41 protein-coding genes (1 of these 41 only partly in view) are annotated in these 43,657 nt (G+C 70.9%); 18 read left to right on the top strand and 23 right to left on the bottom strand.

The window, feature by feature from the left end; genetic code table 11:
- Positions 1-174: 174 nt before the first annotated feature.
- The 3 genes from ACFW9Z_RS04425 to ACFW9Z_RS04415 all read right to left on the bottom strand — a co-directional run bounded on the left by ACFW9Z_RS04425 (position 175) and on the right by ACFW9Z_RS04415 (position 7,149).
- On the bottom strand, positions 175-1,794 hold the full coding sequence (locus tag ACFW9Z_RS04425) for an ABC transporter substrate-binding protein (RefSeq protein ID WP_384634166.1): 1,620 nt from the start codon (positions 1,792-1,794) through the stop codon (positions 175-177).
- A 592-nt stretch (positions 1,795-2,386) separates the two neighbouring features.
- The gene (gene typA, locus ACFW9Z_RS04420; protein ID WP_384634163.1) at positions 2,387-4,258 is read right to left on the bottom strand and encodes a translational GTPase TypA; all 1,872 of its coding nucleotides are present in this window, start codon (positions 4,256-4,258) and stop codon (positions 2,387-2,389) included.
- Positions 4,259-4,692: 434 nt separating this feature from the next.
- Complete coding sequence (locus ACFW9Z_RS04415; RefSeq protein WP_384634160.1) at positions 4,693-7,149, bottom strand: ABC transporter family substrate-binding protein; 2,457 nt, start codon at positions 7,147-7,149, stop codon at positions 4,693-4,695.
- 207 nt (positions 7,150-7,356) lie between these two features.
- Between ACFW9Z_RS04415 and ACFW9Z_RS04410 the strand changes: the two genes are divergently transcribed.
- The 3 genes from ACFW9Z_RS04410 to ACFW9Z_RS04400 all read left to right on the top strand — a co-directional run bounded on the left by ACFW9Z_RS04410 (position 7,357) and on the right by ACFW9Z_RS04400 (position 10,394).
- Positions 7,357-8,316: an alpha/beta hydrolase gene (locus tag ACFW9Z_RS04410; protein ID WP_384634157.1), complete on the top strand. Its 960-nt coding sequence runs from the start codon at positions 7,357-7,359 to the stop codon at positions 8,314-8,316.
- Between the two features lie 50 nt (positions 8,317-8,366).
- On the top strand, positions 8,367-9,011 hold the full coding sequence (locus ACFW9Z_RS04405) for a class I SAM-dependent methyltransferase (protein ID WP_384634155.1): 645 nt from the start codon (positions 8,367-8,369) through the stop codon (positions 9,009-9,011).
- A gap of 207 nt (positions 9,012-9,218) precedes the next feature.
- Positions 9,219-10,394, top strand: coding sequence for a serine hydrolase domain-containing protein (locus tag ACFW9Z_RS04400; protein WP_384634153.1), 1,176 nt, complete (start codon positions 9,219-9,221; stop codon positions 10,392-10,394).
- A gap of 112 nt (positions 10,395-10,506) precedes the next feature.
- On the opposite strand, the gene ACFW9Z_RS04395 is transcribed toward ACFW9Z_RS04400, so the two are convergent.
- Entirely contained in the window at positions 10,507-10,956 is a 450-nt protein-coding gene (locus ACFW9Z_RS04395) for a peptidoglycan-binding domain-containing protein (RefSeq protein WP_384634150.1), read from the bottom strand.
- A 133-nt stretch (positions 10,957-11,089) separates the two neighbouring features.
- On the opposite strand from ACFW9Z_RS04395, the gene ACFW9Z_RS04390 reads away from it, so the two are divergent.
- Positions 11,090-12,091, top strand: a complete 1,002-nt coding sequence (locus ACFW9Z_RS04390; protein ID WP_384634148.1) for an ArsR/SmtB family transcription factor — start codon at positions 11,090-11,092, stop codon at positions 12,089-12,091.
- A 442-nt stretch (positions 12,092-12,533) separates the two neighbouring features.
- Here the strand turns inward: ACFW9Z_RS04390 and ACFW9Z_RS04385 are convergent, their stop codons facing one another.
- The 5 genes from ACFW9Z_RS04385 to ACFW9Z_RS04365 all read right to left on the bottom strand — a co-directional run bounded on the left by ACFW9Z_RS04385 (position 12,534) and on the right by ACFW9Z_RS04365 (position 15,016).
- On the bottom strand, positions 12,534-13,079 hold the full coding sequence (locus ACFW9Z_RS04385) for a putative immunity protein (protein ID WP_384634145.1): 546 nt from the start codon (positions 13,077-13,079) through the stop codon (positions 12,534-12,536).
- A gap of 69 nt (positions 13,080-13,148) precedes the next feature.
- Positions 13,149-13,544, bottom strand: coding sequence for a hypothetical protein (locus tag ACFW9Z_RS04380; RefSeq protein ID WP_384634143.1), 396 nt, complete (start codon positions 13,542-13,544; stop codon positions 13,149-13,151).
- 30 nt (positions 13,545-13,574) lie between these two features.
- A complete protein-coding gene (locus tag ACFW9Z_RS04375) occupies positions 13,575-14,057 on the bottom strand; it encodes a hypothetical protein (protein WP_384634140.1) in 483 nt (160 codons plus the stop codon).
- Positions 14,058-14,199: 142 nt separating this feature from the next.
- On the bottom strand, positions 14,200-14,571 hold the full coding sequence (locus ACFW9Z_RS04370) for a hypothetical protein (protein WP_384634137.1): 372 nt from the start codon (positions 14,569-14,571) through the stop codon (positions 14,200-14,202).
- Positions 14,572-14,746: 175 nt separating this feature from the next.
- Positions 14,747-15,016, bottom strand: a complete 270-nt coding sequence (locus ACFW9Z_RS04365) for a hypothetical protein (RefSeq protein WP_384634134.1) — start codon at positions 15,014-15,016, stop codon at positions 14,747-14,749.
- Positions 15,017-15,109: 93 nt separating this feature from the next.
- Here ACFW9Z_RS04365 and ACFW9Z_RS04360 point away from each other — a divergent pair, with 93 nt between their 5' ends.
- The 6 genes from ACFW9Z_RS04360 (at position 15,110) to ACFW9Z_RS04335 (ending at position 17,775) form a co-directional block, all read left to right on the top strand.
- Complete coding sequence (locus ACFW9Z_RS04360) at positions 15,110-15,949, top strand: helix-turn-helix domain-containing protein (RefSeq protein ID WP_384634621.1); 840 nt, start codon at positions 15,110-15,112, stop codon at positions 15,947-15,949.
- A complete protein-coding gene (locus ACFW9Z_RS04355) occupies positions 15,946-16,152 on the top strand; it encodes a DUF397 domain-containing protein (protein ID WP_384634131.1) in 207 nt (68 codons plus the stop codon). Before ACFW9Z_RS04360 ends, ACFW9Z_RS04355 begins: the two co-directional genes overlap by 4 nt.
- A 4-nt stretch (positions 16,153-16,156) precedes the next feature.
- Entirely contained in the window at positions 16,157-16,378 is a 222-nt protein-coding gene (locus tag ACFW9Z_RS04350; protein ID WP_384634129.1) for a DUF397 domain-containing protein, read from the top strand.
- Between the two features lie 169 nt (positions 16,379-16,547).
- The gene (locus ACFW9Z_RS04345; RefSeq protein ID WP_384634126.1) at positions 16,548-16,808 is read left to right on the top strand and encodes a hypothetical protein; all 261 of its coding nucleotides are present in this window, start codon (positions 16,548-16,550) and stop codon (positions 16,806-16,808) included.
- Between the two features lie 203 nt (positions 16,809-17,011).
- Positions 17,012-17,461, top strand: coding sequence for a hypothetical protein (locus tag ACFW9Z_RS04340; RefSeq protein WP_384634123.1), 450 nt, complete (start codon positions 17,012-17,014; stop codon positions 17,459-17,461).
- On the top strand, positions 17,458-17,775 hold the full coding sequence (locus ACFW9Z_RS04335; RefSeq protein ID WP_384634120.1) for a winged helix-turn-helix domain-containing protein: 318 nt from the start codon (positions 17,458-17,460) through the stop codon (positions 17,773-17,775). The genes ACFW9Z_RS04340 and ACFW9Z_RS04335 overlap by 4 nt, the downstream gene beginning before the upstream one ends.
- A gap of 25 nt (positions 17,776-17,800) precedes the next feature.
- Here the strand turns inward: ACFW9Z_RS04335 and ACFW9Z_RS04330 are convergent, their stop codons facing one another.
- Positions 17,801-18,601, bottom strand: a complete 801-nt coding sequence (locus ACFW9Z_RS04330; protein WP_384634118.1) for a hypothetical protein — start codon at positions 18,599-18,601, stop codon at positions 17,801-17,803.
- A 351-nt stretch (positions 18,602-18,952) separates the two neighbouring features.
- On the opposite strand from ACFW9Z_RS04330, the gene ACFW9Z_RS04325 reads away from it, so the two are divergent.
- The gene (locus ACFW9Z_RS04325) at positions 18,953-20,074 is read left to right on the top strand and encodes a hypothetical protein (RefSeq protein ID WP_384634115.1); all 1,122 of its coding nucleotides are present in this window, start codon (positions 18,953-18,955) and stop codon (positions 20,072-20,074) included.
- A gap of 78 nt (positions 20,075-20,152) precedes the next feature.
- On the opposite strand, the gene ACFW9Z_RS04320 is transcribed toward ACFW9Z_RS04325, so the two are convergent.
- The 4 genes from ACFW9Z_RS04320 to ACFW9Z_RS04305 all read right to left on the bottom strand — a co-directional run bounded on the left by ACFW9Z_RS04320 (position 20,153) and on the right by ACFW9Z_RS04305 (position 22,919).
- Complete coding sequence (locus ACFW9Z_RS04320; RefSeq protein WP_384634112.1) at positions 20,153-20,788, bottom strand: GyrI-like domain-containing protein; 636 nt, start codon at positions 20,786-20,788, stop codon at positions 20,153-20,155.
- Between the two features lie 188 nt (positions 20,789-20,976).
- Positions 20,977-21,990, bottom strand: a complete 1,014-nt coding sequence (locus tag ACFW9Z_RS04315; protein WP_384634109.1) for a YdcF family protein — start codon at positions 21,988-21,990, stop codon at positions 20,977-20,979.
- A gap of 141 nt (positions 21,991-22,131) precedes the next feature.
- Positions 22,132-22,590, bottom strand: coding sequence for a hypothetical protein (locus ACFW9Z_RS04310; protein WP_384634107.1), 459 nt, complete (start codon positions 22,588-22,590; stop codon positions 22,132-22,134).
- 161 nt (positions 22,591-22,751) lie between these two features.
- Positions 22,752-22,919: a hypothetical protein gene (locus tag ACFW9Z_RS04305; RefSeq protein ID WP_384634104.1), complete on the bottom strand. Its 168-nt coding sequence runs from the start codon at positions 22,917-22,919 to the stop codon at positions 22,752-22,754.
- A gap of 216 nt (positions 22,920-23,135) precedes the next feature.
- Here ACFW9Z_RS04305 and ACFW9Z_RS04300 point away from each other — a divergent pair, with 216 nt between their 5' ends.
- Positions 23,136-23,543: a YciI family protein gene (locus ACFW9Z_RS04300; protein WP_384634102.1), complete on the top strand. Its 408-nt coding sequence runs from the start codon at positions 23,136-23,138 to the stop codon at positions 23,541-23,543.
- 54 nt (positions 23,544-23,597) lie between these two features.
- Positions 23,598-24,812, top strand: coding sequence for an RNA polymerase sigma factor (locus ACFW9Z_RS04295; protein WP_384634618.1), 1,215 nt, complete (start codon positions 23,598-23,600; stop codon positions 24,810-24,812).
- On the opposite strand, the gene ACFW9Z_RS04290 is transcribed toward ACFW9Z_RS04295, so the two are convergent.
- Both ACFW9Z_RS04290 and ACFW9Z_RS04285 read right to left on the bottom strand, forming a co-directional pair.
- Positions 24,793-26,325: a DUF6056 family protein gene (locus tag ACFW9Z_RS04290; RefSeq protein WP_384634099.1), complete on the bottom strand. Its 1,533-nt coding sequence runs from the start codon at positions 26,323-26,325 to the stop codon at positions 24,793-24,795. The two genes, ACFW9Z_RS04295 and ACFW9Z_RS04290, sit on opposite strands and share 20 nt — an antisense overlap.
- An 8-nt stretch (positions 26,326-26,333) precedes the next feature.
- Positions 26,334-27,950 carry a glycosyltransferase gene (locus tag ACFW9Z_RS04285; RefSeq protein ID WP_384634096.1) on the bottom strand — a complete coding sequence of 539 codons (1,617 nt, stop codon included), beginning with the start codon at positions 27,948-27,950 and terminating at the stop codon, positions 26,334-26,336.
- Positions 27,951-28,172: 222 nt separating this feature from the next.
- Between ACFW9Z_RS04285 and ACFW9Z_RS04280 the strand changes: the two genes are divergently transcribed.
- Together ACFW9Z_RS04280 and ACFW9Z_RS04275 are read left to right on the top strand one after the other, a co-directional pair.
- Positions 28,173-30,326, top strand: a complete 2,154-nt coding sequence (locus ACFW9Z_RS04280; protein WP_384634615.1) for a TPM domain-containing protein — start codon at positions 28,173-28,175, stop codon at positions 30,324-30,326.
- Positions 30,327-30,514: 188 nt separating this feature from the next.
- Positions 30,515-31,231, top strand: a complete 717-nt coding sequence (locus ACFW9Z_RS04275) for a PspA/IM30 family protein (protein ID WP_384634094.1) — start codon at positions 30,515-30,517, stop codon at positions 31,229-31,231.
- Positions 31,232-31,286: 55 nt separating this feature from the next.
- On the opposite strand, the gene ACFW9Z_RS04270 is transcribed toward ACFW9Z_RS04275, so the two are convergent.
- From ACFW9Z_RS04270 to ACFW9Z_RS04250, 5 genes are all read right to left on the bottom strand, one after another.
- A complete protein-coding gene (locus ACFW9Z_RS04270; RefSeq protein ID WP_384634612.1) occupies positions 31,287-33,854 on the bottom strand; it encodes a SpoIIE family protein phosphatase in 2,568 nt (855 codons plus the stop codon).
- Between the two features lie 193 nt (positions 33,855-34,047).
- Positions 34,048-34,536, bottom strand: a complete 489-nt coding sequence (locus tag ACFW9Z_RS04265) for an ATP-binding protein (RefSeq protein WP_384634091.1) — start codon at positions 34,534-34,536, stop codon at positions 34,048-34,050.
- Between the two features lie 143 nt (positions 34,537-34,679).
- Positions 34,680-35,081, bottom strand: coding sequence for an NUDIX domain-containing protein (locus tag ACFW9Z_RS04260; RefSeq protein WP_384634609.1), 402 nt, complete (start codon positions 35,079-35,081; stop codon positions 34,680-34,682).
- Positions 35,082-35,280: 199 nt separating this feature from the next.
- Complete coding sequence (locus tag ACFW9Z_RS04255; RefSeq protein WP_384634088.1) at positions 35,281-35,481, bottom strand: SPOR domain-containing protein; 201 nt, start codon at positions 35,479-35,481, stop codon at positions 35,281-35,283.
- A 223-nt stretch (positions 35,482-35,704) separates the two neighbouring features.
- Positions 35,705-36,457 carry a GntR family transcriptional regulator gene (locus ACFW9Z_RS04250; protein ID WP_384634085.1) on the bottom strand — a complete coding sequence of 251 codons (753 nt, stop codon included), beginning with the start codon at positions 36,455-36,457 and terminating at the stop codon, positions 35,705-35,707.
- Between the two features lie 364 nt (positions 36,458-36,821).
- Between ACFW9Z_RS04250 and ACFW9Z_RS04245 the strand changes: the two genes are divergently transcribed.
- Positions 36,822-38,225: a glycoside hydrolase family 18 protein gene (locus ACFW9Z_RS04245; RefSeq protein WP_384634082.1), complete on the top strand. Its 1,404-nt coding sequence runs from the start codon at positions 36,822-36,824 to the stop codon at positions 38,223-38,225.
- Between the two features lie 89 nt (positions 38,226-38,314).
- Here ACFW9Z_RS04245 and ACFW9Z_RS04240 read toward each other — a convergent pair whose 3' ends face one another.
- On the bottom strand, positions 38,315-39,913 hold the full coding sequence (locus ACFW9Z_RS04240; protein ID WP_384634080.1) for a S8 family serine peptidase: 1,599 nt from the start codon (positions 39,911-39,913) through the stop codon (positions 38,315-38,317).
- Positions 39,914-40,428: 515 nt separating this feature from the next.
- Here ACFW9Z_RS04240 and ACFW9Z_RS04235 point away from each other — a divergent pair.
- Together ACFW9Z_RS04235 and ACFW9Z_RS04230 are read left to right on the top strand one after the other, a co-directional pair.
- The gene (locus ACFW9Z_RS04235; protein WP_384634078.1) at positions 40,429-40,788 is read left to right on the top strand and encodes a DoxX family protein; all 360 of its coding nucleotides are present in this window, start codon (positions 40,429-40,431) and stop codon (positions 40,786-40,788) included.
- A 182-nt stretch (positions 40,789-40,970) separates the two neighbouring features.
- A complete protein-coding gene (locus tag ACFW9Z_RS04230) occupies positions 40,971-43,628 on the top strand; it encodes a glycosyl hydrolase family 65 protein (RefSeq protein WP_384634076.1) in 2,658 nt (885 codons plus the stop codon).
- A 9-nt stretch (positions 43,629-43,637) separates the two neighbouring features.
- Here the strand turns inward: ACFW9Z_RS04230 and ACFW9Z_RS04225 are convergent, their stop codons facing one another.
- A protein-coding gene (locus tag ACFW9Z_RS04225) for a levansucrase (protein ID WP_384634074.1) crosses the window boundary here: on the bottom strand, positions 43,638-43,657 show its 3' end. It continues 487 nt past the right edge of the window; the window shows 20 of its 507 coding nt (coding positions 488-507); the start codon falls outside the window, past its right edge; it ends in the stop codon at positions 43,638-43,640.

Here is a 43,657-nt window from a genome sequence, read left to right as displayed (position 1 = left end):
GGGGAAAATTTTGCCCAGTCGTCTGGAGAAATCGCCCCCATGGGGGGCTCCCGTGGGGTGAAAACTGCGGCGGGGGGGCCGTCTCTTCGCAGAGACGACCCCCGCGCCTCCGGCCGCGCTGAGGAGCAGCACGGCCGGATGACGGCCAAGTGGGGAAATGACCCGCAGGGCGTGTTACTTGACGGTGACTTCGGTCAGCTCGTAGTCGCCGTGGAAGTCCACCTTGACGTTGCTGACGTTCTTGCCGTGGCCGCCGTTGATCGCGTAGTACCAGAGCGGGATCGACGGCATCTTGTCGACCAGCGCCTTCTCGACCTCCTGGTAGGCGGCGACCGACTCCTCGAGCGAGTCGGCCTTGTCCCCCTTCGCCATCAGGGCGTCGATCTCCTTGTCGGCGAAGCGGCCGTTGTTCGACTCCGCCTTGGAGTGGTACAGCTCCTTGAGGAAGTTCACGTTGACCGGGTAGTCGGCGACCCAGCCACCGCGGTACATGCCCTTGACCTGGTTGTTGTCGCGAGCCTCAAGGTCGGTCGGGAAGTCCGGCTTGGCGTCGCCCACGCAGTCGACCCCGGTGGCGTTGCGGATGGACTCGCAGACAGCGGTCACCCACTCCTTGTGCCCACCGTCGGAGTTGTACTGGATGGAGAACTTGTTGCCCGGGACGCCGCCGCCGGCCTTGATGAGCTCCTTGGCCTTGGCCGGGTCGTACTTCAGGAAGTCCGACTCGAGCGTCTGGTTGCCCTTGACCTGCGGGGGCGTGAAGCTCGTCGCGGGGGTACGGGTGCTGTTCAGGACGGTCTTCGTGATGGTGTCACGGTCGATCGCCTTGGACAGACCCTGGAGGACGCGGGGGTCGATGTCCTTGAACGTCTTGGTGTAGAAGGCCGGGACCAGCGTCTGGATCGCGGCGTACGGCTGCGCGATGGCGCCGTCACCGAGGTCCGCCTTGTACTTCGGCAGGTCACGCGGGCCGACCTGGCGCACCATGTCCAGGTTGCCGGAGATGACGTCCGAGTACGCGGCCTCGACGGTCGAGTAGTTCTTGAACTGGATGCCCTTGTTGGCAGCCTTGTTCGGGCCCTGGTACTCGTCCCAGGCCTTGACCTGGATGAGCTTCTTGTGGGTCCACTTCTCGAACGTGTACGGGCCGTTGCCGATCGGCTTCTTGCCGAACGCCTTCGGGTCGTCGTAGAAGGCCTTGGGCAGCGGCGCGAACGTCGCGTAACCGAGCTTGTAGTTGAAGTACGGGACCTTCTCCGACAGCTCGATCGTGAACGTGGTGTCGTCCACGGCCGTCAGGCCGGACATCTTGTCGCCCTTGGGCTCACCCTTCTCGGGGTGGACGTCGTCGTAGCCCTTGATGTCGGAGAACCAGAAGGCGTTCTGCTGCTTGTTCTTGACGTTGGCGTACCAGTTCCACGCGTCGATGTACGACTGCGCGGTGACGTCCTCACCGTTGTGGAACTTCCAGCCCTTCTTGAGCTTGACGGTCCACGTCTTGGAGTCCTCGGTCTCGACGGACTCGGCGTTCGTGAGAACGATCTCGCCCTTGGCGTCGAAGTCCAGGAGCTGGGTGAACAGCGACTGGATGACGTAGGAGCCGTTGCTCTCGTTGGTGTCGGCCGGCAGCAGGGGCTTCTGCGGCTCACCGACGTCGATCGAGACGTAACCGGCGGGCTGGCCGGAGGTGTTCTTCTTGCCTCCGTCACCGTTGTCGCTGCCGCCACAGGCCGTCGCGGCCAGGGCGATGACGGCCGCTCCCGCGACCCACTTGGCGCTCTTGGCACCGCGCATGGGTTTCCTCCTCATGAGTCCACTTTTGACTACAAGAAGGGCACTGGAGAGATTCACCGACACCCCTGACGGTGATCGTTCAGTGCCCCGAGTGTGCTCGTGAGTCGGCACTCCCCACAGTGCGTGACCCATTGACCCGAGCTCAATGGAGCCAACTATTGAGTACGGCCGGGCTGTAAACCACACTTAAAGGGTCTCGGTTTGACAACATCAGTCCACCCTGTGTGCCCGAAATCCGGACAAAGCGATCCCAGACAGACACGCCCGAAACGGACTGTTAACACATGTTCCGGAGAGCTACCTCCGATATCCGGACAGCTCGGCCAGGAAAAACGATTGACGAAGGCCCGGTCCCACCACAGTTTCCTGGGTGGGCCGGGCCTCCTGTCAATGCCTCTGCTGACGGCCCGTCCGAACGGGACCGCACGGGCCGCCGGGCCCGGTGAATACGGAGCGTACGGCTCCGGGGGCCTGGGACCGCCTCACCGGGCCCCGAGAGAGTGCCTCAGGACCCGGTGAGGGCGTACGTGGCCCACGTGGGCAGCGGGTGGGGCGTCTACGTCAGCGCTTGGCGCGGACGTACGTGCCTACGTCAGCGCTTGGCGCGGGAGGCGGTGCGGCCGCGCTCCTTCGCGTCCAGGACGACCTTGCGGATACGCACGGTCTCCGGGGTCACCTCGATGCACTCGTCCTCGCGGCAGAACTCCAGGGACTGCTCCAGGGAGAGCTTGCGGGCCGGGACCACGTTCTCCGTGGTGTCCGCGGAGGCCGCACGCATGTTGGTGAGCTTCTTCTCCTTGGTGATGTTCACGTCCATGTCGTCGGCGCGCGAGTTCTCGCCGATGATCATGCCCTCGTACACCTCGGTGCCGGCCTCGGTGAAGATGACACCGCGCTCCTGGAGGTTGACCATCGCGAACGGCGTGACCGAACCCGAACGGTCCGCCACCAGCGAGCCGTTGTGACGGGTGCGCAGCTCGCCGAACCACGGCTCGTGGCCCTCGAAGATGGAGTGCGCGATGCCCGTACCGCGGGTCTGCGTCAGGAACTCCGTACGGAAGCCGATGAGGCCGCGCGAAGGAACGATCCACTCCATGCGGACCCAGCCGGAGCCGTGGTTCGTCATGGTCTCCATACGGCCCTTGCGGGTCGCCATGAGCTGCGTGATGGCGCCGAGGTGCTCCTCGGGGGAGTCGATCGTCATGCGCTCGATCGGCTCGTGCGTCTTGCCGTCGATCTGCTTGGTGACGACCTCGGGCTTGCCGACGGTCAGCTCGAAGCCCTCGCGGCGCATCTGCTCGACCAGGATGGCGAGCGCGAGCTCACCGCGGCCCTGGACCTCCCAGGCGTCGGGGCGCTCGGTGTCCAGGACGCGGAGCGAGACGTTACCGATCAGCTCGCGGTCCAGACGGTCCTTCACCTGGCGGGCGGTGACCTTGTGGCCCTTGCCGCCCTTGCCGACGAGCGGCGAGGTGTTGGTGCCGATGGTCATCGAGATGGCCGGCTCGTCGACCGTGATCAGCGGCAGCGCGATCGGGTTCTCGGGGTCGGCCAGGGTCTCGCCGATCATGATGTCCGGGATACCGGCGATGGCACAGATGTCACCCGGGCCCGCCACCTCGGCCGGCTTGCGGGTGAGCGCCTCGGTCATCATCAGCTCGGTGATGCGGACGTTGGACATGGTGCCGTCGCGCTTGATCCAGGTGACGGTCTGGCCCTTGCGGAGCTCACCCTGCTCGACGCGGCAGAGCGCGATACGGCCGAGGAAGTTGTCGGCGTCCAGGTTGGTGACGTGGGCCTGGAGCGGCGCGTCCTCGTCGAACTCGGGGGCCGGGACGTGGGAGAGGATCGTGGAGAAGAACGGCTCCAGGTTCTCGCTGTCCTGCGGGACGGTGCCGTCCTCGGGCTTGGTCAGCGAGGCGACGCCGTCACGGGCGCAGGCGTAGACGATCGGGAACTCGATCTGGTCCTCGTCGGCGTCCAGGTCCAGGAACAGGTCGTACGTCTCGTCGACGACCTCGGCGATCCGGGAGTCGGGCCGGTCCGTCTTGTTGATGCAGAGGATGACCGGCATCTTCGCGGCCAGCGCCTTGCGCAGCACGAAGCGGGTCTGGGGCAGCGGACCCTCGGAGGCGTCGACGAGCAGCACGACCGCGTCCACCATCGACAGACCGCGCTCGACCTCGCCACCGAAGTCGGCGTGGCCGGGGGTGTCGATGATGTTGATCGTGATCGGGTCCCCGCCGTCCTTGGGGTGGTACTTCACCGCCGTGTTCTTGGCGAGGATCGTGATGCCCTTCTCACGCTCCAGGTCGTTCGAGTCCATCATGCGGTCGTCGAGCGACTCGGCAGCGTGCGCGGCGAAGGAGCCGGCCTGCTTGAGCATGGCGTCGACCAGCGTGGTCTTGCCGTGGTCGACGTGGGCGACGATGGCTACGTTACGGATGTCGTGGCGCGTGGGCATGGGTGGCTTGCGCTTCTCTCGGATCGTGGGATCAGGCGTCTCAGTCGGTCTTCGAGTCCTCGTACGCCCGCCGGGCGGCACGCCACGGCTCGTCCCATGGTACGGGCCCTGCGCGTGCGGGGCTTCCCGGGCCGAACCGCTCACGCGGTCTTCCGGTGTGATTCAGCCGATATTCAGCCGGTGTCAAGGAGCGCGGGCGGCGGGTGGGAGGCCGCACGGGGATCGCGTGGGAATCGCGTGGGGATCGCATGGGGGGAGGGTGTGAGGAGGGTCGAACAGCCCGGGTCAGGGCGGATACCACCTTGCCCGCCGTGGTGACGGCGGGCAAGGGTTTTGAGCAGGAACTGAGCTTGCGCAACAGCGTTGACCTGCTGTTTCTTCGGTTGCCTTCTTGCGTATTCCTGCGCTGACCTGCTGCTTCCTACCGCGACCCGCTACTTCTTCGGGTCGGCGGGGGGACCCGCCGCCTGCCGGTCCGTGAACCCGATGTCCTCGTAGCGGGGAGCCGCGAAGCCGAAGGCGCCGACATTCGCGAGCTTCTTGTCCACCGCGACCAGCTGCGGGCGCTGAAAGAGCGGAATCGATCCTGCGGCGGCCCAGATCCGGGCGTCCGCCTGCTTCATCAGCTCCCGTGCGGCCTTCTCGTCGAGCTCGGCGACCGCCTGGTCGAAGAGCTGGTCGATGTGGTCGGTGCCGACCCGGGTGTAGTTCTGCTCGACGAGGAGGGAGCCGTCGGTGGCCGGCTCCGGCTTGGCGTAGATGGGGCGTCCGTCGGTGGCCGGGTAGGCGGTGGCGGGCCAGGAGTAGAGGGCCAGGTCGTAGTCGCCGGAGGCGATGTGGTCCTTGAAGTAGCTCTCGTCGGGCACCTTGGTGATCTCCGTACCGATCCCGATCTTCTCCAGCATCGCCGCGATCCGCTCGCCGACGCCGCGCAGCGACTGCGAGCCGGGCCCGGAGGGGAGCACGAAGCGCAGGGTCAGCGTCTTGCCGTCCTTGCCGAGCGGTCCGTTGACGGAGGCGGGTGCGGGTGCGGCCGTACCGACGGGGGCGTACGCGCCGGCGGCTCCGCCGGGCTGCTTGTCCTGGGCGGTGAGCTTGGCGGCCGTGTCGGCGGCGGCGCTGTCCCCGCCGATGGCCTGGGCCTGGCGGAGGAGGGCGAGGCTGTGTACGGCGGCGGCCTGGGAGGGGGCGAGGACGTGGGAGGCGTAGGGGCCCTCCACGGGTCCGGCGCCCGGCTTGTCGTCCTGGCCGACGATGTAGAGGCCCTCGGCGCGGGAGGCGGTGCTGTCGGCGGAGCCGGAGGCCGCCTTGTCGGCCTTCGTGCCGTCCTGCTTCTCTTCTGCCTTCTCCTCTGCCTTCTCTTCTGCCTCGGCGTCGCCCTTCTCGGACTTCTTCTCCGCCTTCTCCTCGGCCTTCTCCCCGGCCGTGCCGGTCGCGTCCTTGTCCTCCTCGTCCTTGTCGGTCGCGTCCTTCTTTTCTTCCTTCTCCGCCTCGCTGCCCGCCTTGGTGTCCTTCGGCTTCTGGGCCGCGCCGCCCTGGGTCCAGCCCGCGTCGGCCAGCAGGGCCTGGGCCTCCTTGGTGTTCTGGTCGCCGAGCGCCCCGCTGCCGTCCTTGTAGCCGGGCTGTCCGGCGAGGGCCAGGTGGCTGCCGAGCGGCTTCGCCGGGAGCCCGAGCGGCTTCAGTACGGTGTCGGCGATCTCCTGCCGGTTCAGGGCGCGGGCCACCGCCCGGCGCACCCGGTCGTCCGCGAGCGGCCCGGACTCGCCGTTGAGGGCGAGCTGGGTGTAGGCGGGCTCCAGGGACTTGCGTACGACGTAACTGCGCAGCGCCTTCTGTTCCGCCCCGTACGCGGCGACGGCCTTGCGGTTCTTCTCCCGGGCCGCCTGCGCGATCTCCGCCTGCTCCTCGTCGGAGCCGTGTGCCAGGGCCCAGGAGCGCATGGCGTCGGCGGCGGTGCGGTCGGCGCCGGGGCCGTGGGTGAGCGGCTGGCCGTTGTTGCCCGCGTCGCGGAGGGCGAGCGCGATGCGGTTCGCGGTGGCCCCGTCGATGTCCGTGACGTGCACCGTGCCGTCGGCCAGCGCCTTGGCCCGGTCCTTGGGGTCGACCGCCCGGAAGACGATGCTGTCCAGCTTGGCCTTGTCGCCCCACCAGCGGGGGTTGCGGACGAGGGTGACGGTCTCCTTGGCCTTGCTCACGCCCTTCAGCTGGAAGGGGCCCGCGGTGATCTTCAGGGCCGTACGCGCACCGTCGTTGAAGGTGTCCGGCGACCCGGTGATCTGCTTCGGGTAGAGCGGCGAGAAGAGGGAGCGCCAGTCCGCGTACGGCTTGGCGAAGGTGACCCGCACCTGGAGGTCGTCGGAGCCGCGCTCGATCTTCTCGATCCGCTCGTACCCGGCGTTGCGGGCGGTCCAGAAGGCGGAGTCCTTGCCGCTGAGCGCCCGCCACTGGGCGACGAAGTCGGGGGCACCGATCTCGCGGCCGTCGCTCCAGACCGCCTGCTGGTTGAGCTTGTAGAGCACGACCTGCTTCGGCTCGCGCTCGATGATCTTCGCGGACTCCAGGTAGTCCGGGTTGAGCTTCGGCTGCCCGGTGGCGTCCATCGGGAAGAGCGTGGGCAGCAGGGCCCCGGTGATCTTGGTGGTGGCGCTGTCGGCGTCGGCCTGGAAGGCGTTGAAGGTGGTGGGCATCGCGTCGACCGCCCAGTTGACCGTGGACCCGTCGGCGACCCGGTCGCGGGCGGCGGGGGCGATGTCCTGCGGGACCCCCCGGGAGGTCTCCTCGGTGCCGGAGCTGCACCCCGCCAGGACGGGGATCGTGAGCACCCCCGTCGTGAGGAGCGCGAGCGAGCGGCGCTTTCGTACCGTCCCGCGCGGGACGCCGACGTGGGACATGGCTGATACCTCCGGGGCCGGACCGGACCACCCCGTACCGGAATGGACCGGATAGTGCGTATGTGGTGGCATTTGCAGTTGATCACACTGATTCCTTCCGCCTACTGAAAACGCCTCCGCGCGGGAGGTGCCGCCGACACGGCGGACGGGGCCGCCAAGCTCACCCGCCCGGAGGAACGATTCGCCTCCCCCGGCCCTCGCGAGCTGATGGTCCAGCTCTGGTACCCGACGACCGCCACCACCGCCTCACCGCACCGCCACCGCCCGCAGCCCACCGCCCCCTACACCGACCCCGGCACCGCCGCCGCGCTGGAGGTGGCCTGGGGTATGCGGCCCGGGGTGCTGAAGGCCGTCACCACCCATGCCCGTACGGGAGGCCGCCCCGCCCCCGGCACCCGTACGGCCGTCGTCCTGAGCCATGGACGCGGCGCCTCGCGCGTCCTCACCAGCGGTCTGGCCGAGGAACTCGCCTCGCACGGTCACCTCGTCGCCGCCGTCGACCACACCTACGACGCCGCCGCCGTCCGGTTCCCCGACGGCCGTCTGCTGCCCGGCGCGCTGCCCGCCGAACCGGACGACTGGGACGCCCAGGACCGGCTGGAGGTCGCCGTGCGCGCCGCCGACCTGCGCTGTGTCGCCGACGCGCTGTGCCGTCGCGGCCGCCCGCTCGCCGGGGTCGCCGTCCGGCGCGTCGGGCTGCTCGGCCACTCCCTGGGCGGGGCGGCGGCGGCCGAGGCCATGCGGCTGGACCGGCGCTTCGCCGCCGGACTCGACCTGGACGGCGGCCTGTTCGGCACCACGGTCCCGGAGACCGGACTCGACCGCCCGTTCCTCCTCCTCACCTCCTCACCGGACCACGAGACCTGGGCGCGGTGGCGCTCGCACCACCGGCACTGGGGACGCCACCTGCACCTGAGAGGCGGCGGCCACCTCACGGCCACCGACGTACCGGCCTTCGCGCACGCGGCAGGTCTCCGGGAGCGGTGGCCCGACCCGCTGTACGCCGAGTTCCTCGGCACCATCGCACCGGCACGGGCCGCAACGGTCACCCGGGCCTGCACGACCGCGTTCTTCGACCGTTTCCTCCTCGGCCACCACCGCCCGCTCCTGGACGCGCCCACGCCCCGCCACCCCGAGATCGAGTTCCGCTGGACACGGGGACGCTGAGACGGAACGCTCGTGCCTTCCAGGACGGCCGACCGGAAGGCACACAGCACATGACTGGGCAACCCGATCGCTGGGCGGAACTGACCGGCGGGCGCACGGGCGAGGAGTACGCCCGGCGTTTCGCGCGACTCGCCGCGTCGGGCCACGACGTCCACGGCGAGGCCACCTTCTGCGAGGCCCTGCTGCGGCCCGCGTCACGGATTCTCGACGCGGGCTGCGGGACCGGCCGGATCGCGATCCGGCTCACCGAGCTGGGCCACCGCTGCACGGGCGTGGACCTCGACGCCTCGATGCTCGCGGTCGCCCGCCGCCAGGCGCCCGCCCAGGAATGGCTCCTGGGCGACCTGGCCCGCCTGGACACCCTCGCCCTGGAGCCGGGCTTCGACCTGGTCCTGGCCGCCGGAAACGTCATCCCGCTCCTGGCCCCCGGCACCGAACCGGCCGTCGTCCGGCAACTGGCCGCCACCCTGCGCCCCGGCGGACTGCTGGTCACCGGCATAGGCCTGGACGCGGCCCACCTGCCCCTGCCGGAACCGACGGTCACCCTGCCGGAGTTCGACGACTGGTGCACCCGGTCCGGGCTGACCCTGCTCCAGCGGTACGCCACATGGAGCGGCGACACCTACCACCCGGGCGGCGGCTACGCGGTGAGCGTCCACACCCGTACGGCCCCGCCGCCGGAGGAGACCGCATGACCGCCCCCACCCGGCAGGAACGGACGGCCCCCGCCACGGAGGCACGGATCCGCGACAGCTCCGCCCGCCGGGGCTGACGCACCGCCTCGGCGACTTCGGCGGATGCCGGGCGACTGGCCCTGGTGTGCTGTCCATCCGGCTGGCACCCGTTCGAGGTGGGGCGTATGCCGGATGGCTGGTGGCCCCTGCTGTTCCTAGCCTCGGGGTATGAACTTTCGTCGTCTGTGGTTATCCGCCGTGGTGCTGGCACTGGCCGCGTCATCCCTGCCGTCCGCTGCGGCTTCGGCCGCGCCACGTTCCTCCGGCACGGCTTGGTCCGTGCAGCGCGATGCCGACGCGCTGCGGGATACCGGGGTCACCGGGGTGGCGGTCCGTCTGGAAACTCCGCGCGGGACGGTCACGGCCCGCTCCGGGGTGGGGGATCTGGTCACGCGCCGCCCGGTTCCGAAGGACGGCTATCTGCGTCTGGGCAGTGTCACCAAGTCGTTCGTCGCCACCGTCATGCTGCAACTGGTGGGCGAGAAACGGGTCTCCCTCGACCAGACGGTCGAGGAGCTGCTGCCCGGGGTCGTGTCGGGCGCTGGAAACGACGGCCGGACCATCACCGTCCGCGACCTGCTCCAGCACACCAGCGGTCTGTCCGACTACATCTACGACGTCTTCCCCGACCCCAGTGCCCACACCTACTTCGCCAACCGGTGGCGCACCTACGAGCCCGGAGAGCTGGTGGCCCTGGCCATACGCCATGAACCTGCATTCCCGGCGGGCACCCGCTGGGCGTACTCCAACACGAACTACGTGCTGGCCGGAATGATCATTCAGAAGATCACGGGCCGCAGCTGGGAGCAGCAGGTCGACGCCCGCATCCTGCGCCCGCTCGGTCTGCGGCACACCGACACCCCCGGCACCTGGCCTTTCCTCCCCCATCCGCACACGGCCAACCACCAGCAATTCACCGTGGACGGCCCGATGGTCGACACCACCATCCCCTACCGCCCCTTCGACACCGGGGCCGACGGCTCGATGACCGGCACGGCCCGCGACCTCAACCGCTTCGTCGCCGCGCTGATAGGCGGGCAGTTGCTGAAGCCCGCCCAGCTCGCCGCCATGCGGAACATGGTGCCGGTGCCGCAGGACAGCGGTCACCCGGAAGGCACCCGGGGCGGCCTGGGACTGTTCTTCACACCCCTGTCCTGCGGCGGCGGTTACCTCGGGCATGGCGGAAGCGGCTTCGGATACGTCATCCGGGCAGCGACAACCTTGGACGGCCGACGCACCGTCACCGTCTCCGGACACAGCCGCCCCGGGGACCCGCAGACCGCGGCCCGCCAGGAGGACGCACTGCGCGGCCTCATCGACCACGCCCTGTGCCGGACCACCTGAACGTGGGCGCCGGACCACCTGAACGTGGACTCCGACCGACGGAACACGGCCCGCGCTCCCCTCCCGAGGGGGAGTACGAGCAGCGGGCCGTGTGTGCGGGTCGGCGGAGGAATCAGCAGCGGTGGGTACCTGCGAAGGACCGGAACGCGGACCTGGTCGCCGGCCCCGCGTCCCCGTCGACAGCGAGCGAGGCGCCGTGGAGGTTCAGATACCTCTGGAGTGCCTTGACCGTGTTGGGGCCGACGATCCCGTCGATGGAGGAGTTGTAGTAGCCCAGAGAGGTCCAGAACCTCTGCGCCGCCTTCCAGCTGTTCGTGCCCAGCTGCCCGTCGATGGCGCCCGGGGAGTAGCCCCTGGAGCGGAGCAGGCACTGCCAGCTCTTCGCATGGGCGGTGCTCAGCCCCAGGTTGACCACAGCGAGCGGGGCAACGGACTCCGCCGTCACCGTCGGCGCCGAGGACTGTGCGGGCGCCGCGACACTGGTGCCCGCCAGGCCACCGGCCGTGAGCGCGGCAACGGTCACGGCGGTGACACACGCCCGCCTCATGATCTTCGATCGCATCCGGAAAACCTCTCCGTCTCGTAGACCGCCCCAGTGCTGCACCGGGGTTCGAGACCATCTTGTCAACCCGGTCCGATCGTTCACATACTTTTACGTGCTGGCGTAAAAGACGAGGTCCAGGAGGGGGAATCCGATGCTCCGCATCCATTTCACGGATGCCGATTTAGCACAGGTTCAGCTCGCGCCCAGACCTGATCCACTCTGGGAGATCTACTTCAGCCTCCATCGGCTCCAGAGCCGCCGGAGCCTGGGGCCGTACGAGGCATGGCACCGGACCACGCGGAAAGATCTGACCGAAAAAGGGCTGGCCTCGACCGTCCGTGAGGTGCTGCTGCCGCTCTATCCGCGAGGCAGCTATATCCCGGACTTCCTCACCCCCGGCGCGGCAGTCGAAGGCCTCGACGCAGGACTGGACGCGATCCTCGCCGCTCCCCGTGGCCTCGTACAACGCGAGGTCGGAATCCTGGGAGGAGTGAGCAGCGTTCCTTCCTGGACCCGGCGATTGGCCGATCCGCAGAACCGCAGAGTGTTCGTCGAGAAGGTCCGCACCTATTACGGTGTCGCCCTTCGTCCCCACAGCGATGTCATGCAGGCACACCATGACGCCGACCGCTCGCTCCGCGCCCGGACCCTGCTGGACAACGGCATCGACGGGCTGCTCACAGGACTGGGCCCGCACGTCCGGTGGCGCCGCCCGGTCCTGGAGGTCGACTACCCCATCGACCGGGACCTGCATCTGCGCAGCCGTGGCATCACCCTCCTCCCCTCGTACTTCTGCCGGGGCGCCCCCGTAGCACTGGCCGACCCCGATCTCCCGCCCGTTCTCACGTATCCCGTTCACCGTCCGGCCCCGGATGACGGCCGCTCCGCAACTCCCTCCCGACCAGCCCCGCTCTCCGCGCTCATCGGAGCGACCCGCGCCGCCATGCTCCGGGCCACCACGACCGGCGCGACCACCGGCGAGCTCGCCCGAGCCGCCGGCGTATCCGCGGCCTCCGCCACCCGCCACACCACGGTCCTGCGCAACAGCGGCCTGCTCGTCAGCAAACGCCACGGCCCGGTGGTCCTGCACACCCTCACCCCCACAGGCACCGCCTTGCTCCACGCCGGCGGACACCACCCCCCATCGACCTGACCGCCCCCTCCACAAAGGCAACGACCGCTTCGCCCTGCCGACCGAGGAGGCCGCCCCTGAGTCAGGAGGTCTTCTGCCTGCGCTGTGCGGTGATCACACGGGCCGCGAGCGCCAGTGCGAAGACCGCCGGGATGAAGAAGAAGTCCATTCCCTGGAAAAGGGGAACGGAGAGGACCACCCGCACCAGGATCAATGCCGTGTAGAGCAGGGCGGCTATCAGGACACTGGCAGCCAGCGGGCAACACTCAAACCTCGCCCTGCCATACAGGCTCCGTCACACCGGCTCCGCCGACCGGATTCCGCGTTCCAGGAATATCCCCAGGCCGACAGTCAACCTCCGGTCCGCCATTTCAACTCCGCCGCCCATGTGCCGACTTGGGCGCGACGTAGGCCCGGTCGGCCTCGGCCTCGGCCTCAGCCTCAGTCTCCCGATGCCGCCGGGTCAGCCCGTGCGGGGGCTGCGGAGGGAAGCGTCCAGAGTGGTCATCAGCTGCGCGGCACGGCTCTTGCCGCTCGGCGCGAGGGGGTACCGCCGGAGAACGTCGGTCAGGACCGGAGTGGCTCGTTCGCGGGCCTCCTCGATCGCCCTGTCACCGGCCCCAGGGTCTTCGCCCGCCTCGATTTCGGCGATGCGTGCCGCGTTCGCGGCGGCACGCAGGATGTGGCCCACCTGGTGGGCCTTCGAGATCGGGTGCAGATAGGCGGCGGATGCGGCGTCGCCCGCGGCCTGGGCGGCGAGACGCGCGGCTTCGGTGGCGGCCTCCTTCGCCGCTCGGTGCGCTTCCATCGACGTGACGCGCTGAAGTCTGGTCCGGCGGCCACCGTTGATGAACTCCCATGCCGCCTCGATGGCCGAACGGGGCCGGAGATCACCGGGGTTGGCGCCCTCGTACGCCGGGAGGACTTCCTGCGCCGACTCGGCAACGTAGCGTGCCACGGCTCTCAGTTCGTCCATGGTCAGTTCGAAATCACCGCTCACCTGTGCCACGAAGCCGATTCTCACATGCCGGCCGAACGCGCCTCCGCCGCACCCGGAGCATGGCCGCGAGCAGGCTGTTCAGCCGCCGCCCGTTCCCCCCTCCTCCGTACGCCCGGGGAACAGGTGCGGGTACTCCCCCGCGAGCACCACCTCCACCGCTTCGAGGGTGGGGTCCGTGACCTCCCAGTCATGCCCGGAGGGATGACCGGCGAACAGCCCGCACGCGTCCTCACCCCGGGCGTCCGGCACACCGCACCAGGGCAGGCCCGCCAGTACCGCCCTGCCCCGGTTCCACCGGACCCAGACCGCTTCCCTGTTCGCGTCGTCGTCCCACAACATGGCCGCGTGGTCCCCATGGTGGCCATCGGCGAGCTCGCAGAACACGTACCCGGCGTCCGGGGGATCTCCGGGAACGGCCAGCCGGACCACCTGTTTCGGGGGCGGCAGCAGGGCCACGGTGGTGCACTGGTTCATGGGTCGCAAGACCTCCGGTCGTCGTCACCTTCACGGCTCGTCGGTGTCGGTATCGGTGTCGGCATCGGTATCGCTGGTGTCGGTGGTGGTGTCGTCCTCGGATGCGGGCCGTCGGGCCTGGCCGTGGGTGCGTTCGGTGATGAGTTCGCCGAGTGGGTCGGTGACGGAGAAGGAGTGCGGGCCGTGGTGGTGGATGGCGTAGGCGCAGGGGGTGATGGTCTGGGTGAGGAAGTTGCGGAGGAGGGCGGGGCAGGCGGGGAGGACGTCGAGTCGGTAGAGGCGGTGGGTTCCGGTGCCGGTCCACAGGAGCCACAGGTCGCGGTCGTCTCGGGTGTCGGCGGTCCAGAGGTGGGCGGCGTGCTCCACCGTCTCGTCGTGCTCGCCCAGTTCGCAGAGGAGGAAGTCGTCCCGGTGGAGGACGTCCGGCGGGTGGGCGGGGCCGCCTTTCATGGTGGCGAGCGCGAGGAGCGCTTCGAAGTAGGGGACGTCGGTCACGGCGGTGCATTGCAGCACGGGGGTCGGATCTCTTCTTCCGTACGGTGCCGGAGCGGGGCAGTACGAAGCCCCGCCCACGGCTCGGGGCAGGCAGTACTAGGGCAGCACCAGGGGGGTGGGGCTCGTGATTTCGGCGTGCGTTGCCGGAAGGGGGCGGGCTCTATCCCCTCCGTACGGGCCATCCGGCGAGGGTGACGCGCAGTCCGGTGGCGGGGTCGGCCACGGTGAGCAGGGCGGGGAGCCCGCACTCCAGGGCGCGTATCGCGTCGTCCTGGCGCTCGTCGTCACCCGCCCAGGCCCGGAGTCCTTCCGGGGCGTCGGAGCCGTGGAAGGCGACCGGGCGGACATCCCGCGCCCGCAGCCACGGCGAGGACGCAGGCAGGTCCCGCCCATGCCCGTCCGCGAGCCGCAACGCCTGCCGCCGGAGCCACCGCAGGACCAGCCGCCGGTTCGGTACGGAGACCCCACCGAGCCACAACGCCCTCCCACCGGCCCACACCGTGACAGCCGCCACGTAATCCAGATCCCTCATACGCCACGCCCACCACGGTCCGGACACACCACACGCCGCAACCGCTCGGCCGGACGCGGGGTGAGCGCCTGCGTGAGGCGGGGAAAGCGGAGCCGCAGCCGGACCTCCCCCGCCCCCAGGGCGAGGACGACCCGAACCCGTAGGCGCGCGAAGGGGTTCGGTGACTCGGGCGGCCTCACAGCACCTCGCCTCGGCTGCGCGCGTTCATCCGCGCGGTCCGGGCCCGGAGCTGCTCCATGACGAGCGCGGGACGTACGTACCGGGGCTCGACCTCCCACTCCCGCCCGCCGCCCACGGGCCGCAGCGACCAGTAGCAGCCGGCGACCCCTCGGAACTCGCCCACGCGGTCGGCGCGGCTGGTGTCGACCATGAGGGTGCCGGGGGCGGGGAGTTCGGGGCGGTCAGGAGGCCCCTGGGCATTCGGACGCACGTTCTCGCCATCCACCGATAGTTCCTCTCTGTAGCTGAATGACTACCGGAATGGCTCAGCGTGGCCTAGCGTTGAATCTCCTTCAACGTTTCAGGGGTGGAGAGAACGTTGGTAAACCTCAAGGATCTGAACCCGGACGCGAGCCCGGAAGCGGCCTACGGCGCACGTCTGCGCAGTGCGCGCGAGGAGCGGGGGTGGCGGCAGGACGACCTCGCTCAGCGGATCGGGTACACCGGACGTCATGTCTCCGGGGTGGAAACTTGTCATAAATCCCCAACTCGCAAGTTCTCGATCGCCGTTGACGTCGCACTGGGGTTCGTGGGATCGGCCGAGTCGTTCGAGCGCGAGTGGCGGAAGATCAAGCACGGGGTGCTGTTGCAGGGCTTCCCGGAGTACGTGGGGCTGGAGGGCCGGGCGGCGGAGATCAGGCTGTTCGAGGTGGGCGTCATTCCTGGTCTGTTGCAGACGCGGGAGTACGCGCAGGCGCTGGATGACGCAGCGGTCGACCGAGGGGTCATCACCCGTGAACAGGCCGATGAACGGGTCTCGTTCCTCATGGAGCGTCAGGCCGCGCTGCTGCGGGACGTACCGCCGGTGCTGATCGCCGTGCTGGACGAGAGCTGCATCCGTCGGCCGGTCGGCGGCCCGGACGTCATGGAGGCGCAGTTGCAGTATCTGATCGACTTCGCCGCGCAGCCCCACACCACGCTCCAGATCGCCCCCTACAGCATCGGCGAGCATCGGCCCTTCAACCGGTCGGTGAACCTGCTGACCCTCCAGGACCGGTCCGTGGTCTCCTATGTCGAGTCCGAGACGCAGGGGCACCTGGACCGCGAAATCGGCTCCGTCATCCCGCTGGTGAGGGCCTACCATCAGTTGCAGAACGTGTCTCTGTCGCAGACAGATTCCGTGGACTCGATCCACCAGCATCGGAAGGGCACCCCGTGACGACCGAAACCACGACCCAGCAGTGGGTCAAGTCCTCCTACAGCGGCAACGGCGGCACCTGCGTCGAGTGGGCGCCGCGCACCGCGTCCGCCACCGGCATCGTCCCCGTACGCGACTCGAAGAACACGACCGGCCCGGTGCTCAGCATCCCCGCCGCCGCGTTCTCCGCCTTCGTGACGGGCGTCAAGGCCGGGGAGCTGTAGCCGTATGACGACGACCGCATCCCCCTCCGGGCAGCAGTGGGTCAAGTCCTCCTACAGCGGCAACGGCGGTTCCTGCGTGGAGTGGGCGCCGCGCACCGCGTCCGCCACGGGCATCGTCCCCGTACGCGACTCGAAGGACGCCTCCGGCCCGGTGCTGAGCATGCGGGCCGACGCGTTCTCCGCCTTCGTGGCGGGTGTCCGGGCCGGAGACTTCGGCACCGTCTGAACCGGCCGCCGGCCCCAGCACCGCCCCACCCTGCCGCCCAGCAGCGTGGGGCGTCCTGCTGTCCCGGGGCGGTGCGCACCTGGTCGGCCGGGCGCCCCCGGGCCCCGGCCCCGTTCACCTTCGGCCGACGACCGCGTGACCTGCGGGGGCGGGGGCGCGTTCATCAGCCATGCGAAAGATCATCACGTGCGGCCTGCTGGCCGCCGCGGCCCTCTCCGCCGCCCCGCCCGCCTTCGCCGACAACGACAGCAACTTCGGCAGCGGGGTCAACGCCGCGAACAACGGGAACTTCACCGCCGCCGACGTGTGCATCCAGGAACTCGCGGTGGTGCCCGCCCTGAGCGACTGGACCGGCGACCACAAGAACAACTGCTCCAACGGCAACGTCATCGACCACTCCGGCGACACGCCACCGCTGCCCGGTCAGTAACAGCACCACGCGGAATCAGTCGGCGGCCTGAATGAGCCAATCACATTCCGCCTCAACAAGCACTTGCCATCTTGGCAAGCAGGCTCCACAGTGAAATCCCCTGCCGCATAAGGCAGTTCACCGTGGGTGGTGCGCACGCTGGGTCGGGGGCGGAGAGACAGAGCGGCCTCCCCCGGCCACAGCCGTAGCAGGAAGGCACCACGATGAACCAAGCCCAGGCGCGCGAGGCCCTCGCCGCTGCCGACGTGGCCACCTCGCGCATACGGAAGGCCGGTCAACGCCCCCGTACAGCACTGATCCTGCTCCTGGGGGTGCTCATGATGGCCCTGGTGGCGACGTACGGCCTGATCATCCAGCCCAGGTTCTCCTACGCCTTCCCCGTCCCCCTCCCCATCCTGCTCCTGCTCCCCCTGCTGGCCCTCAACATCTACGTGGCGGCCCGACCCGTCGTGCCGCGCCACTACCGCGCGTTCTACTCGGTGACCACGGCGGCCGGGGCGGGTCTCTTCAGCCTGACCGTCACCCTCGGCTTCGCCCGGTTCTCCGGCGAGCCCGGCTGGTGGCTGCCCGGGGCCGTCCTCTGCGGAGTTCCGTTCCTGGTCATCGGCGCGCTGGACCACAAGGCCGGCCGGTCCGTGGGGGACGGGCGGTGAGCCATCCCCGTAAGTCGCTCGACAGCGTGATCCACGCGCCTGTTCGGTTCTCCATCGCGGCCGCGCTCGCGTCGGTCGACGAAGCGGACTTCAGGAGCCTGCGCGACGCCGTCGAGATCACGGACTCGGCCCTCTCCAAGCAGATCGCCCTTCTGGAAGAGGCCGGATACGTCAAGGTCCGCAAGGGTTTTGTCGGCAAGCGCACCCGCACCTGGCTCTCCCTCTCCCCCAAGGGCCGCGCCGCCCTCACCCGCCATGTGGCAGCCCTCCAGGCGATCGCTTCCGGTGCTCCACCGGCAGGGAACACGGACTGACGAGCGGACGGCTGCTCGCTCGGCGCTACTTCTCCGCCCAGTACGCGGCCCGTACCGTCCCCTCCTCGAAGTCCCGGCGGGGCAGGCGCAGGCCGAGGGATTCCTCCAGGGCGTGGAAGTACAGCTCGAACGAGCTGGTCAGTTCGGGGTGGTCCAGCTCGGCTCGGCGCACGGCCCGGTTGAGGAAGTCCAGCTCGCCGCCCCGCAGGTAGGGGGCCTGGCCACGCTCGTACCAGAGCAGCTCCAGCATGCCCCGGTCGTCGTCGACCCGGTGGCCGTCCCGTACGTAGTCGAAGGTGTAGATGGATTTCGCGGAGGTGGCCTCCAGGCGGACGATCTCCTTGATCCCGAGTGCCTCGTACGCCTCCTTGTCGGCGAAGGCTCCCGGCGGGGTGTCATGGTGCAGGAGGAACGTCCACCCGCCCGCTTCCCCGTAACAGCAGCTCTCCCACTGCCGGTCCCAGTGGGCCCGGCCGTTGTCCACCGCCCGCAGGTCCTTCAGGCGCGCACCGGCCGCGACCTGTGCGGGCTCGGCCCCGTACAGGAGGGCCAACTGCTCGGCGTGGACGGTTCGGCCGGGTGCCGCACGGTAGAAGGCAAGCGTCGTGTACGGGGTTTGGTCGCGCCAGGAATCGGCTATCCAGGCGAACCTCTCCAGCGGGTCGCGCCCGCATGCCTCGGCCGTCCCCGTATCGTCCAGGCCGCCGCTGCGGAACCGTCTGCCCCACCCCGGATCGATCCGGCCCAGCGCGTCGGCCAGCTCCTCGGGGCTGCCGCCGCGTTGGCGTATTCCGGCCTCGGCGAGTGTCCCCCTGGTGATCTTCATGAGCGCCAATATTAGGAGAGGCCACTGACAACCGGCCGCCTCCGCCGACCGGTTCAGCGCTCGGCCGGGCAGGGGGCGGGGGCGGACCCTCGGGCGCCCGCTGGACGGCGGGGTCATGCGGGGCGCGTACCCGTGCTGCGTGCGACGGCCGAGCGCGGCTGCGGCCACATCGGCGTAGTGCATCCGGAAGTTCCGTACAGCGACGGGCAGTTATGGCCACAATCAGTCGCATACGGTCCGTGAGGCCCGGCCCGCAGGGGTGTTCACCGTCTTGAACCCGGGAGTGTGCAGCTCATGATTCCAGGAAGGCCCAGCGGGGGCGTACCGCCGATACGCGCACCCCGTTCCCCGGTGCTCCGGCGTACGCGGGCAGCGCGCGTCCTCGTCGCCGGGCTCCTGACCACCGGGCTGACGGTCGCGGCGGGGCCCGCCGCGACCGCTGCTTCGTCCGACGGCCGGGCCCGCGCCGTGGGTTGTGCGAGCCCGGCCCCGCGGGCCCTCGACCGGCTCCCGGGGAGCTTCGCCGTCGTCAGGGCGCTGGGCCGTCCCGGCATCGCGGCGGGGGCGAGCGGCGGCGTGCCGGTGTACTGGACCGGCACCGAGGTCCACCGCGTACCGCTTCCGCCCGGGAACCTCGCGGGGGAAGTCACGGCGATCAACCGGCACGGGCTGATGGTCGGCACGCTCCGCCACCCGAGCACCAACGCGACCACCGCCTTCAGCTTCCGGATCGGGGCCACGAAGGTGCGGCTGCTGCCGGGCGGGATCGCCGCCAACGACGTGAACGACTCCGGTGTGATCGCCGGGGTCGGTTCCGGGCACACCGGAGTGCTGTGGAAGAACAACCGCGTTCACCGGAACCTCACGGTGGACGGTTCCGGCGGCGCGTACGGCGCGGCCTTCACGGCGGTGGGCATCAACAACGCCGGTACGGTCGTCGGGGGCGGCAGCCGCTACATCGGGGGCGAGTGGGTCGGCGTCGGGCTCATCTGGAAGGCCGGTCCGCCCGGGCATGCGCGGACGCTGCTTCCGGAGGCCGCGCCCGGTGAGGGCTACTCCGCCGTGGCCGCCGACATCTCCCGTACGGGCCGTGTCGTGGGCCACCGGCTCTTCACCTGGGGCTCCCCGGTCCGCTGGGACCGCCCGTACACCCAGCCGCCGACCGATGTCGCCGTACCAACGGAGCTCGGGGCCGAGGGGTACTCCACCGCGATCAGCCCGAACGGCCGGCTGACCGCCGGGTACGCGCCCAACCGCTGGGCCGAGCCCGGCGAGGAGAGCGGCGCCGCGCTGGTGTGGACGGGGATCGGCGGCTCGGTGATCACACTGCCGCGCCTGCACCCCCTGGGTACGGCGGAGGCGCATGCCGCCGCCGACGACGGCCGCATCGGTGGGTACGCCACGGGCCTCCCCGCCCCGGAGGAGCCCGAGACCGCGTATCCGGTCATCTGGCGGTGCGGTGGGGCCACTTGAGGGGCCGGGACAGGCCATCGCGCGGGCGGACGAGCGGGGCGAGCGGGGCGACATGCGGGGAGCAGTGAGGCCCTGTAGCTATCCGTCGAGGGATGCGACCGGCTGGCGCAGGACGGTCTTCAGCTTCTCGGGGGCGGTTCTGCGGGGGTCGCTGAGGTAGATCTCGTGATGCATGCCCGTCGGCCGCAGGCCGTTGGCCTTCAGGTAGGTGTGGTGGAGCTCGTGGAGGATGGGCGCCTCGTCGTCGTAGGAGCCGATGTGCAGCACCTGGGCACTGGGGCCTTCGTGGAGGGTGGAGTGGCGGACCTGGGAGATGGCGGGGAGCTTCTTCTTGGCCAGCGCGGCCCGCTGGGCGTCCTCGGCCATCTCCTGGGTGACCGCAGGAGGCAGAGCGATGAGCATCGTCCACTTCCATGAGTCCTTGGCCCGGGCCGTGAAGGCTTCGAACTCGTCCGCCCACCACAGCCCTTCCAGCGGGCCGACGACGAAGTCACCGCTGCCGTCACCGTCCGCCGTGCGCTTGCAGGCGAACTTGAGGGTGTAGGCGACCGCGTAGAGGGCCTCGACCGCGCTGGTGTAGCCGGGCGCGGTGTTGGGGTTGCCCGTACCGTCGATGGCGATGAACCGCTGTTCGGGAACGTCCACGACGGCCCAGGCCGTGTTCTTGGGCGCGTAGAACTCTTTCCACTCCCGCTTGATGTCGTACGGCTTCATGGGCGTCCCGCTTTCCTGGAGGGTGAGCCCATGGTGGCACCCCCCGTTGGGGAGGGGGAGGCGTCCCCGCGACGATCGCTTCGATGAAGTACCCGTCGGGGCCCCCTCTGCACCGGCCTCGCGGGCCAGGAACCGTACGTCATACGAAGGTTCCAGCAGGTGAGTCTGCCAGGAGCGCCTGCCGGGGGTCAGCGCATCCCCATCCCCACCGCCACCGACAGTGCCACGAGCAGTACGCACAGGGTGGCGTTGACGAGCCGGTGTTCCCAGAAGACCGCGACGAACTCCCGGATGGTGGCGCTCGGCCAGAAGTACGCGGCGGTCGGGGAACCGATCACCTGGCCGCGCACCCCCTCCCGGCGGGCGGTCATCGCCGCGCGGAAGGCGTGGAAGTTGTTGGTCACCACGACGCAGACGTAGCGGGCGTCGGCCTCCTCCATCAGCCGCCGGCTGAAGCGCAGGTTCTCGGTGGTCGTGCGGGACCGCGACTCTTCCCGTACGAGCGCCGGGTCGGCACCTTCCGCGACCAGCCAGCGCCCCATGGCCTCCGCCTCCGGCAGCTTCTCGTCCGGGCCCTGGCCGCCGGAGACCAGCAGTACGGGGGCCGTCGCGCCCCGGGCCGCCTGCTTCTGCTGGATGCGGAGTCCGGCCCGCAGGCGCGAGGCGAGCAGCGGAGGGACCCGTTCGCCGCCGATGAGACCCGAGCCCAGCACCACCACGAAGTCCACGTCCCCGCGCACCCGGATGCGACCGTAAAGGAAGGCGTAGGCGAGAAAGCACAGGAAAAGGAAGGAGACGTAACCGGTGACCAGCACGACGGCCAGGATGAAGGTCCGGTACGCGGGCGAGCTGCCCACGTAGTCCGCGGTGACCACCAGCGCCAGTACGGCGAAGATGCCCAGGCCCGCCAGGCCTGACAGAAGGTTGGCCGGGCTGCGGCCCTCCTTGCGGACCATGGTCAGGCCGTTGCCCACGAGGAAGCCGCCGAGGACCACGATCGCGAGTACGGGAACGAGGAAGACCAGCGAGTACACCAGGACGGCCAGGTCCCCCGGCAGCCGGTCCACCTGGGTCAGCAGGGCGAACGACAGGCTCAGCACGGTAAGGCCGAGCAGGACCGCGTTGCGGAACTGACGGCGGTCCTGCCGTACGCCCCAGCAGAACCAGAGGAAGAAGACTGCTGTCGGTACGAAGGCGATCACTGGTGACCTCGGATGTCTCGGCCGGGAAGCGGTGGGGGGAGTGGGGGTGCGGTGGAGTGTGGGGGTGCGGTGCGGTGGAGTGGGGGGCGGTGGAGTGGGGGGGCGGGGCGGAGCTGGGCGAGGGCCTGCGGACCGGGACCGTCACTCCGTCGAGCGGCGGTTCTCCTCCATCCACTCCTCGTTCGTCTGCCAGGCGTACAGCGTGTGGTTCTCCAGCGAAACGTAGTAGGAGCCGCACCGGCCCTGCGCACCGCTCGCCGCGCCCGAGGGGAACCAGGAGGCGCTGATCTCGGGGGCCGGGGCCTTCTTGGCGTCGGCTTCGAGCGGTGTACAGGAGGCGGGGAGGCGGTCGGCGCTGAGCGTGGCCTTGAGGATGCGTTCGCCGCCGGTGGTGCGCATGGCGTACTCGACGGACGCGGCGTCGTCGGGGAGCCAGCGGGGGACGGACTGGCGCTCGGCCTTCGCCGCCTTGCCGGTGGCGTACGAGGAGGTCTGCTCGTGGCGGCCCTCGTACCACTCCTTCGCCTGCGGTACGGCCACCGCGCCTGCCACTCCGAGCACCACCACGGTGCCCACCACGCCTACCAGAACGCCACGCATGTCGTCTCCTGTCAGTGCCCGGGAAATGTCGGAACCCGGGAAAGTTCTTGTTCCTTCCGTCCATTTTCGTGCGCGTATGACCAGGAAACGTCATCCTGTGGGACGTACGGGGATACCTCTCCGGTCGCACACACCCCGAGGCCGTCCCCGAGGTGGCTTCCCTAGCTCTTCTGGAACCTGCTGATCATGAGGACCGTGAGCAGGCCGGAGGCCAGGCCCGCGAGCGCCCAGGGGATGCTCGGGCTGCCGTCATTGAGGTGGTAGCCGATGGTGCAGAAGACGAGCGTCTCGATCAGGACGATGAGCGGCCAGAAGCGCCTTCCCGGCATGCGGTCTCTCCTTCGGTTGAGTTGCGGCTGAGTCGCGGCTGAGTTGAGTTGATGGGAGTTGTCCGACACTCCTGGTCTGCTGGACGAGTCCGCGAAAAGTTTCGGCGACCATGTCGAGAACCCGCACCCGGCTCCGTCCCCGTAGTGGAAGCGACGACAGAGCGACCACGACGGCGACCACCACCGGCCGCCCCGCCCCGCCCCGAGGAGAATGTCATGGCCAAGTATCTGCTGCTCAAGCACTACCGGGGCGCCCCGGAGGCCGTCAACAGCGTGCCCATGGACCAGTGGACGCCCGAGGAGGTCTCGGCGCACATCCAGTACATGAACGACTTCGCGGGCCGGCTGGAGAAGTCCGGGGAGTTCGTCGACGGGCAGGCGCTCGCGCCCGAGGGGGCCTGGGTCCGGTACGACGGGGAGGGGCGGCCGCCGGTCACCGACGGGCCGTTCGCCGAGACCAAGGACCTGATCGCCGGGTGGATGATCATCGACGTCGACACGTACGAACGGGCCGTCGAGCTGGCCGGGGAGCTGTCGGCCGCCCCGGGTGCGGGCGGGAAGCCGATCCACGAGTGGCTGGAGCTGCGGCCGTTCCTGACCGCGCCGCCCACCATCTCGGAGTGACCTGATCCGATGGAGTCGATGGGGGCCGTGGAGTCGATGGGGGCTATGGGGGCTATGGACGAGCTGGTGCTCCGGAGTCTGATCCCGGGCGTGCTCGGGGTTCTCGTCCGCCGCGGAGCCGACTTCGCGGCGGCCGAGGGCGCCGTGCAGGACGCGCTGATCGAGGCCGTGCGCGTCTGGCCCGACGATCCGCCGCGCGACCCGAAGGGGTGGCTGGTCACCGTGGCCTGGCGGCGGTTCCTCGACGCGACGCGGGCCGAGGCCGCCCGGCGGCGGCGCGAGGACCGGGTGGAGGAGGAGCCCGCGCCCGGGCCCGCGCCGAGGGCGGACGACACGCTCCAGCTCTACTTCCTCTGCGCCCATCCCTCCCTCACGCCCTCGTCCGCCGTCGCGCTCACCCTGCGCGCGGTCGGCGGGCTCACCACTCGGCAGATCGCCCGCGCCTATCTGGTGCCCGAGGCGACCATGGCGCAGCGGATCAGCCGGGCCAAGCGGACCGTGTCGGACGTGCGGTTCGACCGGCCCGGCGATGTCGCCACCGTGCTGCGCGTCCTCTACCTGGTCTTCAACGAGGGGTACTCCGGCGACCTCGACCTCGCCGCCGAGGCCATCCGGCTCACCCGGCAGCTCGCGGCCGTGATCGACCACCCGGAGGTGGCGGGGCTGCTCGCCCTGATGCTGCTCCACCACGCCCGGCGCGACGCCCGGACCGCGCCGGACGGCAGCCTGGTGCCGCTCGCCGAGCAGGACCGGGGGCGGTGGGACACCGGGGCCATCGCGGAGGGGGTACGGATTCTTCAGGCGGCCCTCGCCCGCGAACGGCTGGGCGAGTACCAGGCCCAGGCCGCCGTCGCCGCGCTCCACGCGGACGCGCCCACCGCCGCCGAGACCGACTGGGTGCAGATCGTGGAGTGGTACGACGAGCTGGTGCGGCTGACCGGCAGTCCGGTCGTACGGCTCAACCGTGCGGTGGCCGTGGGCGAGGCCGACGGGGCGCGCGCCGGGCTCGCCGCCCTCGCGGAGGTCGACGGTTCGCTGCCCCGGTACGCGGCGGTGTCCGCGTACCTCCATGAGCGGGACGGCGACCTGGGGGCGGCGGCGCGGCTCTACGCCGAAGCCGCCCGCAAGGCGCAGAACGTTGCCGAGCGCGACCATCTGACCCGGCAGGCCGCCCGTCTCAACTCCCGGAAGGAGCTCGACTCCCGGAAGGAGCTCAACTCCCGGAAGGAGCTCAACTCCGGGAAAGAGCTCAACTCCCGGAAGGAGTAGGCGTCCGCGCCCCGTCCGTCACCCGCTCCAGGTCGTAGAAGTCCGCCACGCAGCCACCCGGCCAGTACCGGTCACCGCCCCGGCTGAACGGCTCCAGCATGGCGCTGATGACGAGCCGTTCGTACGGCATCACCCGCTCGCCGTCCGCCGCCCCCGCCCGCAGCCGCCGGTCCTGGGCGTCCCACTTCTCCGCCCTGGCCCGCATGTTGGTGTCCAGGTTGAGCAGCGAGACCGCCGGACCGAAGCAGACCAGGACGCAGAGCGCGGCGCACACGGCCTTGACCGGGGCGGTACGGCGTACGTGCTGCCGCACCGCAAGGCCGATCAGCGCCCCGGCTCCGACGAGGAGGATCACGTACAGCAGGAGGTAGTCGTTCCAGAGCCGGTTGGCGCTCGGGTCGCTCACGCGGTCCCGGAAGACCGGGTACGCGATCACCGTGCACAGGTAGCCGGAGATCAGGAGCGTGAGCAGGGCGGTCCAGGCCAGCAGGGGCCAGTGGGCCGGTGGGCGGAGGGGGGCGCCGTTCCGGCGGGTGGCGAGCAGGCCGAGCAGGACGCCGACCGCCACCGCGCCCACGTACTGCCAGGTGGTCACCACCGTCACCGTGATCTCCGCGAAGGCGCGCAGCGAGGCGACGAGCGAGTCCGGGGCGAGCAGGGACGTGGTCTCGGCGCCGAACCGTTCGCGCCGGTGGATGGAGCCGGGTGAGGTCATGAGGACGAGGGCGCCCGCCAACGTTCCGGCGATGCCCGCCACGCACCACCAGCGGACGTACGCCCGTTCCCGGGAGGAGGCGGGGGCCATCCGGCCGCTCAGGAACAGCGTCGCCAGCAGCACCATCACCACCACGATCGCCGTCTCCTCGGAGAGCGTGGCGAGGAACGCGCCCGCGAGCACCGCGACCACGAGGGCGGCCCCTCTGCCCCGGCGGGTACGGGCGGTCAGCAGCGGGATCAGGGCGGCGCAGGCCAGGACCGGGGGCAGGGTGTGGGAGACCGAGGCGGCGGGCCAGTAGAACGTCTTGTACGTGTTCGGCGTGACGAACAGGAACAGCGCGGTCACCATCGCCGCGAGCAGCAGCGGCAGCCCGCGCGGCACCGTGATCCCGCCCCGGCGCAGAGCGAGGACGGTCACCGCCCACAGGACGGCGAGGACCAGCACGCCGCTCACCGCCGGGTACCACTGGTGTCCGGCGACTTGGAACTTCGCGTAGGTTCCGACCAGCAGCGCGTTGGCGACACGTCCGTTGTCGTCGAAGTAGAACTTTCCGACCAGGCCGGTGATGCCGTCGTCCCGTACGGCGGGGAGGAAGCACCAGTCGTCGGCGCTGGGCCGCACCCACCGGCCGAACCAGGAGGCGGCGGCGAGCAGGGCGAGGGGCGGGAGCGCGAGGGCGCTCACCCAGAGCGCGGTCCAGGGGTGCGGATCCGGGGGGCGTGGAATGCGCGCCTGTGTCTCACCCGGATCCCCCGTCCCGTCCGACACGGCAGGTTCCGGGGCGCTGTCCGTCATCGTGGGTCTCACCGGTCCTCGGGGGAGCGCACGGGGGTGTGGGGGGCCGCGGAAGGGCGTGTGGAGGTCCGTGCGGAGAGGGGCCTGTCCGCCGTCGGACGGCCGGTCAGCGGCCGGGCCGCCCGCTCCCGTACGGAAGTCTCGGAGACCTCGCGAACCTCAGATGCCTCCGAGGTCTCCGAGGTCTCCGAGGTCTCCGAGGTCTCCGTACGGCGGCGGCCCGACATGATCGCCCACCGGGCCAGCAGGAAGGAGACCGGCGTGACGATCACCCCGGCCGCCAGCGCGGCAAGGTTCTTGTCCATCCCGAGACCACTGACCGCGCCGTAGAGCAGTGCTCCGGAGGCGACCAGGTTGACCAGGCTGGAGAGCGGGAAGCGGACGAACGCGTGCCAGGTCGGCTTCGTCCGGCAGGTGACGTAGGAGTTGAGCAGGAACGAGCAGACGATGCTGACCGCGTAGCCGAGGACATGGGCCACGAGGTAGGGGATCCAGCGGTTCAGTGACGCGTAGACGCCCAGGTAGACGGCCGTGTTCACGCAGCCGATGAGGACGAAGCTGCCGAACTGTCGCGCCGTACGGGTGCGGCCGGAGGGCGCGAGTTCGTCGGGCTCGCCGAGCACCAGCGGGCCGGACGGCAGGCGGTGGGGATGGTGGCGGTGGAGGGGGTGGTGAGGGCCGTCCGGCAGGGTGCGGCAGCTCGCGTCGGTCTCCCGCACCACGTACGGCGGGCGGTGCTTCGTCTCGTGGTAGATCCGGCCCACGTACTCGCCGATGACCCCGAGGGTGACCAGCTGGATGCCGCTCAGCGCGACAACAGCCGTGAGGAGGGTCGCGTACCCCGGGGTGTCCGCGCCGTGCAGGACCACGGTGACCACCGTCCACAGCGCGTACGCCAGGGCCGAGACGAAGACCCAGAAGCCGGTGTAGATGGCGAGGCGGAGGGGACGGTTGTTGAAGGAGAGCAGTCCGTCGATGCCGTAGTTGAGCAGCCGTCTGCTCCCCCACTTCGACCGGCCGGCCGCGCGCTCGCTGTTGCGGTAGCGGAAGCTGACCGTGTCGAAGCCGATCCAGGAGAAGATCCCCTTGGAGAACCGGTTGCTCTCGGGGAGGGAGAGGACGCTCGCCACGGCCCGCCGCGACAGCAGCCGGAAGTCGCCGGAGCCGTCGATCAGCTCCACGTCCATGCACCGCCGCACCAGGGCGTAGTACGTGTGGCTGAGCGTGGAGCGCACCATGCCCTCGCCCGCCCGGTCGCGGCGCGGGATGACCTGGTCGTAGCCGTGCCGGTGCAGTTCGAGCATGCGGGGGATCAGCTCGGGCGGGTGCTGGAGGTCGGCGTCCATGATGACCACCGCCGCGCCGCGCGACATGCGCAGCCCGGCGAGCATGGCGGCCTCCTTGCCGAAGTTGCGGCTGAAGGCGGTGTAGTGGACCCGCTCGTCGCGCAGGGCGAGGGTGCCGAGGAGTTCCCGGGTCGCGTCGCTGCTGCCGTCGTCCACGTAGCAGATCTCGAAGGGGGCGCCGAGCCCTTCCAGGACGGGGAGCAGGGCGGCGTGGAAGGTGTCGAGCACCTCGGCCTCGTTGAAGCACGGCACGACGACGGAGAGCTGAAGGCCGGTCATGTGACATCTCCAGGCTTCGGCCGGGTCACCCACGTGGGGCCTGTCTTGTTGCGGTTTCTCTACATTTGCCCATCCCGTGAGGGAGGCCGGGGCTTCCGAGCCCGGACGCGCGGGCCGCCGCGCCCTTTCATCCGAACAGCGCAGACCCGTACGGGAGGGCCGTCGGAGCTCCGGTCGCGGGGGTCGTAACCCGGACATAGCCTCACGAACGTGACGCCATTCGTGGACCGAAACCGGCGCGCCGCGCCCGGCAGGGGCTGGCTCCGGCCGGTGGACAGGGCTCTGCTCGCCGCGCTCCTCGCCCTGTGCTGGCTCGCGCTGCCCGGGGCCGCGACCGCTCGTGCCGACGACCCCGTGGAGCTCTCCCGGGACGGCCAGATCACCGACCGGGTGGGCGCCCTCCAGGACCGTGCGAACGCGGTGGAGGACGCCCTCGACCGGCTGTACGCGGAACGGCGCATCCAGCTCTTCGTCGTGTACGTACGCGATTTCTCCGGGCGCTCCGGGCAGGCCTGGAGCGACGAGACCGCCGACCGCAACGGGCTGGGCCAGGACGACGTGCTGCTCTCCGTCGCCACCCGCGCCCGGCAGTACGCCTACTCCGTGGACGCGGACTCCCGGCTCACCGACGAGCAGTTGCGCGAGGTGGCGTCCACCGCGATCGAGCCCGCGCTGCGGGAGAACGACTGGGCGGGGGCCGCGATCGGGGCGGCGGACGGATACGTCTCCGTCCTGGCCGGACGCCCGGTGACCACCCCCGCCATCACCCCCGGCCCCGCCGACCCCGGTACGGGCGCCTCCGGCCCCTCCGGCGCGGGTGACTTCATCCTGCCGGTGGCCGTCGTCGGGGGCGCGGGGGCGCTCGCCGTGTACGCGTACACCCGGCGCAAGCGGCGCTCCACGACCCGCACCACCCCGGCGGCGACCGGCTGGGGGCGGCCCCCGGAGGCGGAGGATGCGCCGGTCCCGCTGGAGGAGCTGGACGCGCGGGCGAAGCAGGTGCTGGTGGACACCGATGACGCGGTCCGCACCAGCGAGGAGGAACTCGGCTTCGCGACCGCCCAGTTCGGGGAGGAGGCGGCGAAGCCCTTCACCGAGGCGGTCGCACGGGCCAAGGACGAGCTGACGCGGTCGTTCCGGTTGCGCCAGCAGCTCGACGACGCCTTCCCGGAGGACGATCCGACCCGCCGCCGGATGCTGGAGGAGATCATCAGCAGGTGCACGGCCGCCGACGAGGGGCTGGACACGGTCGCGGCGGACTTCGACCGGCTGCGCGCCCTGGAACGCAACGCGCCCGAGGCCCTGGCCGCCGTCGAGGCCACGTTCCGTACGCTCACCGGCCGCGTGTCGGCGGCCGAGGCGACGGTGGCGGGGATGCGCGAGCGGTACGGGGACGGGGTCGGCGCCCCCGTCGCGGGCGATGTCGAGCAGGCGAAGGACCGGCTCGTCTTCGCCACCTCCGCCCTGGACCGGGCCCGCCAGGCGGTCGACGCCACCGACCACGCCCGGGCCGCCGTCTACATCCGGGCCGCCGAAGGCGCGGTCGGGCAGGCGGGCACCCTCATCGACGCGGTGGACCGGCGCTCGGCCGAGCTGGGCGAGGCGGCCGGGAAGCTCCCCGGGGCCCTCACCGAGACGGAGACCGACCTCGCCGACGCGCGGGGCCTCCTCGAAGGCACCGCGCCCGGCGCCTCCACCGCGGACCTGCGGGGCCGGATCGCCCGCGCGGAGGCCGTACTCACGACCGTACGAGAGGCGATGGCGGCGGGCCCGTACGACCCGGTCGACGCCCTGCGCCGGGTGGAGGAGGCGGACGCGGCCCTGGACGAGGCGCTCGCCGGGGCCCGGGAGCGGGAGGAGGGCGGTCGGCGGGCCCGCTCGCTCCTGGACCAGGCGATGCTGACCGCGCGCTCCGCGATCGGGGCGGCGGCCGACTACATCACCACCAGCCGGGGCGCGGTCGGCGCCGAGGCCCGCACCCGTCTCGCGGAGGCCCAGCGGCGGTGGGAGCGGGCCCGGCAGCTCTCCGACGGCGACGACGCCCAGGGCGCGCTGGCCGAGGCGCAGCAGGCGGACGCGCTGGCCCGGCAGGCGCTGAGCCTGGCCGAGCAGGACGTACGGAGCTTCCGCGGCCCCCGGGGACCCGGCGGCGGGATGCGGGGCGGGGGCGGCGGGATGGGCGGGGCGGTGCTGGGCGGAATCATCCTCGGCGGCCTCTTCGGCGGAGGCGGGGGCGGGGGCGGGGGCGGCCGGGGCGGAGGCTTCGGTGGCGGCCTCGGCGGGGGCGGCGGCCGGTCCGGGGGCTTCGGCGCCGGACCGGGCAGTTTCGGCGGGGGCGGCACACGGGGGCGCCGGGGCGGCGGAGGGCGCTTCTGAAGGACCTGGGCCCCACCGCCGGGCCGGTGGCGGCCTTCCCCGAACGACCCGGGCCGCACCACCGGGCCGGTGGCGGCCTCCCCGAACGACCCGGGCCGCACCGCCAAAGCGGCGGCGGCCCTCTCCGAACAACCCGGGCCTCGTCCCCACACCCGTACCAGCGATCTCGATTTCCAAGGAGCCGTGCCATGACCAAGCAGACCATCCTCGGCCGCGTCACCCAGCTCGCCAAGGCCAACATCAACGCCCTCCTCGACCAGGCGGAGGACCCGCAGAAGATGCTGGACCAGCTGATCCGCGACTACACCAGCAACATCGCGGAGGCCGAGCAGGCGGTGGCCGCGACCATCGGGAACCTCCGGCTGATGGAGCAGGACCACAAGGAGGACGTGGAGGCGGCGGCCGAGTGGGGCGGCAAGGCGCTGGCCGCGAGCCGGAAGGCCGATGAGCTGCGTGGGGCGGGGTCGGTGGCGGAGGCGGACAAGTTCGACAACCTGGCCAAGGTGGCGCTGGGCCGGCAGCTCCAGTCGGAGCAGGAGGCGAAGACGGCCGCGCCGACGATCGCCTCCCAGAGCGAGGTGGTGGAGAAGCTCAAGGCGGGGCTGGACCAGATGAAGGTCAAGCTCTCCGAGCTGAAGGCCAAGCGCGACGAGCTGGTGGCGCGGGCCAAGTCGGCGCAGGCGCAGAACCGGATGATGGACGCGGTGAAGAACATCGACGTGCTCGACCCGACGAGCGAGCTGAGCCGCTTCGAGGACAAGGTGCGGCGCGAGGAGGCGAAGGCCCTGGGCAAGCAGGAGCTGGCCGCCTCCTCGCTGGACGCGCAGTTCGAGCAGTTGGACAGCCTGGGGGCCAGCGCGGAGGTGGAGGCCCGGCTGGCGGCCCTGAAGGCGGGCGCCTCGTAACGTACGCCCCTGCCCCCACGTACCGCCCCACGTCCGCGTACCGCCTCCCGTCGGCTCAGTACATGCTCAGCAGTTGCTCCACCGAGAGTTCCGCGGCCGGTGCCCCGTCCGGCAGGGCCAGTTCGAACCAGACGGTCTTGCCGCGCGGGGTGCGGCGCGAGCCCCAGGCGGCGCTGAGCAGGCCGACCAGTTGCAGCCCGCGCCCGCCCTCGTCGGTGTCGCGGGCCCGGCGGCGGCGCGGCTGGACGAGTCCGGCGTCCCACACCTCACAGACCAGGGTGCGGTCGCGCAGCAGCCTCAGCCGGATCTCGCCCTCGCCGTACCGCAGGGCGTTGGTGACCAGCTCGCTGACGAGGAGTTCGGTGGTGTCGACCAGGTCGTCCAGGTCCCAGGTCAGGAGCTGGGAGCGGGCCAGTTCGCGGGCGCGGCCCACCGAGCGGGGCTCGCGCGGCAGCGTCCAGTCCCCCACCGCCTCGGCGGGCAGCCCCTGGATGCGGGCCATCAGCAGGGCGATGTCGTCCTCGCCGTGCCGGGTGTCCAGCGTGGAGAGGACGAAGTCGCAGGCGTCCTCCAGGGGCATCTGCGGTCCGGTCAGCACCGCGCGCAGGGCGTCCAGGCCCTCGTCGAGCGGCTGGTCCCGGGATTCGACGAGCCCGTCGGTGTAGAGGGTGAGCAGGGCGTTCTCGGCGAGCTCCACCTCCACCTCCTCGAAGGGTTCGCCGCCGACGCCCAGCGGCATTCCCGGCGGTACGTCGATGAGCCGGGCGGGTCGGCCGGGCTCGACCACGGCCGGGGGGAGGTGCCCGGCATTGGCGAACGTACAGCGTCGGGTGACCGGGTCGTAGACCGCGTAGACGCAGGTGGCGAGGTACACCTCGGAGAGGTCCGCCTCGCGGGACTTCTGCGCGGCGCGGGAGGGCCACTGGGCTCCGCCGCTGCCGCCGAGCCCTTCGGAACGTTCGCCGCCGCCCGGGGAGCCGAGGCCGCGCGCCACCTCGTCCAGGGCGGAGAGGACTTCGGCGGGTTCCAGGTCGAGCAGGGCCAACGTGCGGACGGCGGTACGGAGTTCGCCCATGGCGACGGCGGCCCGCAGGCCCCGGCCCATGACGTCGCCGACGACGAGGGCGGTGCGGTGGCCCGGCAGTTCGATGACGTCGAACCAGTCGCCGCCGACCTCGGTGGCGGTGTTGCCGGGGAGGTAGCGGCAGGCGATGTCGAGCCCGGCGGCCTCGGGGTCGCCGGGGGGCAGCAGGCTGCGCTGGAGGATCAGGGCGCGTTCGTGCTCGCGGCGGTAGAGGCGGGCGTTGTCGATGCAGACGGCGGCGCGGGCGGCCAGCTCGGTGGCGAGCGCCCGGTCGCGCTCCCCGAAGGGCTCGCTCCCCTTCGTACGGGAGAACTGGACGAGGCCGACCACGGTGTCGTGGGCGACCATCGGCACGGCGAGCGTGGACTGCACGAACCCCATGTCGTCGCCGGGCACCGCCTCGACGTGGCCCGAGCGCAGGGCCATCGCGCACGGGGAGCCGAACGGGAAGCGGTGGACCGAGCCGAGCGCGGGCGGCAGGTCGTCGGGGCCCGGGGCGCCGCTGCCCGCCACGGCGGTCGGCAGGGCGTCGGCCACCGCGCTGGCGTGGGCGACCCGGCGCAGCTCGGCCGAGCCTCCGGCGGACTCGCGGTGGGCGGGGGCCCAGGAGCCGGGCGCGGCCTCCTCGCCGGTCAGCAGGCCCTGGTAGAGGTCGACGGAGGCCAGGTCGCAGAAGCCGGGGACGGCCACGTCGAGGAGTTCGCGGGCGGTGGTCTCCAGGTCGAGCGAGTTGCCGATGCGGGCGCTGGCCTCGTTGAGGAGGGCGAGGTTGCGGCGGGCGCTGGCGGCCTCGCGGGCGGCGATGTGGCGGCGGGTGACATCGGTGGCGAGGCCCGCGACGCCGACGGGGCGGCCGGAGCCGCTGTGCACCCGGTAGAGGTTCATGGACCAGTGGCGGCGGCCGGTCTCGCCGGGGGTGGGGCCGACCAGCTGGAGGTCGGTGACGGACTCGCCGGTCTCCAGGACGCGTTTCAGCGTGGCGGCCAGCCGGTCGGCCTCGGGGCCGGGGAGGTAGTCGTCGACCGTGCGGCCCCGGTGGTCGTCGGCGGCGCCGCCGAAGACGGTGGCGAAGCGCTGGTTGGCCCGGACGACGGTGAAGTCCGTACCGAACAGCACGAAGCCGAAGGGAGATTGGCCGAATATGGCCTGCGAGGCGGCGAGGTCGGTCTCGATCCTCCGCAACGCCCGGACGTCCACGACGATACAGAGCGCGGCCCGCTCACCGTCCGCCGTCTCACTGGGCATCACATAGACCTCGGCGACCCCGTGCGCACCGCCCTCGCCCGGCATCCGGAAGGGGACGAGGCCCGTCCACTCCTTGCCGTCCAGGATCTCGCCGACCCGCCGGTGCCCGTCCGAACGCAGCTCGGCGGGCAGGAAGGCCTCGACCGGGTCACGCCCGATCGCCTCGTCGGCGGCCATGCCGAAGAGGCCGGCGGCCCGGCGGCTCCACTGCTCGATCAGACCGTCGGCCCCGATCGAGAAGGAGGCGACCCTGATGTAGTCGTAGATCGAGCCGGGCGGACTGCTCTGCCACACGACGTCGCCCGTTGTCCCAGGTATTTCGCTCACGCGACCGTCCCCTCCAGCTCACACACCGGACCGGTCCTGCCCGCAGTATTCAGCACTACGGCCCCGACCGACACGGCGTTCACGATCACAGCAAGGTCTCAGTACCTTTCAGCCAGGTCCTGCCCGACCTCTGGTGATCGCTGTGCGTCCCTCCCCACTCCTAACCAGGGAGAGCGAGCTCGAACCACACCGTCTTGCCGCTTTTTCCGCGACGAGTCCCCCAACGGCGTGCGGAACAGGCCACGAGCTGCAGTCCCCGGCCACCCTCGTCGTCGGGTCCCGCACTGCGTTCGGTGGGTGGATCCGGAAGCGGATCGGAGACTTCCACCAGCAGGCCGGGGGCGGCGGGCGGCCGGGCGGCGGCGAGCCGGAGGTCGGTGGAGAAGTCTCCGGTGAGCTCGCCGGACCCGTTGCTCCCGGCGTCCGGGTGCGAGCGCTCCAGCCGTACGCCGATGGGGCCGGAGGCGTACCGCAGGGAGTTGGTCACCAGCTCGCTGACCAGCAGGACGGCCATGTCACCGACCGCCGTGTCCAGGCCCCAGCAGTGCAGGGCGTCACGGACGGCGTGCCGGGCGCTGCGCACGGAACCCGGTTCGGCCGGGAAGGTCCACTCGGCACAGTCGCCTTCGGTATCGATCACGCCGATCACTTCCCAGGGGCCGGCCAGGGGCTCACCCCATAGATAAATGGGGACTAAACAGCCCATACCCACCATTTATCGCTTACTACCGCACGAAGGGGCGTTTGGTGCAGACGGGCGTACGGGGCCGAGCCCGTCCACGGGCGTGCGGATCAGCGCAGCTCACCGGCGGCCCGGAGATCGTCGAAGAGCAGCTGGTCGACCGGGGGCACCAGGGGCCGGTCGGCGTAGGAGAACCACGCCACCTCCTCGATCTCACTGCTCGCGGCCAGCGTCCCGCGATAGTCGGCGTAGTAGCAGCTCATCGTGACGAGGGGGGCGCCCGGACCATCATGGGCGTGCGCCTCGTACGTACCGGCGTGCACGACGCTCTCCGGGACCAGGCCGACCGTCAGCTCCTCCTCGATCTCGCGCAGAAGGGTCTCCAGGTCGCTCTCGGCGCCCTCGCGCTTGCCGCCCGGGATGTAGAAGACGTCCTTGCCCTTGGGGCGGGCACAGAGAATCCTGCCGTCCTCGATCCGCACCCATGCCACCGTGTCGATCAGCACCGACATCACCGCTCCACCCTCGCTCGCCGGGTCCGGGACGCTCATACCGGACGGGCGGGACCCTACCGCCTGCGCGGCAGGGCCCCGGAACGCGGAGGCGGGCCCCGGAACGCGACAAGGGCGCTCCGGGGCCCGGGAGTCCGGTCTCAGCGCTTGAGGACCGGCCGCCCCGGCCCAGCCGCTAGGGGCAGTTTGACGACAGGCCCTAGGACCGGCCGCCCTGGCCCACGCGCTCCACCCGGTACACCTGGCGGTGCTTGCGGTCGTCCAGGCCGTCGGCGACCTTCTGCGCCTCGGCCTGTGTGGCGTATCTGCCGACGCGGTAGCGGTTGCCGCTGTCGTCCTGCCGTATCACCAGCCACGGGAGCACGGCACCGCTGTCACTCATCGTGTCGCTCCCCCACATGTCGCCCCTCTTTCCACCGGCGTGCACGTCTCTAAGGATCCCCAGGAAACCGCAGTACGCATATGCCCGAGCGTACGCCTGACCTTCACTCAGCGCAGGCGTCTTTACACAAAGAGGTACGCATCCGGCCATGACGAAGGGGGCGCATCCGCTGGATGCGCCCCCTCGTCACCCCCATCGCCCCTGCTCACGAAGGAGCGGAACGATCCGACGGGGCGTCAACTCATCTGACCGGCAAGTGGTAAGCGATCCGGTAGCGGTCGGCGGGCACGACCACATCGGCCGTCTCCACCGCGCGCCCCGAGGCGTAGTACGTACGCCCGATCACGATGACCACGTGGCCGGGGACCCCGCCGAGCGCGAGCAGCTCCTCCGCGAGCCCGGGGCGCGCGCCGACCTCCTCGACCACGTTGTCCACGACGACATCGATCGCCGCCATCCGGTCGACCACCCCGCAGCCGCCCAGCGGACCCTCCTCGGGGAGCATCACCGGCGTACGCCCGGTGACAGAAAGGGGCTCCCAGGAGGTGGAGAGCATGATCGGTTCGCCCGCCTCCCGGAACACGTAGTGCGTCCGCATCACCCGGTCGCCCGGCTCGATGCCGAGCCGCTCGGCGACCTCGGCACTCGCCCCCTCCTGCTCGCTGCGGGACTCCCAGGTCCCGCGCACCCCCTCGGCGGTCTGCTCCTGGCGGAACGGGCTGGCGCCCTTCTCCGGGCGGTACCCGGAGCGGGCGATCATGCGGGGGACGGGGCGCTCGCGCACATACGTGCCGGAGCCGGAGCGGCCCTCGACCAGCCCCTCGGCCATCAGGACCTTCCGCGCCTCCAGGGCGACGGTGTCCGAGACCCCGTACTCCTCCCGGATGCGGGCCTGCGACGGCAGGCGGGTATGGGGCGGCAGCGCGCCGTTCACGATCTTCTCCCGCAGATCGCTCGCCACGCGCAGATAGGCGGGCTGCTCACCGAAAGTCACAGGCCACTCCCAACAGGTTGACAGTCTGCAACAGCCTGACAACCGTGGGTTGCGCACCGCAAGCATGGGCCAGAGTTTCACTCAATGTGATGACGTCGGGGCGGTTCATGCATAACCCGGCCGTGGCCACCAGAGCGCTTCCCGGACATTCCCCGGCCCTGGACCCGCTCCGAACATGCCCCGAATGTGACCGGAATCTGCCCCGAATCACCCCGATCGACACCGCCACCGAGACCCACAACTCCCGGACCCTTGACCGTTTTTGGTCCAGACCAATACCTTCCTGTGCACAGCACGGCTCCCCATGCACCTCTGTCCCTCCCGATGCCCTTTCCGCACCGGATCACGCACAGGAACGAGCCTCATGCGTCGAAAGAACCTCTCCCGACTGACCATCGCCGGTGTCGCCCTCGCCCTGGTGGCGGGTGCCGCCCCGGCCGCGACGGCCGGCGGTGACCGTGGCCAGAGCAGCGGCGGCGACCGCTCCAAGGGCCACCAGCGCCCCGCGTACAAGAGCATCGGCTACTTCACCCAGTGGGGCGTCTACGGACGCGACTTCCAGGTCAAGGACCTGGACACCAGCGGGACGGCGGCCAAGCTGACCCACATCAACTACGCCTTCGGCAACGTCAACGCCCAGGGCAAGTGCTTCACCGGCAACATCCCGGGCCAGGCCGACGCCTGGGCGGACTACGCCCGTCCGCTCGACGCGGCGAACTCGGTGGACGGCGTGGCCGACACCGACACCCAGCCGCTCGCGGGCAACTTCAACCAGCTGCGCGAGCTGAAGGCCAAGCACCCCGGCCTCAAGGTGATGATCTCGCTCGGCGGCTGGAGCTGGTCCACCCACTTCTCCGACTCGGTGCGCACAGCGGCCTCCCGCAAGGCGCTCGTCGCCTCCTGCATCGACCTGTACATCAAGGGCAACCTCCCCAAGGACGGGGCGCGCGGCGGCAAGGGTGCGGCGGCCGGTCTCTTCGACGGCATCGACGTCGACTGGGAGTGGCCGGGCTCGGCGGGCAACGAGGGCACCGTCTTCCGCCCGGAGGACAAGAAGAACTTCACCGCCCTGATCCGCGAGTTCCGCGTCCAGCTCGACGCGTACGCGAAGAGCCAGGCCAAGTCCAAGAAGGGCAAGGGGCACGGGCACGGCAAGCACAAGCCGAAGCCGAAGCACTACGACCTGTCGGCGTACGTCCCGACCGCCCCCGCGAAGATCGACGCCGGGTTCGACGTCAAGCGCCTCATGAAGGACTTCGACTTCGTCAACCTCCAGGGCTACGACTTCCACGTCTCGGGCGAGAAGAAGACGGCCCAGCAGTCGGCGCTCTACGCGAAGAACGACTACAGCGTCGACCAGACCGTACGGGACTGGGTCAAGCGCGGCGCCCCCAAGCACAAGCTCGTGGTGGGCATGCCGTTCTACGGTCAGGGCTGGACCGGTGTGAGCGGCGGCGGCAAGGGGCTGGGGCAGCCCGCCACCGGCCCGGCTCCGGCCACCTGGGCCAACGGCTACGAGGACTACAAGGCCCTCAAGAAGCTGGCCGACTCGGGCACGTACAAGATCCACCGGGACACGAAGAACGGCCACGCCTGGCTCTTCGACGGGACCACGCTGTGGACGTACGACGACCCGCAGGTGCTGCGCGCCAAGACCACGTACATCCGGGACAAGGGCCTGGCCGGTGCGATGTTCTGGTCGCTGGACGGGGACACGGCGGACGGTGAGCTGATCACCGCCGTCCACCGCGGGCTCAACCGCCGCTAGCGGAAAAGCGGTTGGGGCGGCCGCGCACGGCGGCCGCCCCAACCTCACGTCACAGATTCAGTGTTGCTTGTCGCATCCGTCCGGTCCGGTCAGAAGTGCAGACCCCAGCTGTTGATCCGGCCGGTGTCCCAAGTCCAGTTGTCGGCGACGCGGAGCTTCCAGGTGCCGTTGGCCGGGACGGAGGAGGCGTTGACCGTGTACGTGGTGACCACGTCGTCGGCGCTGCCGCCGGAGCCGAACGCCTTGAGGTTGAAGACCGTGCCGTTGGGAGCGACCAGGTCGATCCTCAGGTCACCGATGTAGGTGTGGGAGATGTTGACCGGCACCTTCAGCGCGGCCGGGGCGTTGCCCGTGATGCCGGTGACGGTGATCGGGGACTCGACCGTGGTGTGGTCGTTGATCGGGTAGCTCGTGGTGTTCTCGAACTTCTTGCCCGGGTCCGGGTCCGGCGGGTTGGTGCTGCCGGTGCCCACGTAGAGGAGGCGGTTCGGCGAGCCCGTGCCCGGGTTGCCGACGACGCCGGGGGTGGAGGCCGCGACGAGACCGGCGGAGACCTGGGCGGGGGTCGAGCCCGGGTTGTCGGCGAGGTAGATGGCGGCCGCGCCGGCGACGTGCGGGCTGGCCATCGACGTACCGGAGATGGTGTTCGTGGCGCTGTCGCTGGAGTTCCACGCCGAGGTGATCGAGGAACCGGGCGCGAAGAGGTCCACGACCGCACCGAAGTTGGAGAAGCTGGAGCGGGCGTCGGTGTTGGTCGTCGAGCCCACCGTGATGGCCTCTTCGACGCGCGCCGGGGACTTCGTGTTGGCGTTGGTCGACTCGTTGCCCGCCGCGACGGCGTAGGTGATGCCGGAGGCGATGGACCGGCGGACGGCGGCGTCGAGCACCGAGTCCGCGCCGCCGCCGAGGCTCATGTTGGCGACGGCGGGCTTCACGGCGTTGGCCGTCACCCAGTCGATGCCCGCGACGACCTGTGCGGTGGTGCCCGAGCCCTGGTTGTTCAGCACCCGGACGCCGACGATCCGCGCCTTCTTGGCGACCCCGTAGGCGGTGCCCGCGACGGTGCCCGCCACGTGCGTGCCGTGGCCGTGGCCGTCCTGCGACACGTTGTCGTTGTCGACGGCGTCGTAGCCGTTGAAGGCCCGGCCGCCGAAGTCGCTGTGGCTGATCCGTACCCCGGTGTCGATGACGTAGGCGGTGACGCCCTCGCCGGCCTTGTCCGGGTAGGTGTAGCGCTGGTCCAGCGGGAGGTTCCGCTGGTCGATCCGGTCCAGACCCCAGGACGGCGGGTTGTTCTGGGTGGCGGAGACCGTGAAGGTGCGGTTCTGCGAGACGGACGCGACGGCCGGGTCGGCGGCGAACTTCTTCGCCTCCGCGGCGGTGGCCTCGACCGCGTAGCCGTTGAGGGCCGCGCGGTAGGTGCGCTCGATGCTCGCGCCGTACTTCTTCGCGAGGGCCTTGCCCTGGGCGGAGTCGGACTTGGGGGCCGAGTCCTTCAGCGTCACGATGTAGCTGTCGCTGATGGTGCCCGGGGCTCCCGCGTTCAGGATCACGCCTTCGGGTGCGCGCTCGGCCGCGGTCGCCGGGAGGGTACCGGCGGTGGCGAGTGCGACGGCGGCTGCGGTGGCTATGACGGTCGCCGCGGCAAGTCTTCGACGTGCATGGGGGGTGTGACGCATCACTGACATGTGAGGGGTCCTCCTCATAGGCGGTGCGCTGGTGGGGGGTGGTGCCGGAGCCGCGCGAGACTCCCGGCAGGGGCATGACAAATCAGCCGTCCGAACGCCACGCTTTCTGCGTCGTCCGTGACCGGCATGCCCTTGCTGCCAGCGAAAGATTGACCGATCCATGGCAAACCCACAAGGGTGCCTTGAGCCATGCCATACGCGCGTCATTCATCTGCCATATGCCTGACATGCAGACGGGCATGACAACGGACATGACGATCCGTCACCACTCTCAGGGCGGAACTCGGTCCACCACTTCCGCCCTGACCTGGTGCTGCCCCGTCCGCCGGGCCCCTGGGCGACGGCCGCGCCCCGCCCGTCCGGCGCGTCAGGGAGCGAGGGAGCAGCCACCCCTCCAACTCGGGCGAACAAAAAGCCAGTTACGAAGATCGGCCGCCATGTACGATCATCGACGCACCAAAAGCACACACAACACCGACAGCACCATCACATCGTGGCGTACAGATCGGAGAAACGTGCACATCGCCTTCGTCACGGTCACCATCCTCGGCGTGCTCTTCAACGGCGCCGCCGCCGTCACCTATCTGATCGGGCACGAATACCCCAAGTCCCAGGCGGACATGAAGGGGATTCCCCGTAAGTACGTCCCGGTCCTGGGGCTGTTGCTGGCGGCCGGTGCCGTGGGGCTGGGGGCCGGGCTCGCCGTTCCGCTGCTGGGGACGCTCGCCGCCTGCGGGCTGATCCTCTACTTCATCGGCGCCATCATCGCCCACCTGCGGGTCGGCTCCCGCGACATCGTGGGCGGCATCTCGTTCCTGATCACCGCGGTGGCCGTCCTCGTCCTCGGCATCCTGGACCGCGGCGGCGCCTGGTAGCCCGCCCCGGGGCCGATACGACACCACGACGGGGTGCCTCCCCTGTTCCGTCCGGACAGGGATGCTCCTGCTCCATCCGGACGGGATGCCCCTGCTCCATCCGGCGGTCGCGTTCGCGCCGAGGTGCCGGGGTGTGCGTGCCGTGCCGCCCGTCCGTGGGCCCGCCTCCCTACCTTCGTCCCGTGAGCCTCTCGCGTATCTCCGTCCTCGCACCCCTGGTCGCGGCCGCCCTGATCGCACCGCTGCCGCCCCTCCCCCACGCCGTCGCCGCCACCCCGGACCCGCCGCCACCGTCCGCCGTCCCCGCCTGCGGCCGGGCGGACGGCGAGGGCGCCCCCGGGACCTCCTGGTCCCCCACCTCCACCCGCTTCGGGGAGGCCGACGGCTACGACCCGTACGTCGGGAACGGCTATCTCGGCCACCGCGTCCCCGCCGCCGGGACCGGCTACGCGGCGACCGGTGAGGAGACGGGCTGGCCGCTCTACACACCCCGCTACGACGGTGCGTTCGTCTCCGGTCTCTACGCCCGGGACAGGGCCGTCTCCGAGGGCCGCGAGGTGATCGCCGCGCTGCCGAGCTGGACGACGATCGAGGTGGGCGTCGGCAACGAGAAGTTCGGCGCGGACACACCGGCCGCCCGCGTCTCGCACTACCGGCAGACGGTCTTCCTCAGCTGCGGCCTCGTCCGCACCTCACTGCGGTGGACGACGGCGGACGGCCGGGCCACCGACCTGACGTACGAGGTCCTGGCCGACCGCTCCGACGTGCACACCGGGGCCGTACGCCTGCGGATGACCCCGCGCTGGAGCGGTACGGCGACGGTCACCGGCCGCCTGGACGAGCGGGGCGCGCGCCGGATCACGCTGCGCGAGGACGGCACGTTCAGGACACTCGGGACCGGCGTGGAGGGGGCCGTGGCGCAGACGATGCGGCGCGGTTCGGGGGTCGTGGAGACGCTGCGCCCCGAATCGCGTACGGCCCCGAAGCCGACGCCCGTACGTGAGGGGACGACGTATACGTTCGAGAAGTACGTCGGCGTCGACACGGACCTGACCTCCGCCGCCCCCGCCGAGGACGCCCGCGAGGCGGCCCACCGCGCGGCCCGGCGCGGCTGGGACCGGATCTTCGCGGCGAACGAGAGCGCCTGGCGCGAGGCGTGGTCGGCCGATGTCCTGGTCCCCGGCCGCCCGGAGCTCCAGCGGTGGCTGCGCTCGGCCCAGTACGGGCTGCTGGCCAACACCCGGCGCGGCTCCTCCGACAGCATCGCCCCGGCCGGTCTGACCAGCGACAACTACGCGGGCATGGTGTTCTGGGACGCCGAGACGTGGATGTTCCCCGGGCTGCTCGCCACCCGCCCGGAGCTGGCCCGCCCGGTCGTCGAGTACCGCTACCGCACCCGGGGCGCGGCCCGCGCGAACGCCGAGAAGTACGGCCACCGGGGCCTGTTCTACCCGTGGACCAGCGCGAGCCGGGGCCGTATCGACTCCGAGTGCCAGAGCTGGGACCCGCCGCACTGCCTGACCCAGAACCACCTCCAGGGCGATGTCTCGCTCGCCGTCTGGCAGTACTACCTGGCCACCGGCGACCGCGACTGGCTGGCGGCACGGGGCTGGCCGCTGCTGCGCGGGATCGCCGACTTCTGGCAGTCACGCGCGACGGCGAACACGGACGGCAGCTACTCCGTCAAGAACGTGGCGGGGCCGGACGAGTACAGCAACGGGGTCGACGACGGCGTCTTCACCAACGCGGTCGCCGCGACGGCCCTGCGCAACGCGACCCGGGCGGCCCAACTGCTGGGCCACCGGCCGCCGATGGGCTGGAACCGGGTGGCGGACGGGCTCCGTATCCCGTACGACGCTGAGCGGAAGGTCTTCCTCCAGTACGCCGGGTACAACGGCTCGACCATCAAGCAGGCGGACACGGTCCTGCTGATGTACCCGCTGGAGTGGCCGATGGCGCCCGGCGCCGCTGCCGCCACGCTCGACCACTACGCCGCCCGCACCGACCCGGACGGCCCGGCGATGACGGACTCCGTGCACGCGGTCGTCGCGGCGGCGACCGGGGGGCCGGGCTGTTCGACGTACACGTATCTCCAGCGTGCGGTACGTCCGTTCGTTCGCGGGCCCTACGACCTGTTCTCCGAGGCGCGGGGCGAGAAGTCCGGTGCCGAGGACCCGCTGTCCGGCTTCCCGGCCGAGGACTTCCTGACCGGGAAGGGCGGCTTCCTCCAGGTCTTCACCCACGGTCTGACGGGGCTCCGGCTCCGCGAGGACGGGGTGCGCCTGGACCCGCTGCTGCCGCCCCAGCTGAGTGAGGGCGTGCGGCTGACGGGGCTGCGGTACCGGGATGCCACGTACGAGGTCGAGATCGGCGCCCGTACGAGCACGGTCCGCCTGACCTCGGGCACGCCGTTCACGGTCCACACGGCGGACGGCCCGCGCCGACTGACCTCGGTGCTGGTGCTCCCCACCCGCCGCCCCGACCTGACCCCGACGGCGGACGCGGCCCGCTGCCGCCCGGTGACGGCGACCTCCGAGGCCCCCGGCCTGTACGCGGAGGCGGCGGTGGACGGCAGCCCGGTGACGTCCTGGTCCCCGGACGGGGCGGCGGGGGCCCTGACGGTGGACCTGGGGCCGCACCCGCTCCGGGTCACGGCGGTGACCCCGCGCTGGAGCGACCCCGCCCCGGCCTCGCACACGGTGGAGACCTCCGTGGACGGCCGCTTCTGGCGCCCGTTCCTGGCGGGGGACACGGCACGCAAGGTCAGGGTGACGGTGCGCGCGGAGGACCCGGAGAAGCCTGCGGGGATCGCGGAGCTGAGGGTGGAGGCGGGGCGGTAGGGACCTGGCTCACGCCACGGGGGCGGTCC

The sequence above is a fragment of the Streptomyces sp. NPDC059452 genome (assembly GCF_042750035.1).
Taxonomy (GTDB): Bacteria; Actinomycetota; Actinomycetes; order Streptomycetales; family Streptomycetaceae; genus Streptomyces.
The sequence above is the reverse complement of the archived record's forward strand: the minus strand, read 5'-3'. Positions and strand labels throughout refer to the sequence as shown.

Excerpts from the sequence above, each read along its gene's own strand:
- ACFW9Z_RS04395 (WP_384634150.1), bottom strand. The coding sequence starts at position 10,956 with ATGCGATCGAAGATCATGAGGCGGGCGTGTGTCACCGCCGTGACCGTT.
- ACFW9Z_RS04400 (WP_384634153.1), top strand. The coding sequence starts at position 9,219 with ATGAACTTTCGTCGTCTGTGGTTATCCGCCGTGGTGCTGGCACTGGCC.
- ACFW9Z_RS04300 (WP_384634102.1), top strand. The coding sequence starts at position 23,136 with ATGGCCAAGTATCTGCTGCTCAAGCACTACCGGGGCGCCCCGGAGGCC.
- ACFW9Z_RS04285 (WP_384634096.1), bottom strand. The coding sequence starts at position 27,950 with ATGACCGGCCTTCAGCTCTCCGTCGTCGTGCCGTGCTTCAACGAGGCC.
- ACFW9Z_RS04290 (WP_384634099.1), bottom strand. The coding sequence starts at position 26,325 with ATGACGGACAGCGCCCCGGAACCTGCCGTGTCGGACGGGACGGGGGAT.
- ACFW9Z_RS04410 (WP_384634157.1), top strand. The coding sequence starts at position 7,357 with ATGGTCCAGCTCTGGTACCCGACGACCGCCACCACCGCCTCACCGCAC.
- ACFW9Z_RS04330 (WP_384634118.1), bottom strand. The coding sequence starts at position 18,601 with ATGAAGATCACCAGGGGGACACTCGCCGAGGCCGGAATACGCCAACGC.
- ACFW9Z_RS04255 (WP_384634088.1), bottom strand. The coding sequence starts at position 35,481 with ATGTGGGGGAGCGACACGATGAGTGACAGCGGTGCCGTGCTCCCGTGG.
- ACFW9Z_RS04370 (WP_384634137.1), bottom strand. The coding sequence starts at position 14,571 with ATGAGGGATCTGGATTACGTGGCGGCTGTCACGGTGTGGGCCGGTGGG.
- ACFW9Z_RS04380 (WP_384634143.1), bottom strand. The coding sequence starts at position 13,544 with ATGAACCAGTGCACCACCGTGGCCCTGCTGCCGCCCCCGAAACAGGTG.
- ACFW9Z_RS04260 (WP_384634609.1), bottom strand. The coding sequence starts at position 35,081 with ATGTCGGTGCTGATCGACACGGTGGCATGGGTGCGGATCGAGGACGGC.
- ACFW9Z_RS04350 (WP_384634129.1), top strand. The coding sequence starts at position 16,157 with ATGACGACGACCGCATCCCCCTCCGGGCAGCAGTGGGTCAAGTCCTCC.
- ACFW9Z_RS04295 (WP_384634618.1), top strand. The coding sequence starts at position 23,598 with ATGGACGAGCTGGTGCTCCGGAGTCTGATCCCGGGCGTGCTCGGGGTT.
- ACFW9Z_RS04275 (WP_384634094.1), top strand. The coding sequence starts at position 30,515 with ATGACCAAGCAGACCATCCTCGGCCGCGTCACCCAGCTCGCCAAGGCC.
- ACFW9Z_RS04240 (WP_384634080.1), bottom strand. The coding sequence starts at position 39,913 with ATGTCAGTGATGCGTCACACCCCCCATGCACGTCGAAGACTTGCCGCG.
- ACFW9Z_RS04305 (WP_384634104.1), bottom strand. The coding sequence starts at position 22,919 with ATGCCGGGAAGGCGCTTCTGGCCGCTCATCGTCCTGATCGAGACGCTC.
- ACFW9Z_RS04310 (WP_384634107.1), bottom strand. The coding sequence starts at position 22,590 with ATGCGTGGCGTTCTGGTAGGCGTGGTGGGCACCGTGGTGGTGCTCGGA.
- ACFW9Z_RS04415 (WP_384634160.1), bottom strand. The coding sequence starts at position 7,149 with ATGTCCCACGTCGGCGTCCCGCGCGGGACGGTACGAAAGCGCCGCTCG.
- ACFW9Z_RS04245 (WP_384634082.1), top strand. The coding sequence starts at position 36,822 with ATGCGTCGAAAGAACCTCTCCCGACTGACCATCGCCGGTGTCGCCCTC.
- ACFW9Z_RS04320 (WP_384634112.1), bottom strand. The coding sequence starts at position 20,788 with ATGAAGCCGTACGACATCAAGCGGGAGTGGAAAGAGTTCTACGCGCCC.
- ACFW9Z_RS04405 (WP_384634155.1), top strand. The coding sequence starts at position 8,367 with ATGACTGGGCAACCCGATCGCTGGGCGGAACTGACCGGCGGGCGCACG.
- ACFW9Z_RS04425 (WP_384634166.1), bottom strand. The coding sequence starts at position 1,794 with ATGCGCGGTGCCAAGAGCGCCAAGTGGGTCGCGGGAGCGGCCGTCATC.
- ACFW9Z_RS04390 (WP_384634148.1), top strand. The coding sequence starts at position 11,090 with ATGCTCCGCATCCATTTCACGGATGCCGATTTAGCACAGGTTCAGCTC.
- typA (WP_384634163.1), bottom strand. The coding sequence starts at position 4,258 with ATGCCCACGCGCCACGACATCCGTAACGTAGCCATCGTCGCCCACGTC.
- ACFW9Z_RS04345 (WP_384634126.1), top strand. The coding sequence starts at position 16,548 with ATGCGAAAGATCATCACGTGCGGCCTGCTGGCCGCCGCGGCCCTCTCC.
- ACFW9Z_RS04340 (WP_384634123.1), top strand. The coding sequence starts at position 17,012 with ATGAACCAAGCCCAGGCGCGCGAGGCCCTCGCCGCTGCCGACGTGGCC.